The sequence below is a fragment of the Staphylococcus coagulans genome (assembly GCF_002901995.1).
GTDB lineage: Bacteria > Bacillota > Bacilli > Staphylococcales > Staphylococcaceae > Staphylococcus > Staphylococcus coagulans.
Genome location: NZ_PPQN01000015.1, coordinates 1 through 40,851 on the forward strand (window position 1 = coordinate 1; position 40,851 = coordinate 40,851).

Here is a 40,851-nt window from a genome sequence, read left to right on the forward strand (position 1 = left end):
AATTAACGCATAATTGGATGCGATGAGCCGCATACATCCCAAAAGATGATTTCTCACCTTTTGGGATGTATTTTTATATGGTTATATATTTTTAACGGGTTGTATATTTTTAACGGTTGGTGAAATAGTCACTAACCGTTATTTTTTATTTCGAGTATAAAAACAATTAGTTTCTTACTACAATGATTCTACATATATTGCAGCGTTTACCATAAAAATGATAATGATGACACCAACATGGAATCTGTCATGTTACAATATGGGACGTGATCATCAATCGTAGAAGTTGTAATACTTTAGGAAAATCATTAGAAAGTATTTGAAAGTGATTGGATTGTACCGTCTTAAATATCAAATAAGCAAAGTATGCTCGACGATTTTTCTTTTATATAATAGAGGTAAGACGGTAAATATAAGGGAGGGGATCACCTCGATGATGAACTATTTAAAAAATGTGACCTATATAGATCGTCATAAAATTGATTTTCAACGGGCGTTTCGTCAAGGACTGTTAATGTTTTTACCACTATGTTTTGGGATGATTTTTAATAACTTTTCAGCGACACTCCTTGCGACAATTGGAACGTTTGCCAATATCTATGTCTTTAAGGGGACATTTAATTCCCGATTACGGGCGGTTACTTTTTCGGCTTTAGGCCTGACGGTGGCAATGATGTTAGGGACATTAACTTCAGGCACGCCTTTATTATTTGGAATTTGTCTTTTAATTGTGGCGGTAGTGCCATACTATATTTTCAGTACTCTTAACATTCCCGGTCCTTCATCTACGTTCTTTATTATTGCATATAGCTTATCAAGCGTGATGCCTCATGACCCACAAGCTTTTGCGTTTCGAGGTACTATGGTAGGAGTAGGGGGTTTAATGGCTGTCTTGTTTGTTTACATTGAGATTAAGCTGAGAAAAGAACAGCCGGAGTATGATGCAGTTGCTCAAGAGTTTAAGCAAATCCAGTCGCTCATTGACCACTTCAATGATCAAGTAAAGTTTAATGACTTAACGAAGACAGTCGTTCGTACTTTAATTTCTACTTCTGAAATACTTCAAACATCGCGCTCACTTCTAAAGAACAAGTCCATTGATTCTCAACGTTTGACGTTATTACATCATGCTGCTGAAGGGATTTACTCAGAGTTATTAGAGCTCAATGCGAAGGGGCATCGACCTATTCCTGAAATTATATCTGATATGGTGTCGTTTGTGATGAACCAAATTTTAGCTCCGTCACATAGCCATCACACTTGGAAAAAACATGTGGATGTCTCACCAGAGTATGAAAATTTAGTGGAATTGATTTTTAAAGTTGATGAAATTTTAACTGCCCCCGATGCTACAATTTCTAAAAATGAGACTATCCAATCGCCTCAGTATTGGAAAAGATTACGTTATAATTTAACGCCAGAGTCAATGAATTTTATCTCTACAGTAAAATATTCAGTCATTATAGGCATTGCCATTTTGATTGCTTTAATTTTTGACTTTGAAAGGGCGTACTGGATTCCATTAAGTGCCCATACGGTTTTACTTGGTGGTACGACGATTGCCAGTGTTGAGCGCGCAGGTGCACGTTGGTTTGGAACGATTGTAGGTGTAGGGATTGCAGTCATGATTTTAATGTTTCATCCGCCCCTTATCATTGCAGTCATTTTACTCTGTTTAAGTGGTGCGTTAACTGAGATGTTGATTGGTGCGAATTATGCGCTAGCGATGTTTGCGATTACAGTTCAAGTGATTTTACTGAGTGGCCTTGCTCAAGGTAACTTAACGATTATGATTGCGGTGCCGAGATTATTAGATACAACAGTAGGGATTTTAATCGCTGTGATAGGTGTGATGATTATCGGAAGACGTCTTGCTTCCAAACGCTTGCCCGAAATTATTGCCGATGTGACTCGTATTGAAGCACAAATGTTTCACACTATATTTTCTAGTAAAAGTGAAGAGACATCATACAATCGTTATCGTGAAAGGCTACGGCTAAAACTTAATATCGATAATATGGAAACCATGTATCGTTTTGCTTATGGCGAGTTGCTATCTAATCGAAAGCGGACACAGTATTTATATCCAGCAATGTTTATACTTGAACAGATGAGTTTTAAGTTAATTCAAGCCTTATATGATGATAAGCCTAAATACTTGAATAACGAAGCTATGGGACAGTATTTAGTTGCTTTTGAAAATGTTGCTAAATTATTTGAGCAAGGGCGATACCAAACTCAATTGATAGATCTACCTAAATTAGAGTACTATACGCAGTTACGTCGCTCATTGATGCAGTTACAAAATATTGAACTTTACGATTATCAAAATCATAGAAATCCAAATTTATTAAAAGATTAGTCTATTTATTTAGTCATATAGAAAAAAGGGATTGCGTGTCTAAAATCAATTTAGTGTACGTAATCCCTTTTTATGATGATTTACTGAAAGCCTTTTGCCAATAGAGGCCTATCTTACATTGATTTGATTATCAGAGATCTGTCAGTGATTGATAGCATTGAGTTCTGTCTTAGTCTGCATTAAAACTAGCAATGAGTTGTTGTGTGTGTGCTTCAATTTTATCCATAGGAATCCCACCAAATCCCAATACAAAACGAGGGGGCCCTTTTACTTTGTCGAATGAATAATCAGAAAGGGGATGGATATCGATATCATTTGCTTTAAGCTGACGGATACATGTTGCTTCATCCCAACCATTTTGGATGCTAATAATAAAATGCATACCTGTTTTTTCACCGTTGATAGTGAATAATTCGGGGTACTGTTTTAAAGTGCTTAAAACTTTATCTCGCTTTTGTCTGTAAATTTTTCGCATCCGATTTAAATGACGCTCAAATTGATTGGTCTGCATAAAACGTGTGACCATAAATTGTGTATGTCTCGGAACAGTCCCTCCTTCAAGATTTTGAAGTGCATGATAACGTTGAAGTAATGCTTCAGGTAAAACTGCGTAGGCGATACGAATGGATGGTGAAATAGATTTTGAGAAAGTACTCACATAAATGACACGTCCTGATTGATCGAGACCTTGAAGTGCGGGAATGGGCTTACCTTCATATCGAAATTCTGAATCGTAGTCATCTTCAATAATAAATCGATCTTTGCTTTGATGTGCCCATTTTAGAAGTTGCATCCGTTTATTCAAACGCATCGTTACCCCACTCGGAAATTGATGACTCGGTGTAATGTATACGATGTTATGTTCAGTTTGGTTTATTGATTCAATTGCAATACCATCTTTTTCTACTGGAATAAAGCGAAAACGAATATGCTTTCGCTTTAGTAATTGATGGACTTGAGGATAAATAGGGTCTTCTAACATGAATTGGCTATGGGATGGTAATAGATCTGTAATGATAGACAACAATTGTTCGGTTGAAGAAGCGACAATCACTTGTTCGGGTGTCGCTTGTACCCCGCGGCTATGAAATAAATACTGACTAATTTGTTGTCTTAATGCATAGTCACCTTGTCTATGACCTATCTCAACTAGCGGATATTGAGGTTCCTCAAATGCTTCTTTCGCATATTTACGAAATTGCTCAAAAGGAAAATGAGTTTGATCCACCATCCCTAATTTGAATGCATATTGAGGGTTATGTTCTGATGTTAAGGAACGTTGTGGCGATGGTGCAGGGTTTTCGTTAATAAAGGGGAGCGTCTCAATCGCACTAATATAAAACCCAGATTTAGGTTTGCTATAAATATAGCCCTCATCTATAAGTTGTGCATACGCATTCTCAACAGTCGTTTGGCTTATAGATAAGTACTGACTGAGTTGTCTTTTTGAAGGCAATTTTTCACCCTCTTGCATACTCCCATTAATTATACTTTTTTTAATATTTTCATATAGTTGAATGTAGATAGGTAAATTTTGTGACTGCTGGATATCGAACATTAACATTTCCATCATATTACTCCAATCTGACCCGCTTATTTTTTGTTATTCTGACACTTTAACCAGTTCAGTTATTAGTATAATCTACTTGTGAACGTATGAAAAGGAGGACAATCACCTATGTCAAAATTAATCGGATCAGAGCGTGTTAAACGCGGTATGGCAGAAATGCAAAAAGGTGGCGTTATCATGGACGTGGTTAACGCTGAACAAGCAAAAATTGCGGAAGAAGCTGGTGCTGTTGCAGTCATGGCACTTGAGCGTGTACCATCAGATATTCGTGCTGCTGGTGGTGTGGCACGTGCTTGTAATCCTTCTATAGTAGAAGAAGTAATGAATGCGGTATCTATTCCAGTCATGGCTAAATGTCGTATTGGCCATATTACAGAAGCAAGGGTTTTAGAAGCAATGGGTGTGGACTACATTGATGAATCAGAAGTATTAACACCTGCTGATGAAGTCTTCCACTTAAAGAAAAGTGATTATACCGTACCATTTGTATGTGGATGCCGAAACTTAGGAGAAGCTGCACGTCGTATTGGCGAAGGTGCTGCGATGCTTCGAACTAAAGGCGAACCAGGTACAGGAAATATCGTTGAAGCGGTACGTCATATGCGCCAAGTTAATCAAGAAGTGGCGCGTATCACAGTGATGAGTGATGACGAATTAATGACTGAAGCGAAAAACTTAGGTGCACCTTATGAAATCTTAAAAGATATTAAAGCACATGGTCGCTTACCGGTTGTAAACTTTGCAGCTGGTGGTGTCGCAACACCTCAAGACGCCGCATTAATGATGGAATTAGGTGCAGATGGTGTATTCGTTGGTTCAGGTATCTTTAAATCAGAAGATCCAGAAACTTTTGCTAAAGCTATTGTACAAGCGACAACACATTATCAAGACTACAAACTCATTGGCGAGTTAGCTAAAAAATTAGGTACTGCAATGAAAGGATTAGATATTAATCAACTTTCATTAGAAGAACGTATGCAAGAGCGTGGTTGGTAAAATGAAAATCGGAGTACTTGCATTACAAGGTGCTGTTCGTGAGCACATTCGACATATTGAAGCTACGGGGCATGAAGGCGTGCCAATTAAAAAAGTAGCACAATTAGAAGAAATAGAAGGGTTAATTATCCCTGGTGGTGAGTCAACAACGTTACGTCGCTTAATGGGACTTTATGGTTTTAAAGAAGCATTACGCGAATCACAATTGCCAATGTTTGGCACTTGTGCAGGCTTGATTGTGCTTGCGCAAGATATCGTTGACGAAGAAGGCTATTTACAAAAATTGGATATTACTGTAGAACGCAATTCATTTGGTCGTCAAGTTGACAGTTTTGAATCAGAGCTTCAAATTAAAGGGATAAATCAACCTGTAGAGGGTGTCTTTATTAGAGCACCTCATATCCAATCTGCAGCGCCACATGTAGAGATTTTAGGTCGAGTTGAAGATAAGATTATCGCAGTTCGTCAAAATCAATACTTAGGAATCTCATTTCATCCAGAATTAACAGATGATTACAGTATGACACAGTATTTTATAGAACAGGTTATCCCGAACAGCACATCGCAAAGAACCGCAGCTGAATGATAGTTGTCTTTATCCAATCTCATGGTTATGCATCAAGTGATAATCTAGGATGATAAGGACATCAAATATCAAAGCGATTGAGCTGGAAATCAATCCCAAAATAAATAGCGCTAAGATGATTTATTAATAGAAAATCATCTTAGCGCTTCTTTTTATAAAAAATTCGATTTCAATTATAAGAAGAAACCTGCGATTGTTGCAGACACAAATGATACTAATGTAGCACCAAATAATAATTTAAGTCCAAAGCGTGCAACCATGTCTCCTTTTTCATCATTTAAAGATTTAATGGCTCCGGAAATAATACCGATCGAACTGAAATTCGCAAAAGATACTAAGAATACAGAGACAACACCTAGTGTACGAGGTGAAAGCCCATTTGCTTTTCCTAATTCAGTCATTGCTACAAATTCATTAGATAGAAGCTTTGTAGCCATAATTGAACCTGCATGAACTGCATCATGCCAAGGAATACCTGTTAAAAATGCTAATGGTGCGAAAATGAAACCAATCAATGTTTGGAAATTCCAATCCAATTGACCACCAGAAACTAAACTGATAATACCGCCTACGATACCATTGAGTAATGAGATTAAAGCGATATAACCGATTAACATCGCACCTACAATAACAGCAACTTTAAATCCATCTAAGATATATTCGCCCAACATTTCAAAGAAAGATTGTTGCTTTTTCTCTTCTTCAATCAATAATTTGTCGTCTTCTTCGTTGACTTTATATGGATTAATAATAGAGGCAATAATGAAACCACCGAATAAGTTTAATACCACTGCGGTTACAACATATTTAGGTTCAACAAGTGTAAAGTAGGCACCGACAATTGATGCTGATACTGTAGACATTGCTGAAGCGGTTAATGTATATAAGCGATGTTTAGGAATATAAGGAAGTTGTTTTTTTAATGAAATGAACACTTCGGATTGTCCTAAAATAGCAGAAGCTACCGCATTATATGATTCTAAACGACCCATACCGTTAATTTTAGAAATTAAAAATCCAAGAACGTTAATAATTAATGGTAAGATTTTTGTGTATTGCAAAATACCAATCAACGCGGAAATAAAAATAATTGGCAGTAATACATTAAAGAAGAAAGGCGATGCGCCTTTGTTGGCTAAACCACCAAATACAAAATCGACACCGACTGCAGCTTGTTTTAATAAATAACCAAAACCAGTAGCAATACCGCCGACAATTTGAATCCCAATATTTGTTTTAAGTAAGAAAAATGCTAAAACAAGTTGGATAACAAGCATGATGCCAATATATTGCCAACGAACGTGCTTTTTATCAGAACTTGCTAAAAAAGCTAGGGCTAAAAATACAACAATCCCAACAACCCCAATTAAAATATGCATGTGAGTTCCACCTCTGCTTTTCAAAATTAAATTTCACTAGAACTATCATACACCAAAAATGTAAGCAGTAACATAGCAATTTTATAAATTTAAAATCAAATTGGTTGAAAAAGGTCAAAGTGGGTTCTATAATATAGTCAAAGATGGTCAAAAGAGGTGATACGATGCACAATATGTCTGACATCATAGAACAGTACATTAAAAAGTTATTTGAAGAAGCACAAGATGACGTTGTTGAAATTCAACGCGCAAACATTGCACAGCGTTTTGATTGCGTACCATCTCAGTTGAATTATGTCATCAAAACACGATTCACGAATGAACATGGTTATGAAATAGAAAGTAAACGTGGTGGCGGCGGGTATATTCGAATCACAAAAGTTGAAACAAAAGATCAAGGGAATTATATTAAACGTCTGATGGAATTAATTGGACCTGCCATTTCTCAGCAACAAGCGCTTTATATCATAGATGGTTTGTTGGAAAACAACTTGATTACTGAAAGAGAAGCCAAAATGATTGCAGCGATTGTAGATAGGGAAACATTGAAAATGGATGTGGCCGCAAGAGATATTATCCGGGCAAATATTTTGAAACGCCTACTACCGGTTATTAACTATTATTAAAGGATGATGTGCTATGAATACCGATAAATACAAACTTGAACGACATCAAGCGACAAGCCCTTACCGTCAGCAAGTCAAATTGTCACAGCAACCTATCTATGGACAGTCTGACGATGATTGGCAAGAAGCAGAGGATGTTGAAGGGACTTTTGTCATCAAACAAATTTTACAACATTTGGCAGCTAAACACGGCTTGAGTGTCGATCAAGTGGTTTATCGAGAAGAAAAGCGCTGTCCAACTTGTCAAATGACATTAAAAGATATTGCGCATGTCGGCAAGTTCGGCTGTCATGATTGTTATCAAACTTTCAAAGAAGATGTTTATGACATTGTGAGACGTGTCCAAGGTGGTCATATTGAACATTCTGGAAAATGTCCACAGTCGTCGCAACAAAAACGGGCATTGAAAAAACAACTTGAAGAAAAACGTGCACATCTTGAATCACTTGTTTCAAAACAAGCTTTTGAAGAAGCGGCGATTGTACGAGATGAAATTCAAGCACTCCAACAACAAAGTGAGGTGTCCAAATCTGATGACGAATAATCTTGATCAGCACATGAGTGATTGGATGCAAGAAGTTCAATCACAACCTGTGATTATGTCTTCACGTATTCGGTTAGCGCGTAATCTTGAAAATCATGTACATCCTTTGATGTTCCCGTCTGAAGAGGAAGGACATCGTGTGATTAATGAAGTTCAAGATGTTTTAAAGGATATGAAAGTTTTAAGATTAGATGAATTAGATCAACAAAGTAAATATAAGTTAGTGGCTAAGCATTTAATTAGCCCAGAGCTGACAAAGCAACCCGCATCTGCTGTATTGTTGAACGAAGATGAATCTATTAGTGTAATGGTAAATGAAGAGGACCATATACGTATTCAAGCAATGGGCAACGATTTATCATTAGATACGCTTTATCAAAAAGCTTCTAAAATAGATGACGTCTTAGATGCTTCACTCGATATCAGTTATGATGAACAATTGGGTTATTTGACAACTTGTCCGACGAATGTTGGCACAGGTATGCGTGCAAGTGTGATGTTGCACTTGCCAGGGTTGTCTATTATGAAGCGAATGAATCGTATTGCACAAACGATTAACCGATTTGGTTTTACGATTAGAGGCATTTACGGTGAAGGTTCGCAAGTTTATGGACATGTTTATCAAGTTTCAAATCAATTAACACTTGGTAAAAGTGAACAAGAAATTATTGATGCATTAACAGAATTAGTTCATCAAATTATTAATGAAGAACTCGCATTACGAGATCGTTTAAATCAACACAATCATACTGAGACACTTGATAGAATCTATCGTTCATTGGGTATATTAAAATATAGTCGTTTAATTTCGGTAGAGGAAGCGTCATATCGTTTAAGTGATATTAAATTAGGTGTTGATTTGGGCATTTTAGAAATGGAAGACTTTCGATTTAATGAATTAATGATTGCGATTCAATCGCCATTTTTAATTGATGATGCAGAAGAACAATCCATTGAAGCCAAAAGAGCAGAAATTTTAAGAACGCATATATAAAACTAGGAGGTTGGCATATGTTATTTGGAAGATTAACAGAACGTGCGCAGCGTGTTTTAGCACATGCACAAGAAGAGGCAATTCGCTTAAATCACTCTAATATTGGAACAGAGCATTTACTACTAGGTTTAATGAAAGAACCAGAAGGTATTGCGGCAAAAGTATTAGAAAGTTTTGATATTACAGAAGATAAAGTTGTTGCAGAAGTAGAAAAATTGATTGGACATGGTCAAGAACAAATGGGCGCGTTACACTATACACCACGCGCTAAAAAGGTCATTGAACTTTCAATGGATGAAGCACGTAAATTACAGCACAACTTTGTAGGAACAGAGCACATTTTACTTGGCTTAATCCGTGAAAACGAAGGTGTAGCTGCACGTGTATTTGCAAACTTAGATTTAAATATTACTAAAGCACGTGCACAAGTTGTTAAAGCGTTAGGTAGCCCAGAAATGTCTAATAAAGGTGCACAAGCAGCTAAATCAAACAACACACCAACTTTAGATGGATTAGCAAGAGATTTAACAGTTATTGCTAAAGACGGTACGTTAGATCCAGTGGTAGGCCGAAATGCTGAAATTACACGTGTGATTGAAGTGTTAAGTCGACGTACAAAAAACAATCCTGTTCTTATCGGTGAACCTGGGGTAGGTAAAACTGCTATTGCGGAAGGTCTTGCTCAAGCAATCGTCAACAATGAAGTCCCAGAAACATTAAAAGATAAACGTGTCATGTCTTTAGATATGGGAACTGTTGTCGCAGGTACAAAATACCGTGGTGAGTTTGAAGAACGTCTTAAGAAAGTAATGGAAGAAATTCACCAAGCAGGCAATGTCATTTTATTCATTGACGAATTGCATACACTCATTGGTGCGGGTGGTGCAGAAGGTGCAATTGACGCCTCAAATATTTTAAAACCTGCCCTTGCACGTGGTGAACTACAATGTATTGGTGCCACAACATTAGATGAGTACCGTAAACACATCGAAAAAGATGCTGCACTTGAACGACGTTTCCAACCAGTACAAGTAGATGAACCAAGTGTTACGGATACAATTGAAATTTTAAAAGGCTTACGTGATCGTTATGAAGCACACCACAGAATTAACATTTCCGACGAAGCGATTGAAGCTGCTGCAAAATTAAGTAATCGTTATGTACAAGATCGTTTCTTACCAGATAAAGCGATTGATTTAATTGATGAAGCTAGTTCAAAAGTACGCTTAAAAAGCCATACAACACCAACAAGCTTAAAAGAGATTGAAGTACAAATTGAACAAGTGAAAAAAGAAAAAGATGCTGCAGTCCACGCACAAGAATTCGAAAATGCTGCAAATCTAAGAGATAAGCAAACAAAATTAGAAACGCAGTACGAAGAAGCTAAAAATGAATGGAAAAATAACCAAGGTGGCCAACACACAACACTTGTCCCTGAAGATATTGCAGAAGTTATTGCGGGTTGGACAGGTATTCCACTAACACGTTTGAACGAAACAGAATCAGATCGATTACTCAACTTGGAAGAAACATTACACCAACGTGTAATTGGTCAAGATGATGCAGTTGCTGCTATTTCTAAAGCAGTTCGTCGTGCGCGTGCAGGCTTAAAAGATCCTAAACGTCCAATTGGTAGCTTTATTTTCCTAGGACCAACAGGTGTAGGTAAAACAGAACTTGCGCGTGCATTAGCGCAATCTATGTTTGGTGAAGAAGATGCGATGATTCGCGTTGACATGAGTGAGTTTATGGAAAAACATGCAGTGAGTCGTTTGGTTGGTGCCCCTCCTGGATATGTAGGTCACGATGACGGAGGTCAATTAACTGAAAAAGTACGTCGTAAACCATACTCAGTTATTTTATTTGATGAAATTGAAAAAGCGCACCCAGATGTATTTAACATCTTATTACAAGTGTTAGACGATGGTCACTTGACTGATACGAAAGGTCGCCGAGTAGATTTCAGAAATACAGTCATTATTATGACTTCTAACGTCGGTGCACAAGAATTGCAAGACCAACGATTTGCAGGCTTTGGTGGCAATTCAGAAGGTAATGACTACGAAACAATTCGAAAAACAATGATGAAAGAATTGAAAAATGCGTTCCGTCCAGAGTTCTTAAACCGTGTTGACGACATCATTGTATTCCACAAACTTAATAAAGAAGAATTGAAAGAAATCGTAACAATGATGGTAGGTAAATTAACAGATCGCTTATCTGAACAAAACATTCATGTGAGTGTTACAGATGCAGCGAAAAATAAAATTGCCGCTGAAGGTTATGATCCAGAATATGGTGCACGTCCATTAATTCGTGCAATTCAAAAAACAGTTGAAGATAACTTAAGTGAGTTAATCTTAGAAGGTAAAGAATTAGAAGGTAAAAACGTTACTGTTGACTTTGACGGTGAATCTTTCCAATACGACATTTCTGAACGAGAATCAGATCAAGCAACAACATCTGAAGCATCATCGTAAAAATGTCTGAAAAGAACTGACGTATTTAAAGTGATTAAAAAGAGTGCATAACCATTTGCTTTTGAGTCACATGCTTTTAAGGAGACGATTAAATCTTATGATAAATAAGAGATCGTCTCCTTTTATGTTGTATTTATTAGAGTGATAGATATAAAATAGAAAATCATTAGCATTGTTATCCTTTTGTTAAGTAGCTTTGTTTTTGTTCAAGTTGTCCAGTATCCGAATGCTTGCAACAGGCACACAAGTAAAGTTTAGATATGTATTAAAATCGACAATGGATACGGTGTTAATTGCGATGAACATTGAATGATTGCGCTTTATTTCATAGGTTGTAGTGTGAAGTACAACCAGCATTACGCAAAATTTGTCTTAAATCTTTAACAAGTATAAAATAGATATGTTATCCGAAGAGATGGGGGTGGCCTTGTGGCGAAAAAGAAAGTGATATTTGAATGTACAGCTTGTGGTTATCAATCTCCAAAATGGATGGGCAAATGCCCAAATTGTGGTGCATGGAATACAATGGAAGAGTCGATAGAACAAAAAGTAGCGAGCCCTAAACATGGGGTCAGATCTCAAAAAACGAGTACTTCCAAAATTCAAAAACTAAATGAAATTAAACAAGAACAAGCACCGCGTATCCTAACAAATAGTGATGAGTTTAACCGTGTACTCGGTGGAGGTATCGTAGAAGGATCGCTTGTTCTCATTGGTGGTGACCCAGGTATAGGGAAATCAACGCTGTTATTACAAATGTGTGCAGCACTGTCCCAAAGTAAAAATGTATTATATATTACAGGTGAGGAGTCACTTAATCAAACAAAGTTAAGGGCGGATCGACTTGACGAAGATGCGAGTCAATTGAATGTTTTTGCTGAGACCGACTTAGAAGTGATTCATGAAGCAGTGAAGAAAATTGAACCGGAGCTTATTGTAGTGGACTCAATTCAAACGATTTATCATCCAGAGATTAGTTCGGCTCCAGGATCCGTGTCACAAGTTCGTGAAAGTACACAAAGCTTAATGCATATTGCAAAACAAATGAATATTGCTACTTTCATTGTAGGACATGTGACAAAAGAAGGCCAAATTGCTGGACCGCGTTTGTTAGAACACATGGTGGATACGGTGTTGTATTTCGAAGGCGATGAACATCATGCTTATCGTATTTTAAGAGCTGTTAAAAACCGTTTTGGTTCTACGAATGAAATGGGCATATTCGAAATGAAACAATCCGGATTGAAAAGTGTATTGAACCCATCAGAGATGTTTTTAGAAGAGCGTTCTACCAATGTACCTGGCTCAACGATCGTTGCGACGATGGAAGGGACACGTCCATTACTTATTGAAGTACAATCACTCGTTACGCCGACGACATTTAATAATCCTAGACGAATGGCTACAGGCATAGATCACAATCGCTTGAGTTTATTAATGGCAGTGTTAGAGAAAAAAGAAGGCTATTTATTACAACAACAAGACGCCTATATTAAAGTAGCAGGAGGCGTGAAGTTGTCTGAGCCAGCAGTGGACTTAAGTATTATTATCGCAACAGCATCAAGTTTTAAAGACCAAGCTGTCGATGGATTAGATTGTTTTATTGGAGAAGTTGGATTAACAGGGGAAGTACGACGCGTTTCCCGTATCGAACAACGGGTACAAGAAGCGGCAAAACTCGGTTTTAAACGTGTGATCTTACCTAAAACAAATATAGGGGGATGGCAATTCCCGCAAGGTATTGAAGTGATTGGTGTTTCTACTGTAAATGAAGCATTAAAATATGCCATAAAAAAATAGAAAGGAGGGAGGAAAAATGGATTTTGTCAAACTGCTCGTTATCCTATCGTACATTGTTATCGGGAGTGTCTTAGGCATTGTATTGATTCCTGAGATTGTTGTAGACTTTGAAGTCAGTCATCCACCGATGATAGAAAATAGCTATTTTGCAGCGTTTATGGGTACAGTTTTGATGTTTTTATTATTTGGTTGGTTTATTCCACGTATTGCATATGCTATTAAAGACTTAGAGCAATTTGTGTTAGGATACAGTGCGATTGAAATTATATTTGCGACAATTGGTCTGTTTATGGGCTTGCTCATTTCTGTTATGATTTCTTTTATTTTAGAATTTATTGGGACAGACTTTATTAATCGTATTATCCCGATTATTTTAACTTTAATTTTAAGTTATTTAGGTTTCCAATTCGGTCTTAAAAAACGAGATGAAATGTTGCTGTTTTTACCGGAAAACATGGCACGTTCGATGGCAATTAGCGCGCGTAACGCTGTACCGAAAATTATTGATACGAGCGCAATTATAGACGGTAGAATATTAAAAATTATGGAAGCGGGCTTTATAGATGGTGAGATTTTAATTCCGCAAGGTGTGATTAACGAGTTGCAAGTTGTGGCTGATGCTAATGATAGTATTAAACGTGACAAAGGGCGTCGTGGCTTAGAGATTCTTAATGCGATTCATATGTCAAAACATCCGACACGTATTGTTCATCCACAGCGAAGTCATCATGATATTGATGATTTACTCGTAAGATTGGCGCAACATTATCGTGCTCACGTGATTACAACGGATTATAATTTAAACAAAGTTTGTAGTATTCAAGGCATTAAAGTGTTGAATGTTAATGATTTATCAGACGCAATTCGTCCAGAAGTGCATCAAGGAGACCGATTTGACCTTATGATAACTAAAGTAGGTAAAGAACCGGGTCAAGGTGTAGGTTATTTTGATGACGGAACGATGGTCGTGGTCGACGATGCGAAGCAATATATTAATCAAACGATTCCTTTGGAAGTGATTAGTATGTTACAGACAGCTTCTGGGCGCATCATATTTGCAAAAAAGGTGGAGGAATAAATGACAAATTATCATGTGATCATACCGGCAGCAGGTACTGGAAATCGAATGGGACGTGCTTATAATAAATTATTGATTCGTGTTGCAGGTCGTACAATTTTAGAACATACGATAGACGTATTTCAAAAAGATGATCAATGTGAAAGCATTTATTTAGCCATCCATCCAAGAGACCGTGAGCGATTACAAAATATTTTAGCGCCTTATAATAAAATTAAAGGCTTAATTGAAGGCGGGAAAGAACGCCAAGAAAGCATTCATAAAGTTATCCAACATATGAATGTGGCTAAAGATGAAGTTGTACTCGTCCATGATGGCGCGAGACCTTTTATTACACACCAAACCATTAAAGAGGTTACTTTAGCAATCGAAGCATATGGCGCGGCTATTGTAGGTGTTAAAGCGAAAGACACGATTAAATTGGTTCAAAATCAGTTTGTGTCACAAACTTTAGACCGTTCCGCTTTATGGCAAGTTCAAACACCACAGGGTTCTAAATTTCAGCATTTAAAAACAGCCTATGATGATGCGGCGGCTAAAAAAATCAATGGCACTGATGACGCCTCGCTTTTAGAAGCTTCTGGTCAGCCGATTTATATGGTTGAAGGTGACTATGATAATATTAAAGTAACGACGGAAGAAGACCTTACATATGCGCAAGCAATATTTGATAAAAGGAGAAAAGAAAATCATGTATAGAGTTGGATTAGGTTATGACGTTCATGCTTTTGACGAAACGCGCCCATTAATTATCGGTGGAATTGAAGTTCCGCATACACACGGGTTAAAAGGCCACAGCGATGCCGATGTTTTACTTCATGCTATCACTGACGCTATGTTAGGTGCATGTGCACTAGGAGATATTGGAAAATTATTCCCTGACACAGACCCACAGTTCAAAGATGCAGATTCTAAAAAGTTGTTAGTCGCTGCATATGAACAAGTTAAAGATGAAGGCTATATTATTAATAATATTGACGCAACCATCATTGCTGAGCGCCCTAAATTCCGCCCTTATATTGATGAAATGCGTGCTGTCATTGCTGATTTGTTTGAAGTCGCAATACAACAAGTCAATGTAAAAGCAACGACAAGTGAAAAGTTAGGTTTTACAGGTCGTCAAGAAGGTATCGCAGCACAAGCAATCGTATCCTTAACAACGCAAGCATAGTTGAAAGTAACATATACACAATATCCTATGACATGTTATAATTAAAAAATTGAAGAACAAAACAGGAGTGAACGAAATGAGTAACCGAGTAAGAGTCAGATATGCACCAAGCCCAACAGGTTATTTGCATATCGGTAACGCACGTACTGCATTATTTAACTATTTATTCGCGAAACACTATGATGGAGATTTTGTGATTCGTATTGAAGACACGGATACTAAGCGTAACCTTGCCGATGGTGAAGCTTCACAATTTGAAAATTTAAAATGGTTAGGTTTAGATTGGGATGAATCTGTGGATCAAGATAAAGGTTATGGTCCATATCGTCAATCTGAACGTGGTCACATTTATCAACCTCTTGTGGATCAATTGTTAGCTGAAGACAAAGCGTACAAATGTTACATGACGGAAGAAGAATTAGAAGCAGAGCGTCAAGCACAAATCGAACGCGGTGAGATGCCACGTTATGGTGGTAAACATGCCCATCTAACAGAAGAAGAAAGACAGCAATTTGAAGCAGAGGGACGTAAGCCTGCTATTCGTTTACGTGTACCACAAAATAAAACATATCAGTTCGATGACATGGTGAAAGGGACAGTTTCTTTTGAATCTGATAACTTCGGCGACTGGGTAATTGTGAAAAAAGATGGTATTCCAACATACAACTTTGCAGTTGCTGTAGATGATCACTATATGGAAATTACAGATGTGATTCGTGGCGATGACCATATTTCTAACACACCGAAACAATTAATGATTTATGAAACATTTGGTTGGGAACCGCCTCGTTTTGCACATATGACATTAATCGTGAATGAGCAACGCAAAAAGTTAAGCAAACGTGACGGTCAAATTTTACAGTTTATTGAGCAATATAAAGAATTAGGTTATTTACCAGAAGCATTATTCAACTTTATCGCATTATTAGGATGGTCTCCTGAAGGTGAAGAAGAAATCTTTTCTAAAGAACAATTGATCGATATCTTTACTGAAAAGCGTCTATCAAAATCACCTGCATTTTTCGATAAACAAAAATTGGCTTGGATTAACAACCAATACATGAAAGAAAAAGATTCGGAAACAGTTTTTGAAATGACATTACCGCATATGATTAAAGCTGGTTTGATACCTGAATCACCATCAGAAGCTGAATTAGACTGGGGACGTAAGCTCGTGGCACTTTATCAAGAACAAATGAGCTATGCTGGAGAAATCGTACCTTTATCAGAGCTATTTTTCCGAGACGAAAAAGAATTAGACGAAGCTTCACAAGAAGTGTTGAATGGTGAACAAGTTCCTGAATTAATGCATGCACTATATGGTAAATTAGAAGCGTTAGAGCCATTTGAAGCCGCTGAAATTAAAAAGAAAATTAAAGAAGTCCAAAAAGAAACTGGCATTAAAGGTAAACAACTCTTCATGCCAATTCGTGTTGCGGTAACTGGACAAATGCATGGACCAGAATTGCCGAATACAATGGAAGTGCTTGGCAAAACAAAAGTACTTCGTCGAATTAATCAATTATTGTAATGACTGGCTTAATTATAAAATGAGGCTTAAAGAGCGATTTAGATTGTTTTCAAGCCGTTTCCAAATTTATAACTTGATATCACGTTCAAAATCCACTACCATAAAGGTGGATTTTGATTTGAATAAAGGATTAGTAGGCAAATTGCGTGTTTTAGAGAGTGTACGGTTGCTGCAAGTACATCACAAAATTTGTTGAATGCACCTTTATTAAGAAGAATTAAATAATTAATGAGTGAGTAGGTCAAAGAGAATTGAATGATTCTCGTCGATATACTAATTGAGAGTGGAACCGTGCTTAAGCACCTCTGACATAATTTATGTCAGAGGTGTTTTTTATACTAAGGAATAAGAATAACCATTTTAGGAGGGAATACAGTGATCAAACGAATGATGGATGATGTGAAAATGGTCTTTGAACAAGACCCAGCAGCGCGTTCAACTTTTGAAGTGATTACAACATACGCGGGCTTGCATGCCGTGTGGAGTCATCTTATTGCACATCGTTTATATAATAAAAAACGCTTCACATTAGCGCGTGTCATATCTCAAGTTTCTCGCTTTTTTACAGGTATAGAAATCCATCCAGGCGCTAAAATTGGACGTCGTCTTTTTATCGATCATGGCATGGGTGTCGTTATCGGAGAGACATGTACAATAGGTGATAACGTAACGATTTACCAAGGTGTGACTTTAGGAGGGACTGGGAAAGAAAAAGGTAAAAGACACCCTGATATCGGAGACAATGTCTTGATTGCAGCAGGGGCTAAAGTATTAGGAAATATTAAAGTAGACTCGAATGTCAACATCGGTGCCAACTCTGTTGTATTAAGAAATGTGCCTAGTTATACAACTGTTGTAGGCATTCCTGGTCGTGTGGTAAAACAAGACGGCATTCGCACCGGTAAAACGTTTGATCATCTCAATTTGCCTGACCCTATTTATGAACAACTCAAGCAGCTTGAGCGACAACTTGAACAAACTAAAAATGGAGAGATTAAAGATGATTACATTATATAATACACTAACGCGTCAGAAAGAAACTTTTAAACCGATTGAACCTGGGAAAGTCAAAATGTACGTTTGCGGACCGACTGTTTACAATTACATTCATATTGGAAATGCACGTCCAGCTATTAATTATGATGTTGTCAGACGCTATTTCGAATATAAAGGTTATGAAGTGAATTATGTATCAAATTTCACAGATGTCGATGACAAACTTATTAAACGCTCTCAAGAACTCGGGGAAACAGTACCTGAAATTGCAGATCGTTATATAAAAGCATTCCACGAAGATACGGGCGCATTAAATGTCAAGCCCGCAACATGCAACCCACGCGTTATGGAGCATATGGATGATATTATCCAATTTATTCAAAATTTAATAGATGAAGGCTATGCTTACGAAAGTGGCGGAGATGTATACTTCAGAACGCGCAAATTTGATGGTTATGGAAAGTTAAGTCATCAATCTATCGATGATTTGAAAATTGGTGCTCGGATTGAACAAGGTGAACAAAAAGAAGAAGCTTTAGACTTCACTTTGTGGAAAAAAGCAAAACCGGGTGAAATCAGTTGGGAAAGTCCGTTTGGTACAGGACGTCCGGGTTGGCATATCGAATGCTCAGTTATGGCCTATGAAAAACTAGGCGCAACGATTGATATCCACGCTGGTGGCAGTGATTTACAATTCCCTCATCATGAAAATGAAATTGCACAATCAGAAGCGCATAATCATGCACCATTTGCAAACTATTGGATGCATAACGGCTTTATTAATATCGACAACGAAAAAATGAGTAAATCATTAGGTAACTTTATTTTAGTTCACGATATTATTAAAGAGGTCGATCCAGATGTATTGCGTTTCTTTATGATCAGCGTACATTATAGAAGTCCAATTAACTATAACATCGAGCGTGTAGAAGCGGCACGTAGTGGTCTTGAGCGTATTCGTAACAGTTATCAAGCCCTTATTGAACGAGAAGCGGTTGCTACAGATCTTGTAGACGATACGAATTATTTAGAACAAATTGAACAAGTACTTGAGCAATTTGAAAAAGTGATGGACGATGATTTTAATACAGCGAATGCCATTACAGCGTGGTATGATTTAGTTAAGCTTACAAATAAATACATGTTAGAAGATAATACGTCGACACAAGTGATTCAACGTTTTAAAGAAGTCTTCCAAATTTTTAGTGAGGTACTGGGTATTCCACTCACTTCTCAAAAAGATGAGCAACTGCTTGATGAAGAGATTGAAAAATTAATTGAAGAGCGAAATGAAGCTAGAAAAGCTAAAGATTTTGCACGTGCAGACGAAATTCGTGATCAACTAAAAGCACAAAATATTATTCTTGAAGATACACCACAGGGCGTGAGATTTAAACGTGGCTAATGACATCAACAAAAAATTATTAAATCCACTCTCTTTAGCATATGTGGGCGATGCTGTTTTAGATCAGCACGTCCGTACATATATCATTCTCAAATTACAGAGCAAACCGAACCGCTTGCATCAAGAAGCGAAAAGATTTGTCTCAGCTAAAAGTCAGGCTGCAACACTTGAAGCTTTAATTGAAAACAATTGGTTTACAGAAGAAGAACGAGATATCATTCGACGTGGACGTAATGCTAAAAGTTATACAAAAGCGAAAAACACAGATATTCAAACCTATCGAAAAAGTTCTGGCTTAGAAGCACTGATTGGCTATTTATATTTAGATCAACAAAATGCGAGACTGGAAGCATTATTAACGACAATAGTTGAATATGTAGAAGAAAGGCGTTGAATGAAATGGATTCAGAAATCATTGTTGGCCGTCATGCAGTAAGAGAAGCTGTGACAACAGGACATACCATTAATAAAATACTAATTCAAGAAGGCATTAAAAAGCAACAGATTGAAGATATTTTAAAAGCTGCAAAATCGGCAAAACTTGTTGTACAAATCGTTCCAAAATCAAAATTAGACCAAATTGCGAACGCACCTCATCAAGGCGTAGCAGCTTATGTTGCCCCTTACGAATATGAGACATTGGATCATTTCTTAAAGCAACAAGCTGAAAAAGAGACACTTTCTACAGTATTGATCTTAGATGGCTTAGAAGATCCGCATAATTTAGGGTCGATATTGAGAACAGCAGATGCAACTGGTGTGGATGGGATTATTATTCCGAAAAGACGCTCTGTTGCATTGACACAAACAGTAGCTAAAGCGTCTACTGGAGCGATTCAACATGTCCCGGTTATTAGAGTCACGAATCTATCTCAAACGATGGATGAATTGAAAGATAAAGGCTATTGGATAGCGGGCACAGAAGCAAATCATGCGACAGATTATAGACAAATGCAAGTGGACGTTCCGTTAGCTATTGTTATCGGAAGTGAAGGTCAAGGAATGAGCCGTCGTGTGAAAGAAAAGTGTGATTTTTATATTAAAATTCCTATGGTTGGCCATGTGAATAGTTTGAATGCTTCTGTTGCAGCAAGTTTAATGATGTATGAAGTGTTTAGAAAACGGCGGCCCATTGGCGGTGAAGATTAAAAGATGAAAGACTATTATGTAATCATTGACGGGTACAACATGATAGGCCAGTCTCCAGAATTAAGTCGAGTAGCTAAAGAAAACTTAGAAGAAGCAAGAGAGCAACTACTGATTGAAATCGCAAACTATAATGCGGTCGTAAAAGGGAAAATCGTCTGTGTTTTTGATGCATATGAACAAGGCACGCCTCAGTCAGAATCTGTCTATCATGGTGTGCATGTTATTTTTACGAAAGAAAATGAAACGGCAGATAGTTTTATTGAGCGTTATGTTTACAATATTTACAACAAACATACAACGCATATCACAGTTGTAACAAGTGATATGAGTGAACAACATGCTATTTTTGGTACAGGTGCTTATCGTTTATCTTCAAGAGAAATGTGGCGACATTTAAAAGAAAATAAAGAGACCGTCACAAAGTCGATGCATCATTTTCATGAGCAGAAGCCGAGAACACGGATTCACTTATCTGAAGAAGTATTGTCTGAATTTGAGAAATTAAGGCGAGGCGAGTCCGAAGAATAAGATTTTGCAAGTTGTCTGAAGCTGTTATGAATAGGTATGATAAAGCATATTTTTCGAAGGCGAGGAAGAACGCATATGCTTTATCAATATCAATATGAATTAGATGATGCTTTTTCAGTAATGGTTGCACAAGTAAAGGCTCGGCAACCAGAAGCAATCGTACAATTAATCACTTACATTGAGCAATATGCACGAAAAAGTTTTAGTGACTTCAGTATCATGCCGGCAGATTGCGAAGATCTTATCCAAGAAGTGTTGCTAGCTATTTTTAAAAAGATACAAAGCGAGAATTTTTATTACGATGTCCCTTTCGAACATTATATTCATCGTGCAATTTATTTACGTAAAATAGACTATCGCCGTAAAAAGATGACGCATGAACGGCTATTCGACAACTATATTGAACGTTATACGACGCAATACCAAGTTATGTTAGTACAACAATATCAAAGTGGGTGTACATCACAACAATTTTGTCATGAAGTATTAAAATTAGCGGATCGTGGATTAAGTCATTTTGAAATGCAAGTGTTGAAATATCTGATTGAGGAATGGAAACCGTCAGAAATTGCATTGGCATTAAAGGCTGAAGATAAAAAAATATATAATGCCATCTATCGAATCCGTAAGAAATTGAAAGTACTTTTGGACGAATAGTGTGGTTTGACAATTGAACATAAACTTATGTATAGTAAACTGGTATTATAGAAGCAAGGTGAAATAAGTTGAAAAAAGTGCCATTAAATTGCGAGGAATGTGGAAACCGTAACTACCATGTACCGAAAACGATCAATAAAATTGACCGGCTCGTATTAAAAAAATTCTGTGCAAAATGTAATACACATACATTTCATAAGGAATCTAAGTAAATAGGAGGGATTTTCGTTATGCCAAAAAAAGAAAGCTTTTTCCGAGGCGTTAAATCCGAAATGGAAAAAACAAGCTGGCCAACTGGACCAGAACTTGTAAAATACACAACAATCGTAGTCATGACAGTGCTATTCTTTTTGTTATTCTTCTACGGTTTAGATATTGGAATTGGTCAATTAATTAAAATGATAAAATAGTGAATGAGGAGTTGTCAGCATGTCTGAAGAGTTAGGGGCAAAACGTTGGTATGCAGTACATACCTACTCTGGTTATGAAAATAAAGTGAAAAAGAATTTAGAAAAACGTGTTGAGTCAATGAACATGACAGAACAAATCTTTAGAGTTGTGATTCCTGAAGAAGAAGAGACACAAGTTAAAGATGGAAAAGCTAAAAAGCAAATGAAGAAAACATTTCCTGGTTACGTATTAGTTGAGCTAGTGATGACTGATGAATCATGGTACGTTGTTAGAAATACACCAGGTGTAACTGGATTTGTAGGATCAGCTGGGGCAGGTTCAAAGCCTAACCCATTATTACCAGATGAAGCACGTTTTATTCTTAAGCAAATGGGCATGAAAGAAAAGACAATCGATGTTGAAGTGGATTTAGGTGAACAAGTCCGTATTACTTCTGGGCCGTTTGCAAATCAAGTGGGCGAAATCAGTGAAATTGAAGCGGATAAATTTAAGTTGACTGTATTAGTCGATATGTTTGGACGCGAAACACCAGTTGAAGTTGAATTTGATCAAATAGAAAAACTCTAAACGTGTAAAAAGTTATAAAAAATGAGTTGTATTCAGCGTATGAAAATGTTACAATTACGAAGTCGCGCATTCATAGCGCTACATTTCGTCACGAAATGTTAAGAGTGGGAGGGCAAAATTGAGCCCTGTGACCACATCACGATATCAAGGAGGTGCACATCGTGGCTAAAAAAGTAGAAAAAGTAGTTAAGTTACAAATTCCAGCAGGTAAAGCAAACCCAGCACCACCAGTTGGTCCTGCATTAGGTCAAGCCGGTGTGAACATTATGGCTTTCACAAAGGAATTTAACGCACGTACACAAGAACAAGCAGGTTTAATTATTCCGGTTGAAATTTATGTTTATGAAGATCGTTCATTTACATTTATTACTAAAACACCACCTGCAGCTGTATTACTTAAAAAAGCAGCTGGTATTGAAAAAGGTTCTGGTGAACCAAACAAAACTAAAGTTGCTACAGTAACAAAAGATCAAGTACGTGAAATTGCTAACACTAAAATGCCTGACTTAAATGCTGCAGACGAAGAAGCAGCTATGCGTATCGTTGAAGGTACTGCACGTAGTATGGGTATTATTGTTGAGTAATCACCAACTGATTAACAAATAAGACAATGAGAAGATAAATTTTCGTAAGAACGCAGGTAGCCTATGAACAAGAAAGTATTCATTGTGATTCGCACAGATTTGTGCTAGGGACTATCTGCGCTCAACTTGCTTGAAGCAAGTAAATGTGGGAGGACATTCCGATAAAACCACTAAAGGAGGACAAAAAATGGCTAAAAAAGGTAAAAAGTATCAAGAAGCTTTAAACAAAGTTGATCGCCAAGCATTCTATACAGTAGAAGAAGCAATCAGCTTAGCTAAAGAAACATCTATTGCTAACTTCGATGCTTCAGTTGAAGTGGCTTTCCGTTTAGGTATTGATACACGTAAAAATGACCAACAAATCCGTGGTGCAGTTGTATTACCACACGGTACTGGTAAATCTCAACGTGTATTAGTTTTTGCTAAAGGCGACAAAATCGCTGAAGCAGAAGCAGCAGGTGCTGACTATGTTGGAGATGCAGAATATGTAAACAAAATCCAACAAGGTTGGTTTGATTTTGATGTTGTTGTTGCAACACCAGATATGATGGGTGAAGTTGGTAAATTAGGTCGTGTATTAGGACCTAAAGGTTTAATGCCAAACCCTAAAACTGGTACAGTAACAATGGACGTTAAAAAAGCTGTTGAAGAAATCAAAGCGGGTAAAGTTGAATACCGTGCAGAAAAAGCGGGTATCGTACACGCTTCAATCGGTAAAGTTTCATTCGATACAGAAAAATTAGTTGAAAACTTCAAAACTTTACAAGATGTGTTAACAAAAGCTAAACCATCTTCAGCTAAAGGTACTTACTTTAAGTCTGTTGCAGTAACAACTACAATGGGCCCTGGTATCAAAGTCGATACTGCAAGTTTCAAACTTTAAAACGAATCACTTAATGATAAAATCATTAAGTGGCTTGATAAATAGAAAATAATGGTTGACTTATTACACAAAAGCCGTTATATTAATTTTTGTTGAATATTTTACCTAAGACAGTAGGAGTTCTAACTGAACTTAAAAATCATCCTACCGAGGCTAAAATGGACTTGAACGTATGAACTTTCAAGCACTTTTTGCCGTGGGTAAAAAGTGCTTTTTATTTAAGTCTTGGACTTAACTATAAAAAGCACCTAAAACTTATCGATGGAGGTGTCAAAATGTCTGGAATCATTGAAGCGAAAAAACAACAAGTTGACGTCATTACTGATCAACTTAAAAGTTCTGTTTCTACAGTAGTTGTTGACTACCGTGGTTTAACAGTAGCAGAAGTAACAGAATTACGTAAACAATTACGTGAAGCTGGTGTTCAGTACAAAGTATACAAAAACACTATGTTACGTCGTGCAGCAGAACAAGCTGGTATTGAAGGTTTAGACGAGTTCTTAACTGGACCTACAGCAGTAGCATTTACTACTGAAGACGTTGTAGCCCCAGCTAAAGTCATCGCTGGATTCGCTAAAGAACACGAAGCTTTAGAAATCAAGACGGGTATCATGGAAGGTAGTATCATTACTGCTGATGAAGTGAAAACAGTTGGTTCATTACCATCACACGAAGGTCTTGTATCAATGCTTCTTTCTGTATTACAAGCGCCAATGCGCAACTTTGCTTATGCAGTTAAAGCTGTTGGAGAAAACAAAGAAGAAAACGCAGAATAAACGATAAATTAAAACTTAAAAATTGGAGGAATATTAACATGGCTAATCAAGAGCAAATCATTGAAGCAATTAAAGAAATGTCTGTTTTAGAATTAAATGACTTAGTTAAAGCAATCGAAGAAGAATTTGGTGTAACTGCAGCAGCACCAGTTGCAGCAGCAGGTGCTGCTGGCGGAGACGCAGCAGCAGAAAAAACTGAATTTGACGTTGAGTTAACTTCAGCTGGTTCATCTAAAATCAAAGTTGTTAAAGCTGTTAAAGAAGCAACTGGTTTAGGATTAAAAGATGCTAAAGAATTAGTTGACGGTGCTCCAAGCATCATCAAAGAAGCTTTACCAAAAGAAGAAGCTGAAAAACTTAAAGAACAATTAGAAGAAGTTGGCGCTTCAGTAGAATTAAAATAATTCGTTGATAAGTGAAAAACCCGCTATTTTTGGAATAGCGGGTTTTTGAATACAATACGATAAAGAGGTGTGACACCGTGAGTCATTACTATGATGCACATCCTGATGCAACACCAGATGAGAGAGAAATTAGCTATCATTATCAGCAACACGAACTGCCACTCACAACAGATGCAGGTGTGTTTTCTCGTGATAAAGTTGATTTCGGCTCTGATTTATTGATACAGACATTTTTAAATGAACACCCGCCAGGTCAATTGAAAAGGATTATTGACGTCGGTTGTGGTTATGGACCGATTGGTTTAATGGTGGCCAAAGTTGCACCCCATGATCATATTACAATGCTAGATGTAAACCATCGTGCATTAGCATTAGCTAAAAGAAATGCCAAAGCGAATGGCATCTCAAATGTGACGATACAAGAGAGTGATGGGTTAGCAATGATAGAAGACGAAGCATGTGACTACGTTTTGACTAATCCACCTATTCGTGCTGGTAAACTAGTGGTTCACCAAATTTTGACAGATGCATACCGCGTACTTAAAACTGAGGGTGCATTGTATGTCGTTATACAAAAAAAGCAAGGGATGCCTTCTGCTAAGAAAAAAATGGATGAGGTTTTTGGAAACGTCTCATCTGTCAAAAATAGTAAAGGTTACCACATATTAAAGAGTTTTAAATCTTGATTTTAAATATTGACTATGATATAGTTGTAAGATGAAATAATTATGTTCAATAAGTGTGTACTTTTACGGTTAAAGTTTCATTGTAACATTTCAAAATAAGACTTATAGAATAGAAAATGGTGTCATCGATTATGTGCTACCGTTTTCTTTTTGTCTTGTTACATGATGAGAACTGAAAAGTGTTCGCACAATTTTTGAGGGGTGAATCTGTTTGGCAGGTCAATTTGTCCAATATGGAAGACATCGTAAACGTAGAAACTACGCAAGAATTTCAGAAGTTTTAGAGTTACCAAACTTAATTGAAATTCAAACAAAATCGTATGATTGGTTCTTAAAAGAAGGTCTTTTAGAAATGTTCCGTGATATTTCTCCAATCGAAGACTTCACGGGTAATCTTTCATTGGAATTTGTAGATTATAGATTAGGTGAACCGAAGTATGATTTAGAAGAATCAAAAAACCGTGATGCAACATATGCGGCACCATTACGCGTTAAAGTTCGTCTAGTTATTAAAGAAACAGGCGAAGTGAAAGATCAAGAAGTATTTATGGGAGATTTCCCTTTAATGACAGAAACAGGTACTTTTGTAATTAATGGTGCGGAACGTGTCATTGTATCTCAATTAGTTCGTTCACCGTCTGTCTACTTTAATGAAAAGTTAGATAAAAATGGTCGTGTGAACTATGATGCGACTGTTATCCCTAACCGCGGTGCATGGTTAGAGTATGAAACAGATGCGAAAGATGTTGTTTATGTACGTATTGATAGAACAAGAAAGTTACCATTGACAGTATTATTACGTGCATTAGGTTATTCAACTGACCAAGAAATCATTGATTTAATTGGAGACAATGAATACTTAAGAAACACTTTAGAAAAAGATAGCACTGAAAATACAGAACAAGCATTATTAGAAATTTATGAACGTTTACGTCCAGGTGAACCACCAACGGTAGAAAATGCTAAAAGCTTATTGTATTCTCGTTTCTTTGACCCTAAACGTTATGATTTAGCAAGCGTAGGACGTTATAAAGCAAATAAAAAATTACATTTAAAGCACCGCCTATTCAATCAAAAATTAGCTGAACCTATTGTAAATACTGACACAGGTGAAATTGTTGCTGAAGAAGGCACAGTTTTAGATCGTCGTAAGTTAGACGAAATCATGGATGTTCTTGAAACAAATGCTAACGCACAAGTTTACGAACTTCCTAATAGTATTATCGATGAACCTGTAGAAGTACAATCTATTAAAGTTTATGTACCAAATGATGATGAAGAACGCACAACAACTGTAATTGGTAATGCATTCCCAGATTCAGAAGTGAAATGTATTACACCTGCTGACATCGTAGCGTCTATGTCATACTTCTTTAACTTATTACATGGTATCGGTTATACAGATGACATTGACCATCTTGGTAATCGTCGTTTACGCTCAGTTGGTGAATTATTACAAAACCAATTCCGTATTGGTTTGTCAAGAATGGAACGTGTGGTACGTGAAAGAATGTCTATTCAAGATACAGACTCCATCACACCACAACAATTAATTAACATTCGCCCAGTGATTGCATCAATAAAAGAGTTCTTCGGTAGCTCACAATTGTCACAATTCATGGACCAAGCGAACCCACTTGCTGAGTTAACACACAAACGTCGTTTATCAGCTTTAGGACCTGGTGGTTTAACACGTGAACGTGCACAAATGGAAGTTCGTGACGTACACTATTCTCACTATGGTCGCATGTGTCCAATTGAGACACCAGAGGGTCCAAACATTGGTTTGATCAACTCACTTTCAAGTTATGCACGTGTGAATGAATTTGGATTCATTGAAACACCATACAGAAAAGTAGACCTTGAAACAAACACAATTACAGACCGTATTGATTACCTTACTGCGGATGAAGAAGACAGTTATGTTGTTGCGCAAGCGAACTCAAGACTTGATGAAAACGGACGCTTTATCGATGACGAAATCGTTTGTCGTTTTCGTGGTAACAACACAACTATGGCTAAAGAAAAAATGGACTACATGGACGTATCGCCTAAACAAGTTGTTTCAGCTGCGACAGCATGTATTCCGTTCTTAGAAAACGATGACTCTAACCGTGCATTGATGGGTGCGAACATGCAACGTCAAGCAGTACCATTGTTAAACCCAGAATCACCATTTGTAGGTACAGGTATGGAGCACGTAGCTGCACGTGATTCAGGTGCTGCTGTTATTTCTAAGTATCGTGGCCGCGTTGAACATGTTCAATCAAGCGAAGTTTTAGTACGTCGCTTAGTTGAAGAAAATGGTCAAGAAGTAGAAGGCGAATTAGACCGTTACCCATTAGCGAAATTCAAACGTTCAAACTCAGGTACATGTTATAACCAACGTCCTATTATCGCAGCAGGCGATATTGTTGAAAAAGGCGAAATTCTTGCAGATGGTCCATCTATGGAACTCGGAGAAATGGCTTTAGGTCGAAATGTTGTTGTTGGATTTATGACTTGGGATGGTTATAACTACGAGGATGCCGTAATTATGAGTGAGCGTCTTGTTAAAGATGATGTTTATACTTCAATTCACATCGAAGAATATGAATCTGAAGCTCGAGACACAAAACTTGGACCTGAAGAAATTACACGTGATATACCAAACGTTTCAGAAAACGCACTGAAAAACTTAGATGACCGCGGTATTGTATACGTTGGCGCAGAAGTAAAAGATGGTGATATTTTAGTCGGTAAAGTAACGCCTAAAGGTGTTACTGAATTGACAGCAGAAGAACGCCTATTACATGCGATCTTTGGTGAAAAAGCACGTGAAGTTCGTGATACGTCATTACGTGTGCCACACGGTGCAGGCGGTATCGTTCTTGATGTTAAAGTGTTTAACCGTGAAGAAGGCGATGATTCACTTTCACCAGGTGTGAACCAACTTGTTCGTGTATATATCGTTCAAAAACGTAAAATTCATGTAGGGGACAAAATGTGTGGTCGTCACGGTAACAAAGGTGTCATCTCTAAAATTGTTCCTGAAGAAGATATGCCGTACTTACCAGATGGCCGTCCAATTGACATCATGTTAAACCCACTAGGTGTACCATCACGTATGAATATCGGACAAGTTTTAGAGTTACATTTAGGTATGGCTGCTAAAAACTTAGGTATTCACGTTGCTTCACCAGTATTTGACGGTGCCAACGATGAAGACGTATGGTCTACAATTGAAGAAGCAGGTATGGCGCGTGACGGTAAAACAGTACTTTACGATGGCCGTACAGGAGAACCATTTGACAACCGTATTTCAGTTGGTGTGATGTACATGTTGAAACTTGCGCACATGGTAGATGATAAACTTCACGCACGTTCAACTGGACCATATTCATTAGTTACACAACAACCTCTTGGTGGTAAAGCACAATTTGGTGGACAAAGATTTGGTGAGATGGAGGTATGGGCACTCGAAGCTTATGGTGCAGCATATACACTTCAAGAGATCTTAACATACAAATCAGATGACACTGTAGGTCGTGTGAAAACTTATGAAGCGATCGTTAAAGGTGAAAACATTTCAAGACCAAGTGTTCCTGAATCATTCCGCGTATTGATGAAAGAGCTACAAAGTTTAGGTCTTGATGTTAAAGTGATGGATGAACAAGACAATGAAATTGAAATGCGCGATTTAGATGAGGATGATATTCCAGATCGTAAAGTCAATATTCAACCATCTACTGTTCCAGAATCTCAAAAAGAATTTAACGAATAAATGCATGTTGAAAATCAAAAACGATCTTGAATAGGAGATCGCAAAGTCGCATGAGACGTCATAGCGTGCCGATAGTTATGCACGTTCAATGTAACTTTTAAGGATTTAATTGCGTTAAGAACATGAGACGCGTTAAAGACTTAACCTGAACTTGATTAAAACGAAAGGAAGACGAGTGGCGCTTTTGCTACTCGAGAAGGGAGATGTGTGGAAACCTACACGCATCTTCTCTATCCTGTTTGTTAAATAGACATTGCTTTAATATATTATGAAATCGTGTGAATCAATCAACTAGCACAGCTAATTTAAACTAAAGGAGGTAGGCTCCTTGATTGATGTAAATAAATTCCATTACATGAAAATAGGACTCGCTTCACCTGAAAAAATCCGCTCTTGGTCATATGGTGAGGTCAAAAAACCAGAAACAATTAACTATCGTACTTTAAAACCAGAAAAAGATGGTCTATTCTGTGAAAGAATTTTCGGACCTACTAAAGACTGGGAATGTAGTTGTGGGAAGTATAAACGTGTACGTTACAAAGGTATGATTTGTGACCGATGTGGTGTAGAAGTGACAAAATCAAAAGTACGTCGTGAACGTATGGGTCACATTGAGTTAGCAGCTCCAGTTTCGCATATTTGGTATTTTAAAGGAATCCCAAGCCGTATGGGTCTTTTGTTAGACATGTCACCACGTGCTTTAGAAGAAGTTATTTATTTTGCTTCTTATGTCGTTGTGGATCCAGGTCCAACAGGCTTAGAAAAGAAAACATTGCTTTCTGAAGCAGAATTCCGTGAATATTATGATAAATTCCCTGGTCAATTCACTGCAAAAATGGGTGCTGAAGGGATTAAAGATTTATTAGATGAGATCGATTTAGATCAAGAATTAAAAGTATTACGTGACGAATTGGAATCTGCAACAGGTCAACGTTTAACACGTGCCATCAAACGTTTAGAAGTTGTTGAGTCATTCCGTAACTCTGGTAACAACCCAGCTTGGATGATTTTAGACGTACTTCCAATTATTCCACCTGAGATTCGTCCAATGGTTCAACTTGATGGTGGTCGTTTTGCTACAAGTGATTTGAACGACTTATACCGTCGTGTTATTAACCGTAACAATCGTTTAAAACGTTTGTTAGATTTAGGTGCGCCCGGAATCATCGTTCAAAACGAAAAACGTATGTTACAAGAAGCTGTGGATGCGTTAATCGATAACGGTCGTCGTGGTCGCCCTGTAACAGGACCAGGTAACCGTCCATTAAAATCACTTTCACATATGTTAAAAGGTAAACAAGGTCGTTTCCGCCAAAACTTGTTAGGTAAACGTGTAGACTATTCAGGTCGTTCAGTAATCGCAGTAGGTCCAAACTTAAAAATGTACCAATGTGGTTTACCGAAAGAAATGGCATTAGAATTGTTCAAACCGTTTGTAATGAAAGAATTAGTGCAACGTGAAATTGCAACAAACATCAAAAATGCTAAAAGTAAAATTGAGCGTACTGAAGACGAAGTTTGGGACGTTTTAGAAGATGTTATTATTGAACACCCTGTACTTTTAAACCGTGCGCCAACATTGCACAGATTAGGTATCCAAGCGTTCGAACCTACATTAGTTGAAGGCCGTGCGATTCGTTTGCACCCACTCGTTACAACTGCCTATAACGCAGACTTTGACGGTGACCAAATGGCGGTTCACGTTCCATTATCTAAAGAAGCACAAGCAGAAGCACGTATGTTGATGCTTGCTGCACAAAACATCCTAAACCCTAAAGATGGTAAACCAGTCGTAACACCATCACAAGACATGGTATTAGGTAACTATTACTTAACATTAGAACGTAAAGACGCTGTTAATACAGGAATGATGTTTAACGATACGAATGAAGTAATCAAAGCTTATGCGAATGGCCATGTACATTTACACACACGTATTGGTGTCCAAGCTTCTTCATTCAACAACCCTACATTTACTGAGGAACAAAATAACAAAATTTTAGCGACATCTGTAGGTAAAGTCATCTTTAACGAAATTATTCCGGACTCATTTGCGTACATTAATGAGCCAACAGCAACAAACCTTGAGAAAAACACACCAGATAAATACTTTGTTGATCCATCAGAACTTGGTGAAGGTGGTCTAGCTGAGTACTTTGAAAATACTGAACTTGTTCCACCATTCAACAAAAAATTCTTGGGTAATATTATCGCAGAAGTGTTCAATCGCTTTAGCATTACAGATACGTCTATGATGCTTGACTTGATGAAAGACCTAGGATTTAAATATTCATCAAAAGCAGGTATTACAGTAGGTGTAGCAGACATTGTTGTATTACCAGATAAACAAGAAATCTTGGATGAGTCAGAAAAATTAGTTGAGCGTGTTCAAAAACAATTCAACCGTGGTTTATTAACGGAAGAAGAACGTTATAATGCGGTTATTGAAATTTGGACAAATGCAAAAGATAAAATCCAAGCTAAATTGATGAAATCACTTGATAAAACGAACCCAATCTTCATGATGAGTGACTCAGGTGCCCGTGGTAACGCATCTAACTTTACGCAACTTGCAGGTATGCGTGGTTTAATGGCCGCACCATCTGGTAAAATCATCGAACTTCCAATCACTTCATCATTCCGTGAAGGTTTAACGGTATTAGAGTACTTTATCTCTACTCACGGTGCGCGTAAAGGTCTTGCCGATACAGCACTGAAAACTGCCGACTCTGGTTACTTGACACGTCGTCTTGTTGACGTTGCACAAGATGTCATTGTTCGTGAAGAAGACTGTGGTACAGACCGTGGCTTACTCGTTTCAGATATTAAAGAAGGTACTGAAATGATCGAACCATTTATTGAACGTATCGAAGGTCGTTATTCAAAAGAAACTGTACGTCATCCTGAAACAGGTAAAATTATCATTCGCCCAGACGAATTAATTACACCAGAAATCGCTAAAGAAATTACGGATGCTGGTATTGAAGAAATGTATATTCGCTCTGCATTTACATGTAACACAAGACATGGTGTCTGTGAAAAATGTTACGGTAAAAACTTGGCAACAGGTGAAAAAGTCGAAGTTGGTGAAGCAGTAGGAACAATTGCTGCACAATCTATTGGTGAACCTGGTACACAATTAACAATGCGTACATTCCACACAGGTGGGGTTGCTGGTAGCGATATTACACAAGGTTTACCACGTATCCAAGAGATTTTCGAAGCGCGTAATCCTAAAGGTCAAGCTGTTATTACAGAAATTGAAGGTGTGATTGATAACATCACAGTTGGCAAAGATAGACAACAAGAAATCGTTGTTAAAGGTGCGAACGAAACACGCTCATATCTTGCCTCTGGTACATCACGCTTGAAAGTAGAAATTGGCCAATCCGTAGAACGTGGTGAAGTATTAACTGAAGGTTCAATTGAGCCGAAAAACTTCCTTGCAGTTGCTGGTTTAACAGCGACAGAAGAATACTTGCTTAAAGAAGTTCAAAAAGTTTATCGTATGCAAGGTGTAGAAATCGACGATAAGCACGTTGAGGTCATGGTACGTCAAATGTTACGTAAAGTTCGTATCATTGAAGCGGGTGACACGAAATTATTACCAGGATCACTTGTTGATATCCATAACTTTACAGATGCGAACCGCGAAGCCTTTAAAGAACGTAAGCGTCCTGCGACTGCGAAACCAGTCTTATTAGGTATTACAAAAGCTTCTCTTGAAACAGAAAGCTTCTTGTCAGCTGCATCCTTCCAAGAAACAACACGTGTTCTTACAGATGCTGCGATTAAAGGTAAACGTGATGACTTACTCGGACTTAAAGAAAATGTTATCATTGGTAAATTAATTCCTGCAGGTACGGGTATGAAACGCTACAGTAAAGTTGATATTGAAAAAGACGAAGCGCCACAACAAGGCCTTGAAGAGCAAGTCATTATCGACTAATTTGAATCATTGAAGTAAGTTGTAATATTGGGATCTGTCAATATATGATCTGTATAGACAGAAATAAAAGGTAGGGGCTGATTTCGATATCGTGTATACAATATTGAAATCAGACTGCCTGCATCCCCAATATAAGATTGACTGGTATTCACAAGTCTCTAAAAATCAATATTTATTGCGAATAACAGTTGACGAAGCATTTATGAAAATGATAATATAGTAAAGGTTGATGCAAGCAAGTACTTTGGAGGATATGTAAATGTCTAATGAAAAAGTCACACGCTTAAACAAACAAGCCTACGTTGTTGGTTTAAAAGAAACGCTAAAAGCGCTTCAAAAACAACGTGTAAAAACATTGATTATCGGTGAAGATGTTAATGTGCATCTCTTAGCACGCGTGTTATGCTTTGCCAATCAAAATAAGATACCTATCGAATTCTTTCCAAGCCGAAAAGCATTGGGAGAATATGTTGGTATAAATGTAAAAGCAACAGTTGTTGCTTTGCTCAAATGAGATTAGTAAGTTTTTGCTTACTAAATTTTATTTAACCTAAAAATGAACCACCTGGATGTGTGGGATTAAGAAATGAAGAGAGGAGGAAACTTGAAATGCCTACTATTAACCAATTAGTACGTAAACCAAGAAAAAGCAAAACTCAAAAATCAGACTCACCAGCTTTAAATAGAGGTTTCAATAGTCAAAAGAAACAATTCACTAAATTGAATTCTCCACAAAAACGTGGCGTATGTACACGTGTGGGTACTATGACACCTAAAAAACCTAACTCAGCGTTACGTAAATATGCACGTGTGCGTTTATCAAACAACATTGAAATCAACGCATATATCCCTGGTATCGGACACAACTTACAAGAGCACAGTGTTGTACTTGTACGTGGTGGACGTGTAAAAGACTTACCTGGTGTGCGTTACCATATCGTACGTGGTGCGTTAGATACATCTGGTGTTGATGGTCGTATGCAAAGCCGTTCATTATACGGTACTAAAAAACCTAAAAAATAAGGTTAAAAGATTGTAAAATCAGCCTTTTAATCATGACTGATAGAATATAAATATACTATAATAGGAAGGGAGGACTTGTATTATGCCTCGTAAAGGATCAGTACCTAAAAGAGATGTGTTACCGGATCCAATTCACAACTCTAAGTTAGTAACAAAATTAATCAACAAGATTATGTTAGATGGTAAACGTGGAACTGCTCAACGTATTCTTTATTCAGCGTTCGACCTAGTTCAAGAACGTTCAGGTCGCGATGCTATGGAAGTTTTCGATGAAGCAATTAACAATATTATGCCAGTACTTGAAGTTAAAGCTCGCCGTGTAGGTGGTTCAAACTATCAAGTGCCTGTAGAGGTTCGTCCAGAGCGTCGTACAACTTTAGGTTTACGTTGGTTAGTAAACTATGCGCGCCTTCGTGGTGAAAAAACGATGGAAGAGCGTTTAGCTAACGAAATCTTAGACGCAGCAAACAATACTGGTGGTGCAGTTAAGAAACGTGAGGACACTCACAAAATGGCTGAAGCGAACAAAGCATTCGCTCACTATCGCTGGTAAGATATGTGCTAATTCCCTGAGCAATTCTAGTATCAGTAATCAACTTGCATTTTGCTTGTTTGAGAGAGCTGTACGTGCTTAGGGTAAAGCTATATCTAAATATATTATCCTATTATTCTGGAAGGAGAAAGAATACCCATGGGAAGAGAATTTTCTTTGAAAAACACGCGTAATATCGGTATCATGGCACACATTGATGCGGGTAAAACGACTACTACTGAACGTATTCTTTATTACACTGGACGTATCCACAAAATTGGTGAAACACATGAAGGTGCTTCACAAATGGACTGGATGGAACAAGAACAAGACCGTGGTATTACGATTACTTCAGCCGCTACAACTGCAGCATGGAATGGTCACCGTGTTAACATCATCGACACACCAGGACACGTAGACTTCACTGTTGAAGTTGAACGTTCTTTACGTGTACTTGATGGTGCAGTGACAGTATTAGATGCGCAATCAGGTGTTGAACCTCAAACTGAAACAGTTTGGCGTCAAGCAACAACATACGGCGTACCACGTATCGTATTTGTAAACAAAATGGACAAATTAGGTGCTAACTTTGATTATGCAGTAAGCACTTTGCATGATCGTTTACAAGCAAACGCAGCACCAATCCAATTACCAATTGGTGCAGAAGATGACTTCAATGCCATCATCGACTTAGTTACAATGAAATGTTTCAAATACACAAATGATTTAGGAACAGAAATTGAAGAAACTGAAATTCCTGAAGACCACCGTGAACGTGCAGAAGAAGCACGTGAAACATTAATCGAAGCTGTTGCTGAAACAAATGATGACTTGATGGAAAAAATCTTCAGTGAAGAAGAAATCACTGTTGACGAACTTAAAGACGCTATTCGTCAAGCAACAACAGACGTTGAATTCTACCCTGTATTATGTGGTACAGCGTTCAAAAACAAAGGTGTTCAATTAATGCTTGATGCTGTTATTGACTACCTTCCTTCTCCGCTAGATGTTAAACCAATCATTGGTCATCGTGCGGATGATCCTGATGAAGAAGTGATTGCGAAAGCAGACGACGATGCTGACTTCGCTGCACTTGCATTTAAAGTTATGACTGACCCATACGTTGGTAAGTTAACATTCTTCCGCGTATACTCAGGTACTTTAACTTCAGGTTCTTATGTTAAAAACTCAACAAAAGACAAACGTGAACGTGTAGGTCGTATCCTTCAAATGCACGCAAACTCACGTCAAGAAATCAGCACTGTATATTCTGGTGATATCGCAGCTGCTGTAGGTCTTAAAGATACTGGTACAGGTGACACGCTTTGTGGAGAGAAAAATGACATCATCCTTGAGTCAATGGAATTCCCAGAGCCAGTTATCCACTTATCAGTTGAACCAAAATCTAAAGCTGACCAAGATAAAATGACTCAGGCGCTTGTGAAACTTCAAGAAGAAGACCCAACTTTCAAAGCGCATACAGATGAAGAAACAGGTCAAGTTATTATTGGTGGTATGGGTGAACTTCACCTTGACATCATTGTTGACCGTATGAAAAAAGAATTTAACGTTGAAGCTAACGTAGGTGCGCCAATGGTGTCTTATCGTGAGACATTCAGACAATCTGCTGCAGTTCAAGGTAAATTCTCTCGTCAATCTGGTGGTCGTGGTCAATACGGTGATGTACACATTGAATTCACACCAAACGAAACAGGTGCAGGTTTCGAATTCGAAAATGCTATCGTTGGTGGTGTAGTTCCTCGTGAATACATTCCATCAGTTGAACAAGGTCTTAAAGATGCTATGGAAAATGGTGTCTTAGCTGGTTACCCATTAATCGATGTTAAAGCAAAATTATTTGATGGTTCATACCACGATGTCGACTCATCTGAAATGGCCTTCAAAATTGCTGCATCTTTAGCGCTTAAAGAAGCTGCTAAAAAATGTGATCCAGTTATCTTAGAACCAATGATGAAAGTAACTATCGAAATGCCTGAAGAATACATGGGTGATATCATGGGTGACGTTACTGCCCGTCGTGGACGTGTAGATGGTATGGAACCACGTGGTAACGCACAAGTGGTAAACGCTTATGTACCACTTTCAGAAATGTTTGGTTACGCAACTTCATTACGTTCTAACACGCAAGGTCGCGGTACTTATACAATGTACTTCGATCACTATGCAGAGGTGCCAAAATCAATCTCTGAAGAAATCATCAAAAAGAACAAAGGCGAGTAATTCAATCATTACAAATTAGCGCGAATCATGTTAATATGACTAAGGGCAAGCCTTGTTTATAAATTGATTTTTTCAGTAAAATGATTTATAAAGGAAATATCATTATCTATCTCATGTTGGTGAGTAACTTTCATGAGAGATATTTAAAATATTAATTCTTATTCAAAGAGGAGAGATTTCATAATGGCAAAAGAAAAATTCGATCGCTCAAAAGAACATGCCAATATTGGTACTATCGGTCACGTTGACCATGGTAAAACTACTTTAACAGCTGCTATCGCAACTGTATTAGCTAAAAACGGTGACTCTGTTGCACAATCATACGACATGATTGACAACGCGCCAGAAGAAAAAGAACGTGGTATCACAATCAATACTTCACACATCGAATACCAAACAGACAAACGTCACTATGCACACGTTGACTGTCCTGGACACGCTGACTATGTTAAAAACATGATCACTGGTGCTGCTCAAATGGACGGTGGTATCTTAGTAGTATCTGCTGCTGATGGTCCAATGCCACAAACTCGTGAACACATCCTTTTATCACGTAACGTTGGTGTACCAGCATTAGTAGTATTCTTAAACAAAGTTGACATGGTTGACGATGAAGAATTATTAGAATTAGTTGAAATGGAAGTTCGTGACTTATTATCTGAATACGACTTCCCAGGCGATGACGTACCTGTAATCGCTGGTTCAGCATTAAAAGCTTTAGAAGGCGAACCAGAATACGAAGAAAAAATCTTAGAATTAATGCAAGCTGTTGATGATTACATTCCAACTCCAGAACGTGACTCAGACAAACCATTCATGATGCCAGTTGAGGACGTATTCTCAATCACTGGTCGTGGTACAGTTGCTACTGGTCGTGTTGAACGTGGTCAAATCAAAGTTGGTGAAGAAGTTGAAATCATCGGTTTAGCTGAAGAATCTTCTAAAACAACTGTTACTGGTGTAGAAATGTTCCGTAAATTACTAGACTACGCTGAAGCTGGTGACAACATTGGTGCTTTATTACGTGGTGTTGCACGTGAAGACATCAACCGTGGTCAAGTATTAGCTGCTCCTGGTTCAATTACACCACACACAAAGTTTAAAGCAGAAGTTTACGTATTATCTAAAGACGAAGGTGGTCGTCACACTCCATTCTTCTCTAACTACCGCCCACAATTCTATTTCCGTACTACTGACGTAACTGGCGTTGTTCACTTACCAGAAGGTACTGAAATGGTTATGCCTGGCGATAACGTTGAAATGGAAGTTGAATTAATTTCACCAATCGCTATCGAAGACGGTACGCGTTTCTCAATTCGTGAAGGTGGACGTACTGTAGGATCAGGCGTTGTTACTGAAATCGAAAAATAATTCATCTATTTGATGAGATAAAAGAGCTAGCCTTGTTGGGTTAGCTCTTTTTATATTGCCGCTCTGTCAAATCAGACTGATAAGCAAAGTATAGGGGTAAAAAGTAGTATCGTGTTACTTAATCTCTTTTTTGATGCGTTTCAAAATGATTCATACATAAAATGATAGACTGTACTACTAAACTATTTATAGAAGGGATACAATATAAAGCTAGCTTATCTAGAGAGCAATGCTAAAAATAACTATCTTTTCTTGTCTCCGTATCATGAACAAAGCTATAAGTAACTACTGTTATGAGTTGAATTAAAAGATCAATGGTATCTTACTAGTAAAAGTATTCTATTAATTCAATAGTACACTTCCATTCGAAATGTATTGCTTTTAAGCGTTAAAGTGTGTATGATGGAAATTATCTAAATATTCTCACTTCACTTTTGATTGCGGGATATGATTCCGTTGAGTGTATTGTGTATAAGATGGGATAAATTAAACTATTTAATTTGAATTGGAAAGTGGGAAAACCATGGAGAATTTGACAGCAAAGCAATTTGTAATGAATATTTTGAATGGCATGGCTATTGGTGTCGTCGTTGTGCTTATTCCAGGTGCATTACTAGGAGAATTAATGAAAGTATTAGTACCTGTTCTGCCATTTTTGAAACCTATCGTAGGGGCTTTGGCATTGTCTAATGCGATGATGGGACTCGTGGTGGGTGTATTAACCGGTTTAAACTTTAAATTTAATCCAATCCAAGCTACGGCATTGGGATTAGCGACGATGTTTGCATCAGGTGCAGCGCAATTTGGAAAAGAAGGTATGATTATACTTAAAGGTACGGGCGATGTCATCAACATGGGACTGACAGCAGCATTAGGAGCAGCTGTGATTTTGTTTATCGGTGATAAGTTAAAAGCCTATACGATTTTAGTGATACCACTTATATTACTCGTAGGCGTTGGCTTTATTGGACGCTTGATGTTGCCGTACGTCATGCAAATCACCACATGGATTGGACATGGGGTCGCAGCACTATTGAGCCTTCAGGCAGTCGTGATGTGTATCATCATAGCAGTGATATTTAGCATAATGATTGTGTCGCCGATTACAACTGTAGGTATTTCACTTGCGATTTCAATTTCAGGCATTGGTGCAGGTGCAGCAAATATTGGTATTTGTGCAGCTGGTTTCGGATTTGCGATATTAGGTTGGTCAGTTAATACGAAAGGAACAAGTGTGGCACATTTTATTGGCTCGCCTAAAATGTCGATGGCGAATGCAGCGCAAAAGCCTATTATTTTACTACCTATTGTGTGTACAGCGGCTTGTTGTGGTCTGATTGCTTCTCTATTAAATATTATTGGCACACCTATGAGTGCAGGTTTTGGATTTAGTGGCTTAGTAGGACCCATTAATTATTTAAATTTAGTAGACGGTGGTTGGAATATAACTAATTTTATAAAAATGTTAGTTGCTTTTATTATTGCGCCGGTTGGATTCAATTTCTTATTTAAATATCTATTTATGCGTGTGTTCCCCATTGTGAAACCTGAAGATTATCGTTTGAATATTTAAAGCGTTAGCTGAAGCATTGTCACATTCAATTGAAAATCGCTTCAACCTATACAACGAAATATAAAAAGAGAGGAGGGGACAATGGTTTATAACTTATAAAAAATAAGAAGGCAAGACGTTGAAGTCTGCCTTCTTAATAATTGAATAAAAGTAAACCATGCGCTATGCGTATGGTTCCGGAAAGGTTCTACCGTTGTATTAAAATAGGCACCTCAGCATGCTAGAATAATATTTGG

Annotated in this window: 36 protein-coding genes and 1 other annotated feature; of the genes, 34 read left to right on the forward strand and 2 right to left on the reverse strand. The window is 37.6% G+C overall.

The window, feature by feature from the left end; genetic code table 11:
* Window positions 1-433 precede the first annotated feature (433 nt).
* A complete protein-coding gene (locus CD118_RS04255) occupies window positions 434-2,362 on the forward strand; it encodes an FUSC family protein (RefSeq protein ID WP_082704428.1) in 1,929 nt (642 codons plus the stop codon).
* Between the two features lie 169 nt (window positions 2,363-2,531).
* On the opposite strand, the gene pdxR is transcribed toward CD118_RS04255, so the two are convergent.
* A complete protein-coding gene (gene pdxR / locus CD118_RS04260) occupies window positions 2,532-3,932 on the reverse strand; it encodes a MocR-like pyridoxine biosynthesis transcription factor PdxR (protein ID WP_060830376.1) in 1,401 nt (466 codons plus the stop codon).
* Window positions 3,933-4,040: 108 nt separating this feature from the next.
* On the opposite strand from pdxR, the gene pdxS reads away from it, so the two are divergent.
* Window positions 4,041-4,928, forward strand: a complete 888-nt coding sequence (pdxS, locus tag CD118_RS04265) for a pyridoxal 5'-phosphate synthase lyase subunit PdxS (protein WP_016424274.1) — start codon at window positions 4,041-4,043, stop codon at window positions 4,926-4,928.
* 1 nt (window position 4,929) lies between these two features.
* Complete coding sequence (gene pdxT, locus CD118_RS04270; RefSeq protein ID WP_060830375.1) at window positions 4,930-5,514, forward strand: pyridoxal 5'-phosphate synthase glutaminase subunit PdxT; 585 nt, start codon at window positions 4,930-4,932, stop codon at window positions 5,512-5,514.
* 173 nt (window positions 5,515-5,687) lie between these two features.
* On the opposite strand, the gene CD118_RS04275 is transcribed toward pdxT, so the two are convergent.
* On the reverse strand, window positions 5,688-6,893 hold the full coding sequence (locus CD118_RS04275; RefSeq protein ID WP_050331776.1) for a NupC/NupG family nucleoside CNT transporter: 1,206 nt from the start codon (window positions 6,891-6,893) through the stop codon (window positions 5,688-5,690).
* Window positions 6,894-7,057: 164 nt separating this feature from the next.
* Here CD118_RS04275 and CD118_RS04280 point away from each other — a divergent pair, with 164 nt between their 5' ends.
* From CD118_RS04280 to CD118_RS04435, 31 genes are all read left to right on the forward strand, one after another.
* Entirely contained in the window at window positions 7,058-7,519 is a 462-nt protein-coding gene (locus CD118_RS04280; protein ID WP_016424279.1) for a CtsR family transcriptional regulator, read from the forward strand.
* A gap of 13 nt (window positions 7,520-7,532) precedes the next feature.
* Window positions 7,533-8,063, forward strand: a complete 531-nt coding sequence (locus CD118_RS04285; protein WP_050346078.1) for a UvrB/UvrC motif-containing protein — start codon at window positions 7,533-7,535, stop codon at window positions 8,061-8,063.
* Window positions 8,053-9,057 carry a protein arginine kinase gene (locus CD118_RS04290; RefSeq protein ID WP_050346077.1) on the forward strand — a complete coding sequence of 335 codons (1,005 nt, stop codon included), beginning with the start codon at window positions 8,053-8,055 and terminating at the stop codon, window positions 9,055-9,057. The genes CD118_RS04285 and CD118_RS04290 overlap by 11 nt, the downstream gene beginning before the upstream one ends.
* 17 nt (window positions 9,058-9,074) lie before the next feature.
* Window positions 9,075-11,537, forward strand: coding sequence for an ATP-dependent Clp protease ATP-binding subunit (locus CD118_RS04295; protein ID WP_060830374.1), 2,463 nt, complete (start codon window positions 9,075-9,077; stop codon window positions 11,535-11,537).
* A gap of 429 nt (window positions 11,538-11,966) precedes the next feature.
* Window positions 11,967-13,337, forward strand: a complete 1,371-nt coding sequence (gene radA / locus CD118_RS04300; protein ID WP_060830373.1) for a DNA repair protein RadA — start codon at window positions 11,967-11,969, stop codon at window positions 13,335-13,337.
* 16 nt (window positions 13,338-13,353) lie between these two features.
* Window positions 13,354-14,415, forward strand: coding sequence for a PIN/TRAM domain-containing protein (locus tag CD118_RS04305; RefSeq protein WP_016424284.1), 1,062 nt, complete (start codon window positions 13,354-13,356; stop codon window positions 14,413-14,415).
* Complete coding sequence (ispD, locus tag CD118_RS04310) at window positions 14,416-15,114, forward strand: 2-C-methyl-D-erythritol 4-phosphate cytidylyltransferase (RefSeq protein WP_060830372.1); 699 nt, start codon at window positions 14,416-14,418, stop codon at window positions 15,112-15,114. It abuts the gene before it with no gap.
* The gene (ispF, locus tag CD118_RS04315; protein ID WP_050346074.1) at window positions 15,107-15,586 is read left to right on the forward strand and encodes a 2-C-methyl-D-erythritol 2,4-cyclodiphosphate synthase; all 480 of its coding nucleotides are present in this window, start codon (window positions 15,107-15,109) and stop codon (window positions 15,584-15,586) included. The genes ispD and ispF overlap by 8 nt, the downstream gene beginning before the upstream one ends.
* Window positions 15,587-15,662: 76 nt before the next feature.
* Window positions 15,663-17,117 carry a glutamate--tRNA ligase gene (gene gltX / locus CD118_RS04320; protein WP_050346073.1) on the forward strand — a complete coding sequence of 485 codons (1,455 nt, stop codon included), beginning with the start codon at window positions 15,663-15,665 and terminating at the stop codon, window positions 17,115-17,117.
* A 387-nt stretch (window positions 17,118-17,504) separates the two neighbouring features.
* Entirely contained in the window at window positions 17,505-18,134 is a 630-nt protein-coding gene (cysE, locus tag CD118_RS04325; RefSeq protein WP_171839470.1) for a serine O-acetyltransferase, read from the forward strand.
* Entirely contained in the window at window positions 18,118-19,518 is a 1,401-nt protein-coding gene (cysS, locus tag CD118_RS04330; protein WP_060830371.1) for a cysteine--tRNA ligase, read from the forward strand. Before cysE ends, cysS begins: the two co-directional genes overlap by 17 nt.
* A gap of 4 nt (window positions 19,519-19,522) precedes the next feature.
* On the forward strand, window positions 19,523-19,912 hold the full coding sequence (locus CD118_RS04335; protein ID WP_037559176.1) for a Mini-ribonuclease 3: 390 nt from the start codon (window positions 19,523-19,525) through the stop codon (window positions 19,910-19,912).
* Window positions 19,913-19,917: 5 nt separating this feature from the next.
* On the forward strand, window positions 19,918-20,667 hold the full coding sequence (gene rlmB, locus CD118_RS04340; RefSeq protein ID WP_103356311.1) for a 23S rRNA (guanosine(2251)-2'-O)-methyltransferase RlmB: 750 nt from the start codon (window positions 19,918-19,920) through the stop codon (window positions 20,665-20,667).
* 3 nt (window positions 20,668-20,670) lie between these two features.
* Window positions 20,671-21,195: an NYN domain-containing protein gene (locus CD118_RS04345; RefSeq protein WP_050346070.1), complete on the forward strand. Its 525-nt coding sequence runs from the start codon at window positions 20,671-20,673 to the stop codon at window positions 21,193-21,195.
* Window positions 21,196-21,315: 120 nt separating this feature from the next.
* Entirely contained in the window at window positions 21,316-21,852 is a 537-nt protein-coding gene (locus CD118_RS04350; RefSeq protein ID WP_165546030.1) for a sigma-70 family RNA polymerase sigma factor, read from the forward strand.
* Window positions 21,853-21,920: 68 nt separating this feature from the next.
* Entirely contained in the window at window positions 21,921-22,064 is a 144-nt protein-coding gene (gene rpmG / locus CD118_RS04355; protein WP_082704427.1) for a 50S ribosomal protein L33, read from the forward strand.
* An 18-nt stretch (window positions 22,065-22,082) separates the two neighbouring features.
* A complete protein-coding gene (secE, locus tag CD118_RS04360; RefSeq protein ID WP_016424294.1) occupies window positions 22,083-22,262 on the forward strand; it encodes a preprotein translocase subunit SecE in 180 nt (59 codons plus the stop codon).
* Between the two features lie 19 nt (window positions 22,263-22,281).
* Window positions 22,282-22,830, forward strand: coding sequence for a transcription termination/antitermination protein NusG (gene nusG, locus CD118_RS04365; protein ID WP_016424295.1), 549 nt, complete (start codon window positions 22,282-22,284; stop codon window positions 22,828-22,830).
* Between the two features lie 161 nt (window positions 22,831-22,991).
* Window positions 22,992-23,414 (forward strand): 50S ribosomal protein L11, encoded by a 423-nt coding sequence (gene rplK / locus CD118_RS04370; protein ID WP_016424296.1) that lies wholly within the window; start codon window positions 22,992-22,994, stop codon window positions 23,412-23,414.
* 187 nt (window positions 23,415-23,601) lie between these two features.
* Window positions 23,602-24,297: a 50S ribosomal protein L1 gene (gene rplA / locus CD118_RS04375; RefSeq protein WP_050331764.1), complete on the forward strand. Its 696-nt coding sequence runs from the start codon at window positions 23,602-23,604 to the stop codon at window positions 24,295-24,297.
* Between the two features lie 86 nt (window positions 24,298-24,383).
* Window positions 24,384-24,523, forward strand: a sequence feature (ribosomal protein L10 leader region).
* Between the two features lie 49 nt (window positions 24,524-24,572).
* Window positions 24,573-25,073, forward strand: a complete 501-nt coding sequence (gene rplJ, locus CD118_RS04385) for a 50S ribosomal protein L10 (protein ID WP_016424298.1) — start codon at window positions 24,573-24,575, stop codon at window positions 25,071-25,073.
* 38 nt (window positions 25,074-25,111) lie between these two features.
* Window positions 25,112-25,477 (forward strand): 50S ribosomal protein L7/L12, encoded by a 366-nt coding sequence (rplL, locus tag CD118_RS04390; RefSeq protein ID WP_016424299.1) that lies wholly within the window; start codon window positions 25,112-25,114, stop codon window positions 25,475-25,477.
* 77 nt (window positions 25,478-25,554) lie between these two features.
* Entirely contained in the window at window positions 25,555-26,163 is a 609-nt protein-coding gene (locus CD118_RS04395; RefSeq protein ID WP_060830368.1) for a class I SAM-dependent methyltransferase, read from the forward strand.
* Window positions 26,164-26,374: 211 nt separating this feature from the next.
* Window positions 26,375-29,926: a DNA-directed RNA polymerase subunit beta gene (gene rpoB, locus CD118_RS04400; RefSeq protein ID WP_050331762.1), complete on the forward strand. Its 3,552-nt coding sequence runs from the start codon at window positions 26,375-26,377 to the stop codon at window positions 29,924-29,926.
* Between the two features lie 328 nt (window positions 29,927-30,254).
* Window positions 30,255-33,875, forward strand: coding sequence for a DNA-directed RNA polymerase subunit beta' (gene rpoC, locus CD118_RS04405; RefSeq protein ID WP_050331761.1), 3,621 nt, complete (start codon window positions 30,255-30,257; stop codon window positions 33,873-33,875).
* A 259-nt stretch (window positions 33,876-34,134) separates the two neighbouring features.
* Entirely contained in the window at window positions 34,135-34,389 is a 255-nt protein-coding gene (locus CD118_RS04410; protein WP_016424303.1) for a ribosomal L7Ae/L30e/S12e/Gadd45 family protein, read from the forward strand.
* 95 nt (window positions 34,390-34,484) lie between these two features.
* On the forward strand, window positions 34,485-34,898 hold the full coding sequence (gene rpsL / locus CD118_RS04415; RefSeq protein WP_016424304.1) for a 30S ribosomal protein S12: 414 nt from the start codon (window positions 34,485-34,487) through the stop codon (window positions 34,896-34,898).
* Window positions 34,899-34,980: 82 nt separating this feature from the next.
* Window positions 34,981-35,451, forward strand: a complete 471-nt coding sequence (rpsG, locus tag CD118_RS04420; protein ID WP_014614746.1) for a 30S ribosomal protein S7 — start codon at window positions 34,981-34,983, stop codon at window positions 35,449-35,451.
* A gap of 138 nt (window positions 35,452-35,589) precedes the next feature.
* Window positions 35,590-37,671, forward strand: a complete 2,082-nt coding sequence (gene fusA, locus CD118_RS04425; protein ID WP_050331760.1) for an elongation factor G — start codon at window positions 35,590-35,592, stop codon at window positions 37,669-37,671.
* Window positions 37,672-37,854: 183 nt separating this feature from the next.
* Window positions 37,855-39,042 carry an elongation factor Tu gene (gene tuf / locus CD118_RS04430; protein WP_016424306.1) on the forward strand — a complete coding sequence of 396 codons (1,188 nt, stop codon included), beginning with the start codon at window positions 37,855-37,857 and terminating at the stop codon, window positions 39,040-39,042.
* Window positions 39,043-39,565: 523 nt separating this feature from the next.
* Window positions 39,566-40,615 carry a PTS sugar transporter subunit IIC gene (locus CD118_RS04435; protein ID WP_103356310.1) on the forward strand — a complete coding sequence of 350 codons (1,050 nt, stop codon included), beginning with the start codon at window positions 39,566-39,568 and terminating at the stop codon, window positions 40,613-40,615.
* The last annotated feature ends 236 nt before the right edge of the window (window positions 40,616-40,851 follow it).

What these genes read in the sequence shown, in the direction of transcription:
- rpsL (WP_016424304.1), top strand. Translation starts at nt 34,485, where the DNA reads ATGCCTACTATTAACCAATTAGTACGTAAACCAAGAAAAAGCAAAACT.
- cysE (WP_171839470.1), top strand. Translation starts at nt 17,505, where the DNA reads ATGATGGATGATGTGAAAATGGTCTTTGAACAAGACCCAGCAGCGCGT.
- rlmB (WP_103356311.1), top strand. Translation starts at nt 19,918, where the DNA reads ATGGATTCAGAAATCATTGTTGGCCGTCATGCAGTAAGAGAAGCTGTG.
- CD118_RS04290 (WP_050346077.1), top strand. Translation starts at nt 8,053, where the DNA reads ATGACGAATAATCTTGATCAGCACATGAGTGATTGGATGCAAGAAGTT.
- tuf (WP_016424306.1), top strand. Translation starts at nt 37,855, where the DNA reads ATGGCAAAAGAAAAATTCGATCGCTCAAAAGAACATGCCAATATTGGT.
- ispD (WP_060830372.1), top strand. Translation starts at nt 14,416, where the DNA reads ATGACAAATTATCATGTGATCATACCGGCAGCAGGTACTGGAAATCGA.
- CD118_RS04350 (WP_165546030.1), top strand. Translation starts at nt 21,316, where the DNA reads ATGGTTGCACAAGTAAAGGCTCGGCAACCAGAAGCAATCGTACAATTA.
- gltX (WP_050346073.1), top strand. Translation starts at nt 15,663, where the DNA reads ATGAGTAACCGAGTAAGAGTCAGATATGCACCAAGCCCAACAGGTTAT.
- CD118_RS04345 (WP_050346070.1), top strand. Translation starts at nt 20,671, where the DNA reads ATGAAAGACTATTATGTAATCATTGACGGGTACAACATGATAGGCCAG.
- rplJ (WP_016424298.1), top strand. Translation starts at nt 24,573, where the DNA reads ATGTCTGGAATCATTGAAGCGAAAAAACAACAAGTTGACGTCATTACT.
- CD118_RS04285 (WP_050346078.1), top strand. Translation starts at nt 7,533, where the DNA reads ATGAATACCGATAAATACAAACTTGAACGACATCAAGCGACAAGCCCT.
- rpsG (WP_014614746.1), top strand. Translation starts at nt 34,981, where the DNA reads ATGCCTCGTAAAGGATCAGTACCTAAAAGAGATGTGTTACCGGATCCA.
- pdxR (WP_060830376.1), bottom strand. Translation starts at nt 3,932, where the DNA reads ATGGAAATGTTAATGTTCGATATCCAGCAGTCACAAAATTTACCTATC.
- CD118_RS04255 (WP_082704428.1), top strand. Translation starts at nt 434, where the DNA reads ATGATGAACTATTTAAAAAATGTGACCTATATAGATCGTCATAAAATT.
- cysS (WP_060830371.1), top strand. Translation starts at nt 18,118, where the DNA reads ATGATTACATTATATAATACACTAACGCGTCAGAAAGAAACTTTTAAA.
- fusA (WP_050331760.1), top strand. Translation starts at nt 35,590, where the DNA reads ATGGGAAGAGAATTTTCTTTGAAAAACACGCGTAATATCGGTATCATG.
- rplL (WP_016424299.1), top strand. Translation starts at nt 25,112, where the DNA reads ATGGCTAATCAAGAGCAAATCATTGAAGCAATTAAAGAAATGTCTGTT.
- CD118_RS04275 (WP_050331776.1), bottom strand. Translation starts at nt 6,893, where the DNA reads ATGCATATTTTAATTGGGGTTGTTGGGATTGTTGTATTTTTAGCCCTA.
- CD118_RS04410 (WP_016424303.1), top strand. Translation starts at nt 34,135, where the DNA reads ATGTCTAATGAAAAAGTCACACGCTTAAACAAACAAGCCTACGTTGTT.
- rplA (WP_050331764.1), top strand. Translation starts at nt 23,602, where the DNA reads ATGGCTAAAAAAGGTAAAAAGTATCAAGAAGCTTTAAACAAAGTTGAT.
- CD118_RS04280 (WP_016424279.1), top strand. Translation starts at nt 7,058, where the DNA reads ATGCACAATATGTCTGACATCATAGAACAGTACATTAAAAAGTTATTT.
- CD118_RS04305 (WP_016424284.1), top strand. Translation starts at nt 13,354, where the DNA reads ATGGATTTTGTCAAACTGCTCGTTATCCTATCGTACATTGTTATCGGG.
- pdxT (WP_060830375.1), top strand. Translation starts at nt 4,930, where the DNA reads ATGAAAATCGGAGTACTTGCATTACAAGGTGCTGTTCGTGAGCACATT.
- nusG (WP_016424295.1), top strand. Translation starts at nt 22,282, where the DNA reads ATGTCTGAAGAGTTAGGGGCAAAACGTTGGTATGCAGTACATACCTAC.
- secE (WP_016424294.1), top strand. Translation starts at nt 22,083, where the DNA reads ATGCCAAAAAAAGAAAGCTTTTTCCGAGGCGTTAAATCCGAAATGGAA.
- ispF (WP_050346074.1), top strand. Translation starts at nt 15,107, where the DNA reads ATGTATAGAGTTGGATTAGGTTATGACGTTCATGCTTTTGACGAAACG.
- CD118_RS04295 (WP_060830374.1), top strand. Translation starts at nt 9,075, where the DNA reads ATGTTATTTGGAAGATTAACAGAACGTGCGCAGCGTGTTTTAGCACAT.
- pdxS (WP_016424274.1), top strand. Translation starts at nt 4,041, where the DNA reads ATGTCAAAATTAATCGGATCAGAGCGTGTTAAACGCGGTATGGCAGAA.
- CD118_RS04435 (WP_103356310.1), top strand. Translation starts at nt 39,566, where the DNA reads ATGGAGAATTTGACAGCAAAGCAATTTGTAATGAATATTTTGAATGGC.